This is a genomic window from Bradyrhizobium sp. SZCCHNPS1003 (genome assembly GCF_032381555.1).
In the GTDB taxonomy this organism is placed as follows: Bacteria; Pseudomonadota; Alphaproteobacteria; order Rhizobiales; family Xanthobacteraceae; genus Bradyrhizobium.
Genome location: NZ_JAUHIU010000006.1, coordinates 285,575 through 343,245, shown reverse-complemented (window position 1 = coordinate 343,245; position 57,671 = coordinate 285,575). Strand labels below are relative to the sequence as shown.

Sequence of the window (57,671 nt, the reverse complement as noted above, 5' to 3'; positions counted from 1 at the left end):
CGTGTTGACGTTGATCACCGCCGTGGCCGTGTTGGACGTGGTTGTCGCCGTGTTGTTGATCAGGGTCAGCAGCTTGTAGTAATCGACGACCTTGGCGTTGGCGACGTACATCACGTCCTTGCTGCGCATCTGGAAGCCCGAGGCCAGCAGCATGCCGGAGGGGTCGCGCAGGTTGACGTGGTAGATGGTCGGAATGCGGTCGTAGATGAAGCGGCTGGTATCGATGCCGAACTTCTGCAGCAGCGGGCGTTCCTCGTAGCGATAGAGGAAGACCTCGGCTGGATCCGATTGCTGATCGTTCAGGCCGCCCGCCTTGCCGATCGCCTGGGCCAGCGTCAGCGTCTCCGTATCGAACGAAATCTCGGAATTGAAGCCGAAGACGTTCTGATTGAGGGCGCCGAGGGCCGTGAAGGTGGGGGATTCCCGCGTGATGTAGACGACGTCGTTCGGGCGGATGAAGATGTTCTCGCGCGGATCCTGCACCACGCGGCTGAGCAGCACGCGCACACGTTTGCCGTCCCGCTGCAGGGTCACGTAGCTTTCGATGGCCTCGTGCTTCGGGCCGCCCGCACGTGCGATCACCGCCAGCAGGCGTTCGCCCACGCTGTTGAGGGCCAGCACGCCCGGCGTATTGACGTCGCCGAGCACGCTGACCACGCTGGAATGCTGCTGGTTCAGGCTGACGACGACCTGCGGCTCGAGGGCGCGCTTCTGGAGCCGGAAGACGATGTCCTGCTCGATCTGCGGCAGAGTCCGGCCGGCGGCGGCGATCTCGCCCGCATAGGGAACCCGGATATTGCCTTGCTGGTCTACCGCCTGCGCCGGCAGATCCACGAAGTTGCCCGGACGGGCGCCGGCGGCCGTGGGCGGCGTGAACAGCCCGCCTGGGGCGGCTTCGAAAATGGAAACGTTCAGCACGTCGCCGATGCCGGCGACCTGCACCGGCTTCGGCCGCTTGTCCGGAAACACGCCCTGGAACGTGACCATGTTGGGCTGCGACAGGAAGCCGATCGTCTCGGGGCTGATGTCGACCAGCGCATAGGGAAGCGCCGTGTTCGACCGCACGCTGGCCGTGGCATTGTCGTTCACTGCGTCGCTGGTCGGTCCTGTTCCGGGGAGCAAGGAACAGGCTGGCAGAAGCGCCAAGATCACCAGAGTTAGGAGCGCGCGCGAGCCACGGCAAAGGCTATGAAAGCCGCTCGGGTCCACTGCGCTGTTGCGCACAGGAGACCCCCCGCCGCCGGTCGACCCGCGCGGATTGATCAAGGCCCTCAAACCCATCCCCGAATACAGCAAAAATACGTTTCCCCACGCTGCTCCCTCCACCAAGAAGGGAGAACGTCCCACATATTTCAACCTACCCGGCGGCCATACTGGACGAAAGCGCACCGCCGGGCGGGTTGGTCCGCTTTTGCCCGGCCGTGCCAATTAGGTCACAGTCTGACCTTACCATATTACCGCAATGAGCTGTCAACTCCGCCGGAGGTCCATGGTGGACGGATGATCCGTTCGACCTAACAGGAGCCGAGCAATTTTAAGCACAAAGCCGTTGCGCAACGGTTAGCCTGAGTCGCTTCGCTCAGGCAGGGGGGCGACGACATCGCAGGCCGCGCAACGAGTCGGTGAGCCAAGGCCATCGGACGGGGCGCCGGGACCGCAAGCGGGCGGCCGGCTGTCCAAGGCCGCCGATCAAGTCTATGCTGCTGCTCCAGCCATTGAGGCTCTTTGCAACGGAGCACGCAATTGTCGAACGTGATCAGGATCGCCGCAGCTGCTTTCGCGATCGCCTTCACGGGCCTATCCGATCCCGCGTCCGCGCGCGGCCTCTATCCGCTGACGGAGTGCGGGCCGGATCTCAGCAGACTCTGCCGGCTGCACGGGGCATTCGAGGCCACTCCGTTTCATTACAATCTCGCGATTCATCCCGGGTGCATTCGGCGTGTCGCCGTCCAGACGCCCCGGGGCGTGCTGTACCGCCGCGCGGTGGTGTGCGGAGCGCCGGAACGGCCCATGATGTGGTAACCTCGGCCCTTTCCTCGGCGTCTCCGAAGGGCGCTGGACGCTCTGCTCGGCAGCTTCATGGTCAAGCTTGGCGCGAGATGGCGGCCGCGATGGTTGATGCGGGCCGTGCTCGTTCCGACGGCTGGCGCCCGCCCCAGCCGTGTTCGGGAGTGTCGATCATCGCGCAGACGATTAAATGGGTAGTTCCGCACCGTGTTTTTACGTGATCTGAAATTAAATTAATCGTGTCCAGACGATTACGCGCGGTCGGAGACATAAAACGGTAGACTGAACAAACTAAAGCTTCAATTGTACCGGACCAAAGGTGCTTAATAAGTCCTTTCTGGCAATGCGGTAGCATTTTACTGCAAACCGTAGCGAGTGCCAGAGGTATTTAATGTCTTGCTGCCAGATGGTAAATTAACTTGTCGCGAGTGGTTAATTTAATTTCTAAAATCGAATCCGTGCATCGTCGCGATGACGGTTTGCCGGAAGTCGAGAAAAATCCCTCAAAACTCGCCAATGAGTGGGGTCCGTCCTTGTGTGACGAGCTTGGTACCGCGTTGATCGAGGATATTGAGACGGATGGCGGCGGTGGCGCTCTGAATGCTGTCCTGAAATCGCTGAATAAGATGCGCCTTGCGAAATCACGTTTCGGCCGGCCATCGTCGGGCCGTTCGCCGCAATCCGCGCTGCGGTCTCAGATCGAGCTTTGTGATGCCCTGCTCGAGGAGATCCAATCCATCAGCAGCAGCCTGGGCAAGCGCGCGAAGAAGTCCGCGGCTCCCAGGCGTCGCCCGATGGCCACGCGGCGCCGCCGCGGGACGGCTCATTTGATCGCGCCCCAGCCGGCGGTGCCGGGTCGGACCAGGCAGCAGAAATAATCGCATCGGAAATTGATCGGCGCGGCGGCCGGCCGTCATGGTCGCGCCGGTTGCCGGCGCGGGGCGACAGCCGCTCAGCATCGACCCCGACGGCGCATCAGATCGCCCAGTGCTGCTGTCGCTGGCAGCGACGGCCGGACGTCATCTGGACGTTCTTCAGCCGTCGTATCGCGCAAAGACGGCGCCCCGAGACAGTGCCGGCCGGAACCCATGTCACCGGTGGGCGGGGGATCGGGCCGCCGGGTGACCGCAGCCGTCCTCCACGCTACAGCCGATCGCGCGGCAGTCAGTTTCCGCTGCCGGTGGTGTGCCTGTCTCACGCCGCGCGACCCCGGATGCCGTCGGCGCGACGTGTTTGAGTCTGATTCGCATGAGCGCGCCTGAAGGATCCCGTGTTTGGCGAAGGCGCTTGATTCGCCGAATCGATGTCGGCGGCTTTGCGGCATGTTCACGATGCGGGCTCAATTAAACCAGCTCGCGACATTTTGTGCGCATGCAAAAATATCTCGATCCGGGTTATCGGGGGGCTCGCCCAAATAGGTTGTAAGCCCTCGCGGCAGCTTTGAAAAACATGGCGCGGTGAAAATGTTCAGCGACCGAATTCGGCACCGTTTGATCATCAAACCTACGTCACTTTGACGCGATCTTGCCTCAATAAGCAGCGAATCCGTTGCAAATCGTGTTGATTCGGCGACTTCTTCCAGCGTGCAGACGAATGTTGCCACAATCTGGGGGCGGTGCGACATAATTTCGGAAAAGGGGGTTGCGGGTTGATAATTGTTTGAGTTACAACCATTAGGTCTAGCCGGATTGGTATAAACTCAAATATTCAGTTTTTCCGAGCGTGAGCCACTTGCGGAACGAAATACCGAATTATATGACGTTAATTCGGCAGGATAGAGATCACAGACAAAGGTCGCTGCATGTCCACCAAGAAGATCGATTTCGAGGCGATGTCTTTCGATGACCTCTGGTCTCTCCATGAGCAGATCAGTCAGATCCTCGCCGTGAGGATCACGTCGGAGAAGCGCGAACTCGAACGTCGTCTGGCGGTTCTCAACCGCAGCCGCGGTGCCATCGAAGGCGCCGGCAGCGAGGGTGGGCAATCCTACACCACCAGCGGCAAGGCGCGGCGGAAATATCCCCGGGTCCTGCCGAAGTATCGCAACCCACAGACCTCCGAGACCTGGTCCGGCCGAGGCAAGCAGCCGCGTTGGCTGGTGGCGGCGATCAAGACCGGGCATCGGATCGAGGAATTTGCGATCAATGGGGCTGGCGCTTCGAAAAGTCGCCGTCAGCGCGCCTGATCGGGGTAGCTTCAATCAAGCTCGTCGCGCCGATAGTTGAGCGACGCTGCGCGTCGATACCGGGCCTGATTCGCCCTCTCAGCATCCACGAACGACATGTGAGCGGTTTGACGCCGCAACGTCGCGATCCGCCGATCAAGACCTGACCGAAGTGGGCCCGTCCGATCTGCCCCGCACGGCTCCGCCGATTGGCTCGCGATCATCATCCGTTGCGAATGCGCCTAATAGGCATTGTTGCCGCGGATCAGCTCGATCGGCGTCCTCAGCAGGATCGCGACGTCGAGCGACAGGCTCCAATTGTCGATGTACCAGAGGTCGAATTCGACGCGCTGTTCGATCGACGCACGCGTGGGCGTCGGGCCGCGGCAGCCATGCACCTGCGCCCAGCCGGTCAGTCCGGGCTTGACGCGGCGACGGAACGCGTAGTTGCGCACGAGCTTGTCGAATTCGTTGTCGTGCGCCAATGCGTGGGGGCGGGGGCCGACCAGGGACATGCTGCCGTCCAGGACGTTGAGCAACTGCGGCAGCTCATCGATGCTGGTCCGGCGCAGCCAGGTCCCGAGCCGGGTGAACCGGCTGTCGCCGATCTGGGCCTGGACGATCGAAGGCCCGTCCTCGAGAACGGACATCGTGCGAAACTTGTAGATCTGAAAAGATCGGCCGTTGAATCCGCAGCGTTGCTGCCGGAACAGCACTGGCCCGGCCGAGTCGAGCTTGATGGCGATCGCCACCAGCAGGAGCAGCGGCGACATCAATGCCAGCGCGATGCCCGCCAGCATGACATCCATGAGCCGCTTGGTGGCGTGTTCAAGCGGGCTCAGCAGGCCGCGCTGCAGCTCGATGCAGACCGCATTGCCGAGTTCGCGGCACGGCCGCTTGAAGATGTCCGAAGCCGTTCCGACCGGCACGAAACTCACTGGAAACGGCAGGACTCTCAGCTCCGCGCCGAGCGTTCGCAGATCGGACCAGGGTTCGGGATTGGCGCCGACGACGATCTCTTCGATATCGGAGCCGCGCACATAATCGATCACGCTCGAAACGATCCGCTGCCGCTGATCCGGATCCGCGTCGGGCTCAGGAAGCAGGAAGTGTCGCTGGACGCGAAAGCCGGTGTCGGTGAGCACCTGGGTCAGCCCGGCGTTGTCCTTGCTTGCTTCATCGGTGATCAGAACGATGTTTCGGCCGGAAAATCGTCTCTCCGCCAGCCCCTTTGCCAGCAGATATGCGGTGGTGCGGCGATGCAGGATCAGCGTCGCGAGCCCGAACATCGCGAATACGATGCTGGTGCCGCGCGAGAATTCGCTCCCGATCTTGAGCGCGAACAGCGCGCCGGCCAGCACGAGGAACGCCGTGACCCAGGTCAGGCAGGCCGCGCGGATCTGGCGCGGCAGGATCAGGAGCTCGGCCGGCCGGTACATCCCGCGGATCTTCATCAGCGAGACGAACAGCGCCGACACGAGGATCGCCAATCCGAGCGATTTACTGACGTCGTTGGCTCCCGCCGGATCCTGCAGATGATACAGAAACCCGGACAGGACGCTCGACATGGTAATCGTTGCAATGTCCGCCGCGATCGCGAAGGGCTCCACCGAGTCGTAGTGGACGGGCCATTTCCGCCCTTGGAATTGTCGTTCCAAGAGGACGGCCGGCATGCCATTTCGATCGAGAGTCTTGGGCTGATCCACGTAATGCATGGGATGTCGGTGTTCGAAACTCGGTTAAATAGCGATTAGCCGTCATTATATGTTTTGGCATTTAATTTAAACAATTAAAAACTGCCATTGGGATTTATTCGCGCCGTCGGACGTCTCCCGATACCGCGACGAGGCCGGTGACGCCGGAATGCCGGTTCTGGAGGACGGAAACGAGGCCGCTCGCCCCCTCCAAGTCGGTCCTGGCAATGCCCGCGTGACGATTTAATGTTCGTGAAACGGATATTTCAATGCGGGTGGCCAAGAATGGCATTTAAAAAGAGATATAATTGGATTATTAATCCGGTGCCGGGCGCCCGCGACGCGGGTGACGCGTCCGCAGCCGACCGAATGCAGGGGGAGGTTTTCCTCGTGCAGCCGGGAGGGCGAAGCGAGGGCACGGCGAGCTGTCTTCGAGGCCGGCCGGCGAGATTGGAAGATCATGATGCTCATTTCAAAGATTGAGAACCTGAAGGACGTCGCGCCATGAAGGTCGTATTGTTCTGTGGAGGGCTCGGGACGCGGATCCGCGAATATTCCGAGAGCATTCCGAAGCCGATGATTCCGATCGGCCACCAGCCGATCCTCTGGCACGTCATGCAGTATTACAGCCAGTACGGGCACCGGGATTTCGTTCTGTGCCTGGGCTACAAGGCCAATGTGGTGAAGGACTATTTCCTGAACTACAATCAGGCGTCCACCACCGACTGCACGATCTCGCAGTTCGGCAAGAAGGTCGAGCTGCTGGGCGATCGCCCCCCGGATTGGCGGGTCTCGCTGGTCGACACCGGCATCTGGCGCAACATCGGTCAGCGACTGCGGGCGGTCCGGCACATGGTCGAGGGCGAGGAGATCTTTCTCGCCAACTACAGCGACGGCCTGACGGACGCGCCGCTGCCGGAGATGATCGATCGTTTCAAGCGCAGCGGGAAGATCGGCTGCTTCATCGCCATCCACCCGCCGATCAGCTTTCACCTCGCCGAATTCGACGCCGACGGCACCGTGGGCCGCATGGCAGCGAGCAACGATTCCAACATCTGGATCAACGGCGGCTACTTCATCTTCCGCAAGGAGATATTCGACTATATCGACGAGGGTGATGAACTCGTCGTGCAGCCGTTCAAGCGACTCATCGATCGCGGTGAGCTGATGGCCTACCGCTACGAAGGGTTCTGGCGGGCCATGGACACGCTCCGTGACCGCCAGGTGCTCGAGGAGATGATCGAGCGCGGCGACACGCCCTGGCAGCTCGGCGCCAGCCTTCCGGCGGTGGTGAACGGATGAGGGCGCTGCAGCTCGCCGGTCGCGGCGACCGGCTGTCGGTCCTGTGTCTCGGCGCGCACTCCGACGACATCGAGATCGGGGCCGGAGGCACGCTGCTGTCCTGGCTCGACCAGGGCGTCCGCCTGGATGTTCATTGGTGCGTGCTCAGCGGCAATGGCGAGCGCGGCGTCGAGGCGCGAGCATCTGCCGACGATTTCCTTGCCGAAGCCGCCGGCCGCAATCTCGAGATCATGCAGTTCCGCGACGGCTTCTTCCCCGAGCAGGGGGAGGAGATCAAGGCTTGGTTCGAGCAGCTCAAAGGCCGGATCAACCCGGACGTCATTCTCGCTCACCGCCGCGACGACGCCCATCAGGATCATCGGCAGGTCAACCGCCTGGTCTGGAACACGTTCCGCGATCATCTCGTGCTGGAGTACGAGATTCCGAAATGGGACGGCGATCTCGGACGGCCCAATGTCTACATGCCCGTCTCCGAGCGGATCATGAAGCGGAAGGTCGCGCTGCTGATGGCGCATTTCGGCAGCCAGCGCTCCAAGCAATGGTTCGACCCGGAAACGTTCATGGGACTGGCGCGACTGCGGGGCATGGAATGCCGCGCCGCCGAGCGCTATGCCGAGGCATTCGTCGTGCGCAAGCTGTCCTTGGGGTGAACGGCGGCCGAATCCGCTCGCCGTGAGGTCCTCGCGGACGCCGCATCAATGTCCGATCGGCGATGTCCGATCTGCGAGGAGATGCGGCGCTTGGCCGCGATGCGTGGCTGCGGCCGGCAGTCAGCCCGCCGCCCGTCGGGGAAGTTCGACGATCTCCTCTGCCGGCGGACGCTCGATTGCGGTGGCCGGCACCTTCTCCAGCCAGACCTCGCGCCACCACGCATAGATGCCGCGCGGGCAGAACAATCGGTTCTCGCTGTAGCGCGACTGGCAATAGACGCCGTCGAGAATGACGGCCGGTGTCTTCATCCGCCGGATGTAGCCGGTGCGCTCGTCGATGAACTTCTCGACGCGCGTTCGCACCCGGAACACCTTTCCGCAATAGGGCACCATCTCGGCGTCGAAGCCCATGCCGCGGTTGTTGGTCTGCTTGTCGATGGTGGCCAGGATGTCCTTGTGCGGGCGGACGCGGACGAGATCGCCGGGCTGCAGCCCGAGATCGGCGATCGGCGCGTCCTTGTCCGTCAGGAGATCTCCGCGCTTGCGCGGAAACGGGACGCCGTCCCACAGCGACTGGACGCGGTCGTAGACCCAGCGCGCGGGCCGGCCGAGCCGCGGACGGCGTGCCATGGTGGCGCCGACATAGGCGAAGTAGAGAAAGCCCTTCAACATCTTCGCGAGCGAGACATTGCCGGACGCGACATCCTCAGCGTATTGCCGGGCGTCCCACCATTTGAGCGGCTGGGTGTAGGTCGGCAGCTCGGTTGCCTGGCAGGCGTAGCGCGGGCCTTTTCCCGGCTGCTGATCCGGCGACTTCGTCGCGTCCCACACCGCGCGCACCGTGCATCCGCCGGACGGCTGAGGCGCAGCCGCCCGGTCCGGGCCGGCCGGCGCGGGTTTGGTCGCATCCACCGGGGAGAGCCACGCCTCCTTCCAGAAGATCAGGCAGGCCGCCTGGCAGCCGCCATAAGCCTCGCCGTCACAGCGGTGCTCCAGATGCACCGCGTTGGGAAGGCGCCGGCCGAGCCATTCTCCGGTGTTGTATCCGGTGACCGTGTCGCAGGTCTTGTGGGCGCGCTTGTAGACCTGGAAGCGTTGACCGCACCATTTGAACATCTGCGGCATGAACGGCAGCCCTTCCAGGCGCCCGTTTGCGTCGAGAGTGGCCAGGATCTCTTCCTTGCTGCGCACTTCGACCCAGTCGCCGGCGGATAGTGTCATGCTCTGTCTTTCAATGCTTAAATCAATGCGTCATCGAGGCGGGCGGGGCATCCCGCGCGGGACGCCTCATTTGCCAGTGATCGAATTAAAGCTGCCGAGATCTGCGGTCAACATTTGTCCCTTTTGTGGCGTTATTTAATTTGAGCCAATTAATTAAATCAAGAGGGCGCCTGATGCCGCGCCGGCCGGATGGTCGCGACATCAGGCGGATCGGGGTAAATACACGGGTTTTCACGGAGTTTTATGTGCCGCGCCGGAGAAAGCGGCTGGCGACGTCGCTTGCTGACGGATTCACTGGACGCTGGCTGGAAAATTAAATTATAATCTATTGGAGGGTGATTTAAATTCTCGTTTTGGTTGGTGACATAGAGGGTGCGATTTTGAAGGTACTGATCACCGGAAACATGGGCTATGTGGGTCCGGTCGTCGCGCGGCATCTGCGGGCGCAGCGCCCGGATGCGACGCTACACGGCTTCGACAACGCCTATTTCGCGCACTGCCTGACCGGAGCGCCGGTTGTTCCGGAGCGATGTCTCGACGAGCAGATCCATGGCGACGTCCGCGACATGTCGCTCGACCTCCGTGGCTATGACGCCGTGGTCCAGCTGGCGGCGATCTCCAACGATCCGATGGGCAATCGCTTCCAGGAGGTGACGCTCGACGTCAACCAGAACGCCACCGTATCGCTCGCCAGGAGGGCTGCGGCGGCTGGTGTGAAGAATTTCGTGTTCGCGTCGAGCTGCAGCGTCTACGGCATCGCCGACGGACCGCCGCGCAAGGAGAGCGATCCGCTCAATCCCATCACGGCCTACGCCAAGTCGAAGATCGGATCGGAGCAGGAACTCGCCGCGATCGACACCGGCATGACCATCACCTGTCTGCGCTTTGCGACGGCCTGCGGCATGTCGGATCGGCTGCGGCTCGACCTCGTTCTCAACGATTTCGTGGCCTGCGCGCTCACCCGTCGCCAGATCAGCGTGCTCTCCGACGGCACCCCCTGGCGCCCTCTGATCGATGTCGCCGACATGGCGCGGGCGATCGACTGGGCGATTGACCGGCCGGCGGCGACGGGCGGCCGCTTCCTCACCATCAATGCCGGCTCCGACGACCGCAACTACCAGGTCAAGGATCTCGCCAATGCGGTGGCTGCGCGAGTGCCCGGGACCAGCGTATCGATCAACACCTCCGCGCCGGTGGACAGCCGCTCCTACAAGGTCGATTTCGGCCTGTACCGCTCCCTCGCACCCGATCATCAACCGCAGGTCACCCTGGACCAGTCGATCCAGAACCTGGTCGAGGGTCTCAAGAGAATGCAGTTCAAGGATGCCGAGTTTCGCTCGTCCGATCTGATCCGTCTCAAGGTCCTGCAGGACCACATGGAGACGGCCAGGATCAACGACAGGCTGCAATGGACGTGATTGCGCCGGGCAGACGCTCGCCTCGGCCGGCAAAGACAGTGACGGAGACACCATGGAACTGACCCTTCCCACCGCCGTCGGCGTCGCGCCCAAGTGCCGGCACTGCGGCGACGACCTGACCCTCAAGCTGATCGACCTCGGCGCCTCGCCGGTCGCGAACGACTACATCGATCCGGCCAACTACATGCGCGCGGAGCCGTTCTATCCGCTGGAGACCTTCGTCTGCCGCGAGTGCCGTCTGGCGCAGACACGCGACCTCCTGGCCGCGTCCGAGATCTTCCGCGCCGACTATGCCTATTTCTCCTCGCACTCCACCTCGTGGCTCGAGCACGCGCGGCGCTACGTCGAAGCCATGGCCGATCGCTTCAAGCTCGGTCCGGCCTCGCGGCATGTCGAGATCGCGTCGAATGACGGGTATCTGCTGCAATACTCCCTCCAGAAGGGGATCGCCTGCCTTGGCGTCGAACCCTGCGAAAGCGTTGCGCTGGCTGCACGTACCAAGGGCATCGAGACCCGCATCGAGTTCTTTGGCCGCAACTATGCGACCCGCCTCCGGGAGGAGGGCTGGTCGGCCGATCTCCTCACGGCCAACAACGTGCTCGCGCACGTTCCTGATATCAATGACTTCGTCGGTGGCGTCAAAATTCTGCTGGCGCCGGAGGGCGTCGCGACCTTCGAGGTCCAGCACCTGCTGACCCTGATGCAGCGGCATCAGTTCGACACCATCTATCACGAGCATTTCTCCTATCTGTCGCTGATCGCGGGCCTGCGCATCTTCGCACGGGCGGGCTTGCGCGTTTTCGACGTCGAGCTCCCGGAAACGCATGGCGGCTCGATCAGGTTCTTCGTCTGTCACGAGGGCGCCGCTCATGCGGAGAGCCCGAACGTCGCCGACGTCCTGGCACGAGAGCGGGCCTATGGGTTGCATGACGACGCGATCTACATGGCCTGGAACGAGCAGGTCAAAGAGACGAAGCGGGCTCTGCTCGAGCTGCTGACGGCACTGAAGCGCGACAACAAGAAGATCGTCGGCTACGGTGCCCCGGCGAAGGGCGTGACGCTGCTCAATTATTGCGGGATCCGCACCGATTTCCTCGACTTCACGGTCGATCGCGCCCCGTCCAAGCAGGGCCGCTACATGCCGGGCGTTCGCATTCCGATCCTGCCGCCGGAAGCGATCTTCGAAGCCAAGCCCGACTACGTCCTGATCCTGCCGTGGAACATCAAGAGCGAGATCAAGGCGCAGATGGCGGCCATCCGCGACTGGGGCGGCCGGTTCATCGTGCCGGTCCCCAAGGCGACCATCGAGGAGTAGAGCAGGGCATTGCCGCACGATTGGGCGAAGAGTTTTGAGCCATGAGGTTTGTCCAGCTGGGACGGTCGGATGCGCGGCTGATCGAGCTTACCGTTCGCTCCGACGAGCGCGGCAGCTTCACGCGGACTTGGTGCGCGAAGACCTTTGCGGAGCAGGGCGTCGCGTTTATCCCGGTGCAGGGCAACAGCTCGGTGACCCGTCTCCGCGGCACCGTCCGCGGCATGCATTTCCAGCGCGCGCCGAAGCCCGACGCCAAGATCGTCCGCTGCAGCGCCGGCTTGATCCATGACGTCATCGTCGACATCAGACCGGATTCTGCGACGCGCGGCGAGGTCTATGCCTGTGAGCTCGGTCCCTCGACGGCGCGGATGCTCTACGTCCCCGCGGGCTTTGCCCATGGCTTCCAGACGCTGACCGACGACGTGACGGTCGAGTATCTGATGGGTGAGGACTATGTCGAGGAGCTCTCGGACGGTTTTCGGCACGACGATCCGATGATCGGCATCCGATGGCCGCAGCCGGTGACGGTGTTGTCGGCCAAGGATGCCGCCTGGCCCTCGCTTGCTGAGCGGGAGCTGTGGTGAAGCAGCATGACGGCAGCTCGGTGTCTTGGGGGAGGAATCTGGCGGCCCCGGAGCGGCCCGATCGCCTCGAAGGTTCTGACTATTTGTCGAGGAGGATCACGGAATGACGAACATTTTCGTTGATGCCATCATGCCCGATCACGAGCGGCGCCAGAAACTGTACGAGGGTGCGCTGTTCCTGTACTCGCCGACGCCCTCGCTCGATGCGCTGGTCGCGTTTGCCAGGGAGCTGATCGAGGAGGCGTTTCATCCTTACGATCCGCGGACGGCGCAATTCGAGCTTCCTGTCGAGCGCTACGTCGAGATTCTCGTCAGGCTGAAGCCATTCTTCATTCATCACGCCCGGTCGAAGGAGCTGGTGCAGGGAGCGCTCCGCGAGCTTGGCTGCGATCCCGAGCTGACCTATTTCGACGTGCCGCGGCTGCGGTCGGCAACGAGCGATGACTATCTCACCACCGGGATCGCATTCGCATTCCACCCTCATCGCGACACCTGGTACTCGGCGCCGCCGTGCCAGCTCAACTGGTGGCTGCCGGTGTATGACATCGCGCCAGACAACGGCCTTGCATTCCACCCGCGCTATTTCGACGAAGCGATCAAGAACGGCTCCAGAAACTATAACTATTACGAGTGGAACCGGACCTCGCGGGCATCGGCGGCGCAGCACATCAAGACCGATACACGGGTGCAGCCGAAGCCGGAGCAGGAGATTGCACTGGATCCGCAGATCCGGGTGATCGCGCCGAGCGGCGGTGTCACGATCTTCTCCGGATCGCATCTGCATTCGTCGGTGCCGAATACCTCGGGCGTGACGCGGTTCAGCATCGATTTCCGTACCGTGCATTTTGCCGACGTCAGCGGCAGGCGCGGCGCCGTCAACGTCGACTCGGAGTCGACGGGCACGAACCTGCGCGATTTCCTGCGGGTGACCGATCTCGCGCGGCTGCCTGAGGAGGTCGTCGCGCCGTATGATCAGGTCGAGGCGCCCCGCGATCATCTGATCTATCAGCCGACGATCGTGCCGCTGGCGACAGGCGGTCTCGCAGCCGATGCCGCGCAGGCATCGGCCTGACGGATGATGCAAGGTTCGCAGGTCATGCTGGACATCCTCACATCATCGATTGGGCCGCGGGCGCCGGCGATCGATCTCCATGATCTGATTACGGAGCTGTTTCCAATCAACCGTAGCCTCACGGGAGCTGGGGTCCGTCAGACGCTCGAGATCGTCTCACGCTATGTCGACCTCGTGATTCACGAGGTGCCGTCCGGAACGCCCGTCCTCGACTGGCATGTGCCGGCGGAGTGGAACATTCGTCGCGCGACGATCTCGACCCTGTCCGGTCGCCGTCTCGTCGACTTCGCCGACAGCAATCTGCATGTGATGGGCTACAGCAGGCCGGTCCAGGCGGTGCTCAGCCGCGCTGAGCTTGCGAAGCACGTTCATACCTTGCCGGAGCAGCCTGATCTCATTCCATACCGGACCGGCTATTATGCCGACGATTGGGGGTTTTGCCTGCCGGATCGTCTCTGGCGGGAGATGACGGACGACAGCTACCACGTCGAGATCGACAGCGAGCTCTTGCAGGGATCGTTGACCTACGGCGAATTCTTCGTCCCCGGACAGACGGACAAGGAAGTCCTGATCACCTGCCACGTCTGCCATCCGAGCCTCGCCAACGACAATCTCTCAGGGATTGCCGTCATGACGGCGCTGGCGATGCGGCAAGCGCAACGGCCCCGCCGGCTCGGGTACCGATTTCTATTCCTGCCGGCAACGATCGGCGCGCTTGCATGGCTCGATCGCAACGAGCGGGATCTCGACCGTGTCGAACACGGCCTCGTCCTCACCTGTCTCGGCGACCCCAGTGGATTTCACTACAAGCAAAGCCGGCGGGGCGCGACCATCGATCGCGTCGTCGCGCATGTCCTGAAGCAATCAGGGCATCCTCACGAGATTCTGCCATTCAGTCCCTATGGATATGACGAGCGGCAGTTCTGCTCACCGGGATTCGATCTACCGGTCGGGTGCCTGATGCGCGGCGTGCACGGCACATTCCCCGAATATCACACCTCGGCCGACAATCTGAATTTCGTCAAGCCGGACTGTCTCGACCAATCCTACGCCGTCATCGAGGAGGTGCTGGATCTGCTCGATCGTGACTGCATCTACGAGCGCGTCGATGGGCGAGGGGAGCCGCAACTGGGACGGCGTGGTCTGTATCGCGCGATTGCCGGTCAGCGCGAGGCAGGTGGCGCGACGCAGATGGACCTCCTCTGGGTCCTCAATCTGGCGGATGGCAGGCACAGCCTGCTCGACATGGCAGTCCGGGCCGACGTTCCGTTCGCGCGAATCGAGGCCGCCGCACGGATCGCGCTGGACGCCGGCCTCGTTATCGTAACGTCATCGCCCTCTCCGTCAGCACCGGAGCATGTGAGCCGACAAGACCAGAGTGAGGCGTCATGAGTTCGCAACCGGGCAAGCCCCGCATCGCCGTCTTTTCACTCCGAAACATCTTCGGTAAGGCGCTCAATCGCGGCCCCCACGTCGAGTTCGAGGACATCATCTGCGAGGTCGATTCCGCCGAGCTGTTCGCGCCCGAGCTCGATCCGTCGCGCAGACGGGCGAGCTTCGCCACCCGGCTGGGCTACCACGCGCCCGTGCTGTTGAATCCTGGGATCGCGCGGATCCAGCCGCGGCAGCAATACGACGTTCTGTTCGCGATCTGTGGATTCCCGCAGGACCTGATCATGTTCGATGCGATCGAGGATCTGAGAGGTGCGTCCAGGACCTCGGTGTGTCTGCTGGACGAGCTATGGGTGAAGGAGATCGCCAAGCACCGGCATTTCCTGAAGATACTCGCCAAGTTCGACGTCGTGATGCCGTTCCAGATCAGTACGGTGCAGCCGCTCAGCGAGGAGATCGGCCAGGCTTGCGTGCATCTCCCGCTCGCCATCGACGCGATCCGCTTTTGTCCCTATCCCGATCCCCCCGAAAGGGTCATCGACGTCTTCAGCATGGGGCGCCGCTCCCGCGTCACGCACCAAACGTTGCTCGCGATGGCGCGGGACAGCGGCCTGTTCTATCTCCACGACACGATCGGCGGCAGCCAGGCCATCGACCTCCGGGAACACCGGGCCCAGATGGCAAACCTCGCCAAGAGGAGCAGGTATTTTCTGGTCAATCCCGGCAAGTTCGACGAGCCGCAGGAGACCGGGCGGCAGGTCGAGTTCGGCTACCGGTATTTCGAGGGCGCGGCATCGGGAGCCATCATGCTCGGTGAGCGTCCCGACAACGAACTCTTTCCGCGGTTGTTCGACTGGCCCGAGGCGATGGTCGACGTGCCGCACACGTCGCCCGACATCGACCGGGTCATCAGGGAGCTGGACGGTGACCCGGTCCGGCAGGACCGGATGCGGCGAAGCGGCATGGCCCAGACCTTGATGCGGCACGACTGGGTGTATCGGTGGGAGACGATCCTGGAGGCCACGGGTCTGCAACCGATGCCGGGCGTCGCTGCACGCAAGGATCGGCTGAAGAGGCTGGCCGAGATGGCGGCCGGTCCGGGGGTGGCGCGCGAGCATGAATTAGATCGCGAGCCGGCATTGTTGGCGCAGTGATGTTTCAATCCTTCTCTCCGCCACAAAGTGGCGTCATCGCGCCCCGGCGGCCCATGTTTCGGCTGCAGACGATTTTATACCGGCTGCATTTCGACGATTGGATGTTTCATTGCCCTGTACGGATCTGTTTGGCCGTGACTGGGAATAGGAAAGTTGGTTGCAATGTTTGAAAGCGATTGAACGGAGATGTCGGAAGCCGTCGCCGCCTATTTCGAGGAACATCGGGAGTCGAACGATCTCGGACGCCGCGCGTTGCGCGGAGGTCTGATTTCCATCGTCATCCAATACGGCAATGCCGTGCTCCAGATCGGAGCGGCCATCGTCCTGGCCCGGCTGCTCGCGCCGGAGGATTTCGGGCTCGTCGCCATCATCACCGTGCTGACGAGCTTCGCGCCGCTCCTGATCGACTTCGGCCTGCTCGACGCCACCGCCCAGCGCAGCAGGATCACACCGGCCCAGGTCAGCGGCCTGTTCTGGGTCAGCACCGGCATCGGCGCGGCGGTGGCGATCGTCGTCGCTGCATCCAGTCCGCTGATTGCCTGGGTCTACGGTGATCCGCGACTGGAGCCGATCGCGCTCTGCGTCGCGATCACCTTCGTGCTGTCCGGGCTGACCAATCAGCACATGGCGCTGCTCCGGCGCACGCTGCAGTTCGGCCGCATCGGTCGGATCCAGCTGTTCGGCACGCTGGCGGGGACGGTTGCCGCCGTCGCCATGGCATTCGAGGGCTACGGCTATTGGGCGCTGGTCATTCGCCCCGTCGTGACATCGATCTGCGTCGTGGTCGCCGCGTGGTCAGCCTGCCGTTGGCGGCCCAGCGCGCCGGTGTTCGACGCCGAGGTGCGATCGATGGTGCGTTTTGGCCTCCACGTGGTCGGATTCACTGTGGCCTATACGTTGTCACGGGCGGTGGACCGGATCGCGCTCGGTCTGCTCTACCGGCCCGATCAGGTCGGGTACTACCAGAATGCGATGAACCTGTACGACAACTCGATCTATGCGGCGCTCAATCAGACGCATGCGGTGGGAAGCTCGGCGCTCAGCAAGCTGCAGACCAATCCGGTCGCGCTGCGGCAGAAGTACGAGGCGGCGCTCTCGATCCTGGCCTTCTTCGTGATGCCGGCGGCGGCGATCCTCTCCGTCACCGCCGAGGACCTGACCGTCGTCCTGCTCGGGCAGAAGTGGCAGGCTGCGGGAGCGCTGCTCAGCATCATCGCGCTGCGCGGCATTTCGCACGTCGTCGAGGGCTCGCAGGGCTGGCTGCATCTGTCGCTCGGAAGGGCGGACCGGTGGCAGACCTGGGGGATCATCTCGCTCGTCGCGCAGGTCGTTGCGGTGCTGGTGGGGCTGCCATTTGGGCCGGTCGGCGTGGCCTGGGGCGTCGTGGTCGGATACTCGCTGATCGCCCTGCCGTCGGTCATGTATGCCGGACGTCCGATCGGCATCGGTGCGGAGGTCGTGATCCGGGCCGTCGGACCGCAGACCATCGGCGCCGTCGCGACCGCAGCTGCCGGCTGGTGGCTGCAAGCCGCGCTTCTAGGGGCCTATCCCGTCCTCCTGCGCATGTTCCTGTCCGGGTGCTTCTGCGGCTGTCTCTATCTCGCGATCGTCGTCGGCGTGTTCCGGGTCCGCGAGCCGCTCAGGATCGCAGGTACGATCGTGCAGGATTTCGCCGGCAAGCGCTGAGAGGGAGCGAAAGGGGGCTCGGACAGCACCGCATGTCGCGATTAACTATCGCAATCATTGAATACCCCATATAAAACATCCCGTGATTTAAATTCTTTAAATGGTCATGGCCAGCGACAACCACCCGGACTTGGATGTGATGGAGGCGGCTCCTGCGCCGTCGGCGCAGCGCGAACCCGAATGGTCCGCAGCCGGTTTCGCCGACCGACGGCGGCTCAGCATCCTCAGCGTCTCGCACATGCCGGCGAGCCCGCCGCGGTTCGGGGCACAGGCGCGCATGCACGGGCTGATGACCCAGCTCGCGCGCCGCCACGACCTCACGGCGGTGATGCTGGTCGATGACGCCTTCGACATCGACGAGTGTCGGCGGGCCATGCAGGCCTATTGCCGCGACGTGGTGCTGGTGCCGAACCCCTACGGCCGTGACGGTCTGGCGAAGCGGCTGCTGCAGCTGCGCTCGCTGGTCTCGTTGCGCAGTTTCGATCGGCTGCGCGTGGCCCTGCCGGAGCTGCAGCGGGCGCTGGATCGGGTGCTGCGGACGACACCGTTCGACATCGTCAATCTCGAATTTCCCTATCTCGGCCACTGCATGTTCCGTCAGGCGCCGGCCGGCGCGCCGCGGCCGCGGCTGATCGTGGACTCGCATGAGATCGCCTATGATCTGGCGCGGCAGTTCGCCGCCACGGGCGCGAGTCTGGGCCGCCGGCTCTACGCCGGTGCGAACTGGCGCAAGCTGCGCCGCGAGGAGATCGCGGCCTATCGCGAAGCCGATGGCGTTTATCTCTGCAGCGCGGACGACGAGAAGCGTCTGCATGACGACGTTCCGAACGCCCGCACTGCGGTCATTCCCAACGCCGCCGATATCGACTTCTATCAGCCGCGCAGCACCGACCCCGCGCCCGACGGCCGGACGCTGGTCTATTTCGGACTGCTGTCGACGGTGCCGAACATCGATGCGGTCACGCATTTCGTGCGGGACATCTGGCCTCGTATCGCCGCGCGGCATCCGGATGCGCGCTGCAAGATCATCGGCGGACGGCCGCCGCCGGCATTGACGGCGCTGGCCGGGCCGCGGATCGAGCTGACCGGCTTCGTGCCGGACCTGCGGCCGCACCTCGCCGCGGCCGCGGCGGTGATCGTCCCGCTGCGGCTCGGTGGCGGCACGCGGCTGAAGATCGTCGAGGCCATGGCGATGGGCAAGGCGATCGTCTCGACCAGCCTGGGAGCCGAGGGCATCGAGGCCATGCCCGGGCGCGACATCCTCATCGCAGACGAGCCCGACGCCTTTGCGGGCGCGGTCGATCGGTTGCTGGCCGAGCCCGATCTTGCGGCGCGGATCGGCGGCGCGGCGCGGCAGGTGGCGGTCGAGAAGTATGCCTGGAGCTCGGCGGCTCAGGCGCTTGAAGATTTCTACTGCGAGATCCTGGAGACAAGATCGTGATGAAGGCCGCGCTCATCGGGGCAGGGCAGATCGCCCGCCAGCATCTGGCCTGTCTCAACAGTTTGCCGGGCGTTCAACTGGCCGGCATCTGTGATCTGTCGCCGGCGACGGCGGAGGCCGCAGCCGAGCGTTACGCCATCCCGTCTTGGTTCACCGATCATCGTGCGATGCTGCAGACCGTCCGGCCCGATGTGGTGCATGTGACGACGCCGCCGACCTCGCATTTTCGGCTGGCGATGGACGCGCTCGAGGCCGGCGCGCATGTGATCGTGGAGAAGCCCGCGACCTCGACCTTCGACGAGCTGCAGACCCTGACGTTGCGCGCCAAGCAGACCGGCCGCCATGTCGTCGAGGACTACAACTACGTCTTCAACCGGGCACCGCAGGAGATCCTGCGTCGCATCGAGACCGGCGAGTTCGGCGCCGTCACCCATGTCGACGTGCAGATATGCCTCGACATCCTCGGTCCCGACGGTTTTGCCGATCCGAACTCGCCGCATCCGGCGCTCAGCCTTGCGGGCGGTGCGATCGCCGACTTCCTGCCGCATCTCGCCTCGCTGTCACATGCCTTCGTCGGCCCGCATCGCAACGCGCATACCGTCTGGAGCAAGCGCAAGCCGTCGCCGCTTCCGTTCGACGAGTTTCGCAGCGTCGTCGAGGCCGAGCGTGGCACGGCGACGCTCGGCTTCAGCGCGAGCGCTCAGCCCGACGCGTTCTGGCTGCGGGTCTATGGCGAGCGGATGCAGGCGACCGCCAATCTGTTCGAGACGCGGCTGACGTTCGACGGCCCCCGCAACGTGCCGAAGCCGCTGCGCCCGTTCTTCAGCGGACTGGAGGAGGGCCGCGACATCCGTCGTGCCGCGCTGTCGACCCTGCTGCGCAAGTTCAAGGGTCCAGGGGCCTATGAGGGGCTGTGGGAGTGCCTCGCTCGCACCTATCAGGCGCTTGGCTCGGGAGCATCCTTGCCGATCACGATGGAGGACGTCCTCGCGGTCAATCGGATGATCGAAGCGATGAAGCCGACGGAGCAGGCGGACATGAGGAAGCTGGCGATATGAAAGCCCTGGTCACGGGCGCCAACGGGTTTCTCGGCCGGCATGTCGTCGATGCGCTGCTGGCCCGCGGCATTGAGGTTCGCGCCATGGTGCGTCCGGCGACGCGCGTTGACGCGCTTGGCTGGCCGTCGTCGGTCGACATCGTCAGGGCCGACCTGCGCACCTCGCGCGACCTTGTTCGCGCGTTCGAGAATGTGGATGTGCTGATCCATCTGGCGGCCGTGGTCGCCGGCGGCGAGGATGCGCAATTCGCCGGCACGGTAGGCGGCACCGAGCGGCTGCTCGAGGCGATGGCGGGCAGCGCCTGCCGCCGGCTCGTGCTGTGCAGCAGCTTCTCTGTCTACGACTACACGGCGACGCGCGATATCCTCGACGAAAGCGCACCGCTCCAGCAGACACCTGATGTCTACACCCGCGGCGGCTACACCGTCGCCAAATGGTGGCAGGAGCGGGTGACACGCCGTTATGTCGAGAAGCACGGCTGGGACCTCACCATCCTGCGTCCCGGCTTCATCTGGGGACGCGGTCACGGCTATCTTGCGGCGCTCGGCCAGCAGATCGGGCGCCACCACGTCGTGATCGGGCCGCTGACCCGCATCCCCATGACCCACGTCGAGAACTGCGCCGATGTCTTCGCGCTGGCCGCCGCAGATCCGCGGGCGATCGGCCAGACGCTGAACGTCGTCGACGGTCCCGGCGAGCGGGTCTGGACTTATCTGTCAGACTACATGCGCGGCACCGGCGAGCGCGGCCTCCGGTTGCCCATCCCGCATTGGCTCGCCAGCAGCACCGTACGGCTGGCGTTTGCGACCGTGTTCAGGCGGGCCACGAAAGTGCCGGCGATCCTGACGCCCAAGAAATTCGACGCGATGCTCAAGCCGCTGCGCTTCGACAATCGCAAGCTGAGGGATACGCTCGGCTGGACGCCGCCGCTCGACTACGAACAATGTCTGGCGCGGACCTATGGTCCGTTGCCGGCTTTGGCGGCAGCGCCGGCGTCTTGGTCGTCTGGAACGGCTGCTTCCATTTGAGGGCCGCGTCCGCCATTTTGACGTCGCGCGTCTCAAGCGGATTGTTCTGATGTGTGGCATCGCTGGGATCATCGGACGGGTGGACGACGACAACCGCGCAGCGCTGCAGCGGATGAACGACGCCATGCTCCATCGCGGTCCGGATGCCGGGGGAATTTGGGCCTCGGCCGCGGACGAGCGTGGCTGGGGCGCGCTGCTGGCGCACCGCCGGCTCGCGATCCTCGATCTGTCGCCCGCCGGTGTGCAGCCCATGATCGATCCGGTCACCGGGCACGTCATCGTCTTCAACGGCGAGATCTATAATTTTGCCGATCTGCGGCAGCGTCTGGTCAACGACGGCCAGCAGTTCAGCTCGACGGGCGATACCGCGGTGATGCTGCGCGCGCTCGGCCTGCATGGGCCAAAGGCGGTGGCCTGGTTGCGCGGCATGTTTGCGTTCGCCTGCTGGGACCCGAAGGAGCGCCGGCTGCTGCTGGCGCGCGATCCCCTTGGCATCAAGCCGCTGTACGTCGCCCGCGCGTCGAAGCCCGATGCGGGCTGGTCGGTGGCCTTCGCATCCGAGCTGCGCGCTCTCCTGGCGTCCGGTCTTCTGGGCAGGCCCCAGCTCGATCCGCAGGCCGTCGCCAGCGGCGTCTGGAACGGCTTCGTGGTCGGCCCCGGCACGGCGGTCAAGGGGGTCGAGCTGCTGTCTTCCGGCCATCTCACCGCGTTCGACGGCGTCGGCAACACCATCCGCGACGAGGATTTCTGGTCGATCCCCGAGCGCGCCCCGGACCCGACGATGGATGAGGATCAGCTTGCCGCGATCCTGGAGGAGGGGCTGAGGCTGCATCTCGCCAGCGACGTGCCGCTTGCGGTGTTTCTCTCGGGCGGCGTCGATTCCTCGGTCATGGCCAATCTGGCACAGCGTGCGGCCAAGAGCCGGATCCACACCTTCACGCTGGCGTTCGAGGAGCAGGAGCTGAACGAGGGGCCGATCGCGCGGCAGATCGCCGCCGCGATCGGGACCGAGCATCACGAGGTGGTGCTGACCGAGCAGCACTTCGTCGACAACCTCGAAGCGGCGCTCGACAGCCTGGACCAGCCGACCTTCGACGGCCTGAACTCCTACTACATGTCGCATGCCATCCGCGGCGCAGGCTTCACGGTGGCGCTGTCGGGTACCGGTGGTGACGAGCTGTTCGGCGGCTACACGTCGTTTCGCGACCTGCCGGTCCTGCAGCAATGGTCGAAGCATACGGCCTGGGTGCCGGCCGGCCTGAAGGTTGCTGCGGCGAAGCTGGCTGCCAATATGCTGTCACCCTCGGGCGGGACGGTCGCGCCGCAGACGCGCTGGGCCAAGCTCCCGGAGATGGTTCGACGCGGCGATGATCTTCTGGCGCTCTACCAGATGGCCTATGCGCTGTTCCTGCCCGGTTTTCAGCGCGAGCTGCTCGCGCCGGACCTCGTCGATACGCTGAGCGATGGGCTTCCGGCCGCGATGAGAGCGAAGATCACCGCGGAGACCCGCGCACGCGCCCCGCTGTCGGCGATCAGCGTCATGGAGCAGCGCCTGTTTCTGGGCGAGCGTCTGCTGCGCGACAATGACGTGGCGAGCATGGCGGCCTCGCTGGAGCAGCGGGTGCCGCTGGTCGATCAGGTGCTGTTCGAAAGCGTCGACCGGCTGCCCGATGCGACGCGCTATCAGCCGCTGCGAAGCAAGGCGATGCTCAGGCGGATCGGCCTGCGTGGCCTCGATCCGTCGCTGTTCGACCGGCCGAAGAGCGGCTTCGTGCTGCCGCTCGATCGCTGGATCCGGCGCGGCCTGCAGGATGCAATGGACCGGACCCTGCGGGACCCGCAGGCCGTTGCGCCGGTGGGGCTGGACCCCACGGCCGTGGAGCGCCTCTGGCGCGCCTTCCTCGATGGCGCTCCGGGGATCTATTGGTCGCGCGTATGGTCGATCTATGTGTTCGTGCGCTGGTGCCACCGTCACCGCGTCTTCCGCTGACGTCCGACATCAGAAGAGCCGGCGCCAGATGCGCGTGCTCAGGCCTCCGGCATGACGCTTCCGCCGCACACCGGCACGCGAACGCCGGTCACGAAGCTTGCGAGGTCCGAGGCCAGAAACGCGATCATGTTGGCGACGTCCTGATCGTAGCCGCGCCGTCCGAGCGGCACGGACCGCTCGTAGAGCGGCTGCACCTCGTCACGGTCACGACGGTCCTTGTCGGAGATGACCCAGCCCGGGGCGACCTGATTGACCGTGATGCCATGCGGTCCGAGCTCCCGCGCCAGGGACCGCAGCATGCCGTCCGTGGCGCATTTGGCTGCCGTGTAGGGCGCTCGGTTGGGCAGAGCCAGGCTCGTCATCTCCGTGCCGAGAGAGATCAGGCGTCCCCATTTTCGCTCGATCATTGGGCCAGAAAACACCCGCGCGGTGGCCCAGGCCTGCAGGACCGAGGAGCGAAACACCTTGTCGAACTGGTCGGGTGTCTGCTCGACGACGGGACGTTCGTCGAACCATGTCACTGCATTGTTCACGACGATGTCGACGGGGCCGAGCGTGCTCTCGGCGATGCAGCGCATCGCCTGGACATCTTCAAGCACGGCAACGTCACCCGACATCGTACACGCGTGCTGCGGCTGAAGCTCGTTCAGCTCATCGCAGAGTCGTTCGGCAGCAGCGCGTGCCGTCAGATAGTGGATGGCGACCTTGGCACCACAGGCTGCCAACGTCCGGGCGATCGGACGGCCGAGTTCTCCGGCCGCTCCCGTGACCAGCGCGACCTTGCCCGACAGATCGATCTGGAGCGGTGACCTCAACGGTCTCAGCGCCGGATCGTCCGGCAGGGGACCGAGCGTATTTCGTCGAATTCGTCGTGCAACTGCGCTCGCGATCCGCATCCACCCGTCCCCCGAAAGTATTCGTTGGCTCGGGTCGAGTATTAAATGCGCGATTAAATAAATTGAATTGCACAATTTGCCGCATTTGTTCGGGTGGGTGCACCGATCGGTTCATAAGGGCGCCCGGGCCCGGTACGCGCTCTTGGTGCCGGCTGCAGCAGCCGGTGAGCGTTGACGAGGGCCGATGCGCTCAGGATGCGCGTGTCGTCGGACTCTCGACGAGACGGTCGCCAAGCGGCCAGTCTGCGCCAGATGTATCCTGCGCTCGGCCTACGGCAGGCACCGGCCTGAACTTGTGCCGGAGCTGCCTGAAATACGGCTCGATGAAGCGCTCGATGGCCGCCGCATAGAGGACCGAGATCAGGAGCGCGAGCGGAAACAGGATGTAGGGTTTGGCGGCGATAGCGGGCAAGTTCTTGTCGATCGTTCGGATCACGACGTTGTGGATCAGATAGATCGCGTAGGAATAGGTGCCGAGCGTCATCACCCAGGCGTGATTGAGATGACGAAACAGCGGCGCGTCGGCGAAGCGGACCGCGAAGTAGAACAGCGGCATCAGCGCCAGTCCCTGAAGGCTGTAGCGGGCGGTCTCCCGGAACACCGGATCACGGTAGATCAGGGAGACCAGCAGCGCCGCCGCGGCGCCGGCGAGCAGCGCCCATTGAGCCACCGACATCCGTCCTGAGGAAGAGCGCTGCCGCACCGGGGTCATGACCAGCGCCAGAATGCAGCCATAGGCGATCGAGTCGATGCGGGTGTCCGAGGCGTAATAGGTGCGGTCGGAGAAGAATTCCGGGGCGTGCACCAGATGGATGCGCCAGGCGAGGACGCCGAGACAGACGAGCCCGAGCAGCGCGCCGATGGTGCGCGGCCGCAGCACCGATCCGAGCAGCAGGGTCATCAGCAAGGGATAGACGATGTAGAAGTGCTCTTCGACCGCCAGGGACCACAGAATGCCGGTGCCGTCGGGAACCGTATTGCCTGGATCGAAGAACAGGCCGTAGTAGTTGGCGAAATACAGGACCTGGGCCGCCAGCCCCTTGGCGGTCATTCCGCCGTCCAGCAGGCCCGCGGCGGTGAGACCGTAAGCGATCGCCAAGGACAGCAGCAAAGGCGGCATCAGCCGGAACACGCGCCGCGCATAGAAGCTGGGAACGTCGAGCGCGCCGGTGCGCTCATGCTCGGCGAGCATGAGCGTGGAGATCAGGAAGCCGCTCAGGAAGAAGAAGATGGTGACGCCGAAGCCGCCGGGGACCATGGCCTGAAGTCCGGAATGGCCCAGGACCACGATCAGCACCGACAGCGCGCGGATGCCGTCGAGTGATGGAATGAGCAGGGATGCGCTGCCATGCGCGTTCTTCCCGCGTGACGCTGTCGGCGCGGCCGCACCGCCGTCGACAGCCGTCATCGGCGGCACGGCGGAAGCATCACGAAGGCGGCTGAACTCGAGAATGTTGGCCATGCTGTCCAAATGGAGTCGGAGAAACACCTAGCTTCGCAATTCTCGCGTCAGTACCGCGGCGATCTGTCCGCCGAGCGTCATCGCGTATCGGCTGCGGCGTGGCTGGCCCGCCAGAGCTGAGCCCGCTCCGCATCGATCCGGGCCGTCGCGGCGCGCTTGCCCAGGCGCAGGCAGGCGTGCTGATACGCGCGGAGGAAGCGCCGGAACTCGAGATCGTCGTAGCGCGGCAGGCCCGCCAGCCAGCTCCGGAAATAGCCCCACAGCATCGCTGCGCTGCCGATCAAGGCGGGATAGGCCGGCAGGTGATAGACCGCCACCGCGAACTGGTACAGCGGCGACGTTCCCATGAAGTACTGGCCGAAGCCCTTCCGCAGGCGTCCAGTCCAGATGCCCTTGTGACTGGCGCCCTGCGGCCGCAGATGGATGAAGCGCAGTGCTTCGGTATCGATGCTCTCGGCGATCCAGCCGAGCATGCGGCAGCGGTGGCAGTCGATGCCGTCCCACATGACCTGGCGCACGAAGCCGCCGATCTCCTGGAAGCAGGCGACGCGGTAGAACTTGGTCATCCCGACCGACATCTCGTCGCCGCAGACCTCAGGCTCCAGGGCGCCGGTCTGCGGGTGGACGAACCACGGCTTGCCTGAGGTGGTCCCGACCCGCGGATCGCTCTCCATTCGTTCCATCAGCAGCTCGAAGTAGCGCCCGGGCAGATCGAGGTCCATGTCGAGCTTGCAGAGATAGTCGAAATCCTCCAGCCGCACGCTATCCAGGCCGGAATAGAACGCCTCGATCACGCCAGGACCGACCTTGCGTCCGCCGCGATCGGCGCGGCGGATCACGCGCAGATAGGGCAGGCGCTGGGCGTACTCCTCGAGAATGGCGGGGGTGTCGTCGGTCGATCCGTCGTCCACCACGATCCATAGCGCCGGCGGCACCGATTGCGCAGCGACGCTGTCGAGAGTCCGGCGGAGGTACTGGCCCTCATCCCGGCAGGGCGAGACGAGCAGGTAGCGGCGCGATGGCGTCACGTATCAAATCCCTTGCGGAAGACGGAAGGACCGATGCAAACCTGCCGCGAGCAGGGGAGTCACCGGTCGCCTTTCAATAAATTAAATCGTGATTTAATATTATGTCATGGCGCGTGTCAAAGTCATGGTGTTTTTAGATCGGCGCGCCCTTTCAATGTGTGGTCGGTCCTGCGAGAAGGTCCCATGGATAGCGTCCGCCTCGTGATCCCCGGTTGCACTCAGGCTCAGTCCCGGTCGTCTGCACGGGTGTCGCGCCGGATCGATGCCGTGGGCATCCGGGCGCTTTGCACGGCAGCGCTTGCCCTGCTGATCCTCAGCGGAGCTGCCGAGGCCGCCGAGCCGGCCGCGTCCACCCGGCCGGCATTGGCCGGCAGTCTCCTGCCGGCGGAGCGCCTGGCCGCCTGGAATCCGGGGTTGATGTCAGCCGGCGGTATTCCGAGCCGCACCATCATTTATCGCACGCTGTCTCCGAGCGGGAGAGATGACAGCGGCGCGATCCAGGCCGCCTTGAACGCTGCGCCCGCCGGCCGGGTCGTGATGCTCAACCCCGGTACGTTCATCGTCAACGAGCCGCTCTTGATCAGTCGCCCGGTCACGCTGCGCGGCGCGGGCGCAGGTGCGACCAGGCTGGTGAAAACCAATGGCGCACGCGCACGAACGTCGGCCGTGATTGCCGGCACGAAGGGAATCCTCACGCCGGTCGACCCGAGCTCGTACAGTTATGATCCCAAGCCTGTCGTCATCGTCGGACCTTCGCGCTGGAACAATGGCCCCGACAGCAGCGCGTCGCAGAACCTGCTGGCCGACGGCGATCAGGGAACGTCGACCGTCACCCTCGCCAGCGCCGCGAACTTGAAGCCGGGCGATTTCGTCCTGCTCGACGAGGTCTCAGGCGCATCGTGGCAGGCGACGCCTGCCGGTTTTCCGGCGGGAGCGAAGGTCTGGCAAGGCGATCGCGTCGCCTGGAACATGCACGATCCGGTTCAGCCGGGCGATGACAATGGCGGGGCGAATGCCGGAGGTCCCTTTGACCAGACTCCCGGTGTGCTGCCGAAGCCGATGTCGTGGTTCGCCCGCGCCGACCGGGCGACCGCCGAGATCAAGGAGATCGCCTCGGTGACCGGGAGCACGGTGACATTCACCTCGCCGCTCACGATCAGCTATCGCAGGGATCACCAGGCGCAGCTCACGCCCTACAGCACCGACCCGAACAGCGGTCGCCACGCCGCCAATCATCGCGACATCCACGTTGCCAATGTGGGCGTCGAGGATCTGAGCATCGTCGGTGGAGCGGACGGCGCGTTGCGGTTCGAAGCCGCCGCTTACTCCTGGGCCAGATCCGTCGAGGTGACGCAGTGGCTCGGCGAGGGCGTGGCGATCAATAATTCGTTCCGGGTCGAGCTCCGCGATTCCTACATTCATACCGGCTCGTGGCCGCAGCCGGGCGGCGCCGGATACGCGATCAGCCTGGCGGCGGGCTCCTCGGAGGTCCTGATCGAGAACAACATCCTCGTCGACGTCTGCAAGAACATGGTGTTCCGGTCGTCCGGCGCCGGCAGCGTCGTCGGCTATAACTATGTCGACGACTCGTTCGATTTCGACAACCCCGGCTGGGTCGAGGTCGGCATCAACGCATCGCACATGGCCGGCGCCCATCACGTCCTGTTCGAAGGCAATCTGTCCCACAATGCCGACAGCGACTACACCCATGGCAACGCGATCTATCTGACCTTTTTCCGCAACCATCTCACGGGGCAACGCCAGCGCTTCGTCGATCGTTCAGGCATTCGAGCCGTGGGTCTCGCATATGGCTCGTGGTGGGATTCGTTCGCCGGCAACGTGCTGGGTCGGCCGGGACGCATGAGCGGTTGGACCTACGACGATCCTTCGATGCAGGCCGGCACGGCGGTTTGGGGGCAGGGCGGTGTCGGCAACGTCTGGATGCTTGGTTACGATCCGGAGCGATGGACCATGGCGCCAGACCCGAAGACGCTGGCCACGGTGATCCGCGGTGGCAATTTCGACTATCTCACCAGCAAGGTGGTCTGGACCGACGGCCTCGCGGCGCAGCCGCTCCCGGCGTCGCTGTATCTGAGCGCCAAGCCGGGCTTTTTCGGCAATCATCCGTGGCCCTGGGTGGATCCGACCGGCGATACGAAGCTGCATACGTTGCCGGCCAAAGCGAGATTCGATGCGGGCACGCCGTTCGCGGCGACGCCGGGAACAACGCAATAGAGCTGGCGTGAGGCTCCAACGGGTTTCCGTCAGGTGCGGACACCGAGTCGCGGCCGCCATGCCGGTCGTGTGCGGCTCCAACGAGCCGGTCGCCTGCTCACGGGCTGAGGAGAGGCGGGCATGCTCTGTTGCGACCTCCGCCAGTATCGCGCGGCCTCGACCGTGACGAGCACGAACACGACCCAGGACACGTCGAAAGCGCGCAGCCACAAGGTCTCGAGAAAATCATACAACATGACGAACAAGGCGACGGACAGCAGGATCCACGCTCGCTTGTAGTCGTAGCGCGCCACGCGACCGATGACGTGAACGGTGGCCGCCAGAAAGACGAGGAGAAAGGCAAGACCCACATAGCCCAGCTCGAGCATCGCATCATAATAGCCGTTGTGGGAGTTCGGCATGGCCTTCACCCAGCCAGGTGCCTCGGTGATGCTCGGTGCGTCTGCCCCGACCAGCCAGAAGCTCTGATAGCCCCATCCCAGGAGCGGCCTCTTCGCGATCTCCATCTCCGAAAAGGCCCATATGGTCGTCCGGCCGGTGAAGCTGGAATCGCCCGTCAGCAGATAGGCGATGCGGCCGGTCGTGAAGCCCGCGAGCTCGCCGAACATGAAGTAGCCAAGGATCATCGCGGTGAGAATCAGAATCGGCGCAAGCCGCAGCGTTCTCGCGATCGCGAGCGTCAGGATGGCCAGGACGGGAGCGACCAGAGCGAGACCGAGCGCAGTCTTCGAGCTCGAGAAGAAGATCAGGGCGATGGCAGCGACGGCAACGACGATCCCGAGCGCGCGGCGGGTTCCGGGATAGAGCAACTCGTGAATCGAGAGCAGGAACGCAATGGCGGCAAACTCGCCCAGCAGGTTCTTTCCTGAGAAATAGCCCTGGTAGCCGATGTCGACCAGCGTGTTGCCGTATAGCGCGTAGGTCGCATAGCCGCCGGGAAGCAATAGTATGTTGAGGATCACGCCGACCGCGAAGCAGAGGAACACTCCGCGCATGATGTTGGCGTTCGGGTTCGACAACAAGGCGGGCAGCACGACGGCGGTCAGAACCATCGCTTCCTGGACGAAGCGGACGAAGGCGAACTCGGGTTTGAATGCCCATCCGATGCTGGCGCCTGCCAATCCGAAGTAAGCGCAGAGAGCGATGATGTTGGGCGGAAGGGCAAGCCGGTCGCCGCGGGCCAGGCGTTGCATCGCAACGACGATGGCGACGGCTGCGAGGACCGGCCAGAAGACCCGGTTCTCAATCCGGCTCTCGAGCAGGCCCTGGAGCCCCGCCGACGGTGGGAAGCTGAAATAGATCAGCGGCTGAATGAGGGACGAGTAGGCGAAGGCCAGCACCGGTATCAGCGCGCAGACGTCGAACGTCCCCGCAGAGGCCCGCGGCCCGGCCGACATCGACGTCGTCGCTGAAATTCTCGGCATCACAATCTGGCTCAGACATTCGAACGGGGCGGCCGGGCCGGCAGCCGCCAGGAATATTGTCGAGCGATATTATCCAGAGATGCAATTAAATAAAAGCGCCTCGTTGTGCGCCTGGGAGACATTGCTGCGACTGCGCCGCAAATCTGCTCTGGTATTCACAAATAAATCGTATTAAATGCGTCGTGTGATTTAAAATTAAATAGTGATATTTTGGTCACCCGCCTCCGTCAGGGAGGTGCGGCCGGGGTCCGCAACCCGGCATCTTCGTGCGGCGGGGCAGATTGAGGGAGAGCGGCTGATGCTGACCACGCATGAATTGCAGGAGCCGGGATCCGCCCTCTATCGCGTGGGGCGCTCCGGGACGGGTCGCGGTCGGCCGGAGGCCGATGCCGCAGCCATGTCCGACCCCGCAGTTCCCGACGACCTCGCGCGCGACGTCTATTGCGTCCTCGGGATACCGGTCGATGCCATCGGCATGCGCGGCGTGCTGCGCCGCATCCGCGACGCTGCCCGACGCAGAACGCGGCTTCTCATCTCGACTCCCAATCTCAACTTCCTGGTCGCCAGCCAGTCGAACAGAAGCTTCAGGGAGTCGCTGATCCTGAGCGATCTCTGTACGGTGGACGGCATGCCGGTGGTCTGGATCGCCCGGCTGCTTGGGATTCCGATCAAGAGCCGGACGGCCGGCGCGGACATCTTCGACGCGCTGAAGTCGGAGGCCGGAGCAGCGAACGCGCTGAAGCTCTTTCTTTTCGGCGGCCCGGAGGGAGCCGCCGAACGGGCCGCCCGGACGCTGAACGGCCAGTCGGCGGGATTGCAGTGCGTCGGCTGGTCGAACCCCGGCTACTTGTCGGCCGAGGAGTTGAGCCGGGATCACATCATCGACGAGATCAATGCCAGTGGGGCCGACTTCCTGGTTGCCTCTCTGAGCAGCGTGAAGGGACAATCATGGTTGCAGCGCAACCATGAGCGTCTCGAGATTCCGGTCCGCGCCCACCTCGGTGCCGCGCTCAACTTCCAGGCCGGGACGGTGAAGCGTGCACCTGCAATCCTGCGTCGATCAGGCTTCGAGTGGCTGTGGCGCATCAAGGAGGAGCCCTATCTCTGGCGTCGCTACTGGAACGATGGGACGGCGATGCTCGGCCTCATGCTCACCCACGTGCTGCCGTTCGTGGTCTGGACCTGGTGGATGCGGCGCACGTATGAGCGGGGTGAGGCGCTGACCATCACGCAGGACTATGGAGCGCGAGCGGTCACGCTCAGCCTGTCGGGGCCCGCCGATGCGCGCCACGTGGACAGGGCCATCCCGGTTTTCCGTGCCGCTGCTGCGTCCCGCAAGCCGGTCACGCTCGATTTCTCGAACGTCTGCGCCATCGATGCGCGCTTCCTTGGATTGCTGCTGATGCTGAGGAAGCAACTGGAAGCCCATGGCTGCATAGCGACGTTCGTCGGCGTTTCGCCGCTGATGGCCCGCATCTTCCGCTTCGGCGGATTGGACCGGCAATGACAGGGGGAGGCTCGTCACCGATCGCATCACAGCTCCCGCAATCGGTGGTTCGATGATCGCCGCCGCGGCGCTCGCCGGCGTTGCGAAGGATTGCCTGAGCCGTGAGTCCGACCAGCGCCCCTCGGCTGATCGCCGCCCATGGAGTGACTCGTGTTCGGAGATTGAGCGTTGAGCGCTGCAAGTCCAAAAGGACGCGAGCTTCTGATCGACTTCTATCGAAGCTGCGCGATGCTGTTCGTATTCTATCATCACACAGCCAACGTCTTTCCGGACTCCGTCGATCTGTTCACGAAATTCAACCCCTTCGCCGAACTGTTCGTCGTGATCTCGGGGTTCATGGTCGGGTACGTCTATCTGCACAAGGAGAGACACGGAGAGCTCGTTGTCCGCGGGTTGAAGGTGCTCGCCGCCTATTTCGTCATCTCGGTGCCGGTCGCGATGGGCATGGCTGTCCTGGGGAAGAAGCGAGAACCGGTGGGGCAGGCGATTTTCGACGTTCTGACGTTCCAGTCCGAGCCGACCTGCATCACGATCCTCAAATTCTACGGGTTGATGTTCCTGCTGCTTCCGTTGATCCTGCTGGTGTTCAAGCGCCGCAGGCTCCTGGTGCTCGCGTTGTCGGCTGCGATCTTCGTGGCCTGCACCTGGTTCAGCAATACGACCACGGCAACCGAGTTCGAGAATCCAGCCGTCATTCTGTTGCTGTTCTCGCTCCAGGCGCAGATGTTCTTCATGATTGGCATCTGGCTCGGAGATCTCCATCGGTCCAACCGCTTGATCGGACCCGCGTTCTACACGGCGCTGGCGGGGATCTTCATCTTCGGGCTGCTGCTCGACTACGGACTCGGCTTTCCCAGCAATGGCGAAAAATACCCCTATCGGTTCGACAAGCTCCTCAACCTGCTTTGGACATTGCCGCTGCTGTTGGCGCTGTTGTGGGCGGTGTTCGCGCGCACCCGGCGATCGCCGGCGGTCGCGCTCATCCTCAACGTCGGCCAGAACTCGCTGATCGCGTTCCTTGGGTCGGAGGTGGTGCGGCAAGCGGTCAAACTCGCGCTCCTCCTGGGCGGCGTTCACCCGCAGGTCTACGGCCAGACAATGATGGGCCTGTTCGATGTGGTCCTGGTGACCGCGGTGCTTTGGCTCTACCGGGCACGCTGGCAGAACCGCCAGACAGTGCTGCACCCGCTCAGCGGGCCGTAGCGGCGTCTTTCGCCTGGAAGTGTTGCTCCAGTGCGCTTGCTCGAATCCTCCCGGGCGGCTTAGCTCATCGCTAACCATTGGCCGCTAGCCTCTCGAGACGCCCGAGGAGGCATGAACTGATGTGGGTGATAACGCTTCATTTTGCAGCCGGGGTCGTTGCCGGGACGATGTTCACGGTTCGCACGCTGCTGGCGCTCGCCGCGATCGTCTTCATGGAGTCTATCGCGGCTTCGATCGTCAGCGGGTTGTCGGCCGCGCTGTATGCCGGCGCCGGTCTGATTGCAGTCCAGGTGGGCTATCTCTCAGGCGTCTATGTCCGCAGCGCTCTGGAGCGTGCCGGCATCGCCCATCCCTCCATTCGCCCCGAGCACCAGCGCTGACGGCCGATCTCTTCTCTGTCACCGGCTCATTCGATGGCGCGCGCTGACAGACCTACTCGGCCATCACGCTCCCGTAACGAGCGTAATATTTATGGTTGTAGTAGTCGCCGAAGTGATTGGCGTAGCGCTTCAGCGCCTTCATGTTCGTCTTGTTGAGCACGACGCCGAACAGGGCATCGTAGACGTTGGGAGCTGTGTTCAGCGCGTGCTCGACCACCTCGGCCGGCGTGCGTCCCCATTCCACGACGAGGACGAAGCTGTCGAGCAGCGCGGAGATGGCGCGCGCGTCGACAACGGGCGCGAGCGGCGGAAGATCGACGATGACGTAGTCATAGGCTGCCCGCAGCTGCTCGAACAGCTTGCGCATCTGCTCGTTGCCGAGGATATCGCTGGTGTCGCGCTGTGCGGCGCCCATTCCCGGCAGAAAATCCAGGCGCGTCACCGGGTCGGTCCAGACTGCGTCTGCGAGCTGGCATCCTCCCAGGACGATGTCGGCGATCCCGGTGCCGGCATCGGGGGCCAGCATGGCGGAAAGCGACGGATTCCTGAGGTCGCAATCGACCACGATCACCCGCTTGCCTGAATTTGCGATGAGCTGAGCCAGCGACGCGGCGATGATCGACTTGCCTTCGTTGGGCAGGGCGGACGTCAGTCCGAAGACCTTCCGCGACGTCCGGCTCGGATCCTGGTCGATGGCGACTTTCAACGAGCGGATGGATTCGGCAAAGCGCGAGGTGGGCATGGCGGATGCGGCCCAACAGGTCCCGGGGCCTCTCGAGACCATGCGCTGGCTGCTGTCGGGTTCGGCCTTGTCGGGGTCGGCCTTGGCAACGGCGTTGACCGTCGCCTTCTTGGTGAACCTGTCGACTTCGCCTCGTTTGAGCAGAGGGACGACTGAGAGGCAGGGCAGGCGCAGGCGATCCTCGACCTGGTCGGTCGTCCGAAAGCTGCGGTCCTTGACTTCTGCGAGCAGGCCCAGGCCGCCGCCGAGCGCCAAGCCGCCGAACAGGCCGATCGCCATCAGCACGATGGACTTCGGCTTGATCTTCTTCTTCGGCGGCGTGGCCGTTGAGATCACCCGCGCCTTCGCAATCGGGAAGGAGCCCTGCTGGACTGAGCCCATGTAGCGCTGAAGGAAGGTGTCGTAGAGGGAACGATAGCTCTTGGCGCTGGTCTCCAGCTCGCGGAGGCTGAGCTCGGCCGCCCTGGTATCCTGCGACCGGACAACGGCCTGCGCCAGCTGCTTCTCGATCTCCTGCTGCTGCTGCTTGGACTCCTCGTAATCGTGCTTGGCGACGTCGGCAAGGCGCCGCACCTCGTCGACGATGGCCTGGCGGATGCTCTTCATCGTCGCGCGAATATTGACGACCGCGATATGATCCTTGCCATATTTGGCGGAATACTCGTACTCGCGCTTGGCGCTATCGAGATATTGCTGACGCAAGCTGTTGATGATGAGCGTGCTGTTCGAATTGCTCAAGGAGAGACCGTCGGGCGGATTGACGTTGCCGCTGAGCTCTGCCGGGGAGAAGTCGGAGACCGCGGCTACGCGGTCGATCGTCATATCGGCATTGCTCGTCGCGAGCATGTCGTCGAACCGATTGAGCCGGGTCATCAGCGAGGCGGTACGCGTGCGCACCGCCACCAGACGGTTGGTGAGCTCGGTGACCTGTTGCTGGTCCATGAACCTGCCGTCGGCCGAGACGATGTTGTACCGGCTTTTCAGCTCGTTCACGGAGCGTTCGGCGGCGGTCGCGTCGTTGCCGAGATCCTGCAGGCGGTCGTGAAGCCAGGCGGTGATTGTGCGGTGCTCGTTCGCCTCCGCCTTCAACTGCTGATCGAAATACTCCTTGACGATGGCGTTGGCGATCATCGCCGCCCGATTGGGGTCGCTGGCGCTGAAATCGACCTCGACGACCGTGCTCGTGCCAATTCTGAAGGCGTTCATCCTGCGCTGGAATTCGTCGAGGAGATCGTCCATCGAGGGCCCGTTCGGCTGCGGCGCCGAACTCACGAGGCGGCGAACCGCATCAACCGCACCATGCAGCGGGCTGGCTTTGCCGTTGAAGTCGGGATCGTCCGCCAGGTTGAGCTTGTCGATGACCGCTGTCGCGATCGACTTCGATTTAAGAATCTCGATCTGCGATTCCATGTCGAGCGGCGGCTCGTCCTGAACCGGCGGTTGCGGCTGCACAACTGCGGCTTTCGAGGTGCCGAGCATGATCTTGACGTCCGCCGAATAGGTGGGCGGTAGGATTTTCAGCAGGGCGAAGCTGGCCACGAGCGAAAGCACGGTGGTGATCGCGATCACCAGATAGTGCCGGCGCAGGAATCCCAGCGCCATGTCGAACGGTCCGGGTCCGCTACGTTCCCAACCTTGCTCCTGTGGAGAGGGGGAGGCAACCGTGCTCGCGTTAGGATTGTGCAGCATTTTTGTGAGGCTTTTCAGTTGCGCTTCGGACGTCGGAGCCGCCCGGTTGCCTGCGAGAACGAGGATCTTGTTTTATAACCATTAAATGATATTGGAGTGCCGCGCGATTTAATTTATATTAAATCTGATTTTGCTCAGCAAGTGGCTCTGCAAAATTAAATGTCGCCTGCGTGGAGGGCGTGCCTTGCGCCTGCGGCGGCCTTCTCGGCCGGCCGGATGGCGGCGTCCTGGTCGTCCGCATCCCGGTATTTGGCTGCCGCGTAACGGCTTGTAACAGTCGCTCCCGGCCCATTGCCAAGCCGCGGGTTTTGGGCATCAGTCCTGGCGATGAGCATGCCTGCGGCCACGCTTTTGATGGTGGAGGACGACCCGGAGATCAGCCGGCTGGTCAGCGATTTCATGCGCCGGGAAGGGTTCGAGATCGAGGTCGCCGCCACGGCGCCGGCGATGGATGCCGTGCTGCGAAGGCTGCGGCCTGATCTCATCATTCTCGACCTGATGCTGCCGGGAGAGGACGGGCTTTCGATCTGCCGCCGGCTGCGGCAGAGCGACGACATTCCCATCCTGATGCTGTCGGCCAAGAGCGACGAGATCGATCGCGTGGTCGGGCTGGAGCTCGGCGCCGATGATTACATGGTCAAGCCTTTCGGACCGCGCGAGCTTCTGGCCCGCGTTCGCGCGCTGCTGCGGCGCTCCCAGGCGAGCCCACCGCGTGACGCGAGCCGGCGTTTCGGTTTCGACCGGTTCGTGGTCGATGTCGATGCCCGCAGCATCGAGATCGTGGATGCCCAGGCCGCGCCGATCCAGCTGACCTCGGCGGAATTTGACCTGCTCGCCTGCTTCGTGCAGCGGCCACGGCGGGTGTTGAGCCGCGACCAGATCCTGGACTGGACGCGCGGCCGCGCCGCCGACCCGTTCGATCGCACCGTCGACATGCTGATCTCGCGGCTGCGGCGCAAGCTCGATGCCGCAAGCCCGGGAACGAACCTGATCACCACCGTCCGCAACGGCGGATACCTGTTCACGGCGACGGTGAGGCCGGTGGCGTGATGATGCGGCTGACGCTTGCGATGCGTATCGGCCTCATCGTCATCATCGGCCTGCTGGCGATCTGGATCGTCACCTTGGCGCGGTTCTACCGCGCCCGTACCGCCGAGCTCGAAGGCGCGACGCCGCCGCCGACGCGGCTGGCCGCGCTCGCCGAGCTGATCGAACGAACGCCCGGGACGGAGCGGGGCCGGGTCGTCGATGCCGTGTCCTCCGACCGCTTCGAGGTCCGGCTGGTCGGGGCTGACGCGGCGGTCCGGCCTCCGCGGACAGAGCCCGCGCCGGTCCGGTCCGGATTGCGCGACGCCTATGCCCGCGCGCTGGGTGCGCGCCCGCTGACCATCACCTCCGTGCCCGAGCCGGAGGGTCGGTGGTTGCCCCGGCTCGCGCGGGCGCCGCAGAATGCCCTGGAGTTTCGCATTGGCCTGAACGGCGGCGATGTTCTCGTCGTGGACTCGCGCTCGTCGCTGGTGCTGACCCAACAGGGGCTGCCGATCGGCTTCGGCGCAGGCCTGTTCGGAACGGTGGTCGCGCTGCTCGCGCTCCTGATCATGCAGCGTGAGACGCGGCCGCTGGTGCGCCTTGCGGCCGCCGTCGACCGGGTCGACCCCGGCGGGGCGGCGGTACCGCTGCCCGACGTCCGCCGCAATGCGCCAGAGGTTCGCGCCGTGGTCACGGCGTTCGGACGACTGCAGGACCGGCTCGGCGATCTGATGCAGGCGCGCATGGCGCTGGTCGGCGGCATTGCTCACGACGTTCGCACCTTTGCCACGCGGCTGCGGCTGCGTGCCGACCTGATTCCGGATGACGCCGAGCGGCAGCGCGCCGTGGTCGATATCTCCGACATGATCCGTCTGCTCGACGACGCGCTGCTCGCGAGCAGGGCGGGTGCCGGCGAGCTGCCGCAAGAGCTTATCGCCTTCGACGAGCTGGTGCGCGCCGAGGTTGAGGATCGCCGCGCGCATCGGGCGCGGGTGCGCTTCGACCATGCAGGCGACGGGCGCGAGCTGCTGATGCTGGGCGATCGCGTCGCGCTGCGCCGTATCGTCGCCAACATCATCGATAACGCGCTCAAATATGGCGAGGCGGCGCACGTCTCGCTGCAACGCCAGCCGGAGCACGCCGTGCTGACGGTCGATGACGAGGGGCCTGGGATTCCCCGGGACCAGCGCAAGGCCATGCTGGAGCCGTTCACGCGCCTGGACACGTCGCGCAATCGCGGCACCGGCGGAGCCGGGCTCGGGCTGGCGGTGGTGCGGACGCTGGTGGAGGCCCATCGCGGCAGCATCGAGATCACCGACGCGCCGCGCGGCGCCCGCATCGTCGTGCGGCTGCCGCTGTTTCTCGACGGACCCGGCGACGTGCATTCCGATCCGGCGTGATCGACGGCGGCGTGATCGGGGCGCTGTCTTTGAGTGGTGGCAATCCGCCGTTATTCTCGTAAAAGTTGAGGATGACGACGTAGCGGGCGGGAAGGATGCCATGGCCTCCGTCGTCGCCTCACGTGAGGTCGACGATGCGCCTTGCGCCGCTTGATGATCGCGTGGAGATTGTGATAGGTATTCGATGCATCCTCATTGCATCGCCACGCGGATTGAACTGGGCGCGGCGCCGATTTTGTAAACCCATAGTACCGAATGTCATTCAACCGCACGGGCCGCGCGGACCGCGGACCCGTGCGCCGATGGACGACGTCGTACCGGCTCGCCCGGGCACGAACGTCCGAGGTCAGGGCAGGATCATCGACATGGCAGCAAGAAAGACCCGCGTGGCGATATTGGGCGGCGGCATCGGCGCGTTGAGCGCAGCCTTTGCCTTGAGCGAGATCGATCCGCGCGGCGAGCGCTACGAGATCACCCTGTATCAGCTCGGTTGGCGGCTCGGGGGCAAGACTGCCAGCGGACGCAACGCCAAGCAGGGCCAGCGCATCGAGGAGCACGGGCTGCATATCTGGGCCGGCTTCTACGAGAATGCCTTCACCATCCTGCGTGCAGCGCTGAAGGCACTCGATGCGCCGCCGAGCGATCCGATCAGGACGATCGATGATGCGTTCAAGCGGCAGAACGAGATCTTCTACGCCGAGGACATTGACGGCCAATGGTTGCCCTGGCCGTTCTGGTTCCAGCCGGATGTCGATGAATCGGTCTATCCTGGCCGGGACAGCCTGTGGGCACCCTCCGACAACATCGTGCCGCCGCTCTCGACCCTGCTGCTGCGGACCATCGCGAGCATCATCTTCAACCTGAACTACTACCTCGACGACTGGCCGGGCGACCAGAATGCCGAGCTGGCGAAGGTGATCGCCGCCATGCCCGCCGAGCGGCGGGCCCGGCTGGCGGCCGTTGCGCCTGATGGCAAGGGCCATCCGCTGCTGCTGCTGGCCCACCGCGTCGGCGAGAAGCTGCACAGTGACGTCGAAGCGATCCGCCGCGATGCCCAGGGCGACATGGCAGCGCTGCTCCATGCGTTTCGCGGCATCGTCAAGGAGCACCAAACGATCGACGGCCTCGAGGAAGGCCTGCGGCGGCTGTTGATCCTCACCAATCTCGGCATCTGCATGCTGCTCGGCATCATCGAGAACGACTGCCTGACGGACGGCCTGGAGGTTCTTGACCGGTACGAATTCCGTAGCTTTCTGGCGCAGCAGGATGAAGAGGCTGCCAACAACGCCATCGTGACCGCTCTTTATGAATACATCTTCGCCTTTCGCAACGGCTCCCGCGAGCCGTCGCAGCAGCAGGTGTCGGCCTGCTCGGCCGTTCAGGGACTGCTGCGGCTGTTCTTCACCTACAAGGGCGCGTTCTTCTATAAATCCGTCGTTGGCATGGGGGATACGATCTGCACGCCGATCTACCAGGTGCTGGCGCGGCGCGGCGTGAACTTCAAGTTCTTTCACAAGGTCACGAGTCTCGAGCCGACCGAGGACGGCAGCAACATCGCGACCATCCACATCGACAAGCAGGTCGAGTTCGTCGATGGCAAATATGATCCCCTGGTCCTGGTGAAGGATTACTGGTGCTGGCCGTCCGAGCCCAAATGGAAGGAGATCGAGAACGGCGAGTACTACGAGCTGAAAGGCTACAATTTCGAGAACGCCTATGGTCCTCCCAACCCGCCGCAGCCGCCCCCGGCGGCGCGGCTCAGCCTGCAGCTCGGCGAGGATTTCGACAAGGTGGTCCTCGGCATCTCGGTCGGCGCGCTCAATGAGATCTGCCAGTCTCTGGTGCAGCAGAAGCCGGCCTGGGCCGACATGGTCGCCAATCTCCCAACCGTGCGCACCATGGCGCTGCAGCTCTGGCTTGACTGCGCGGTCGCAGACCTCGGCGGTCCCTATGTGGCGCCTGGACCGTCGCTCGAGACGATGGGACCGATCGTCACCACCTGCAAGCCGCCGCTCGACACCTATTCCGACATGTCGCAATTGCTGCCGGCCGAGGACTGGCCGGCGCCGGGGCCGCGCTCGGTCGCCTATTATTGCGCCATCATGAGCGACGAGAGCGCGCCGAACAATGAAGAGCTGGCTGCTGATTATGTGAAGAGCGCATCCAACGATTGGATGACCTCGTGGCTCGACACGCTGTGGACCAACATCGGCAGCGGCAGCACGTTCCGATGGGATCTCCTGCACGCGCCGAGCGACATCAGCGGATCGGCGCGGCTCGACTTTCAGTTCTGGCGCGCCAACATCAATCCGAGCGAGCGCTACGTGCTGAGCCTGCCGGGCACGCTGCGGCATCGGATGGAGCCCGGCAAGTCCGGCTACGACAATCTCTTCCTCGCCGGCGACTGGACCCGCGTGCCCGAGATCAACGCCGGATGCGTGGAGGTCGCGGCGATGTCCGGTCTTGCCGCCGCCTCGGCGCTGTCGGGCGTCTACATTCCGATCGTCTCGACCAGTCCCGAACCCTACATCACCAACGCCTACGTCAACTACGCCGGATGGATCACGCTTCCGCCGGCTCCCTACCTCTGCAACGACTCGACCTTCTACGGCTTCGCCGTGCCGGCCGACCTCGGCGCCTGCCAGCGATTTCTCGACCGCTCCTTCAACCGCGTCGCCGGCCGCGACCAGTTCCGCGTGATGCTGGACATGGCCTTCGTCAACGTCATCCAGGTGCGCAAGAGCCAGGCCGCCACGCCGCCGTTCGCGGAGCAGGGGACGATGTCCGAGACCGATATCGGGCTGTGGCTCTTGGTGGGCAGCTACGAGCGGGGCGCTTTGCTGCCGAAATCGATCGGTTTCGTGCCGGCCTATCTGTTCGTGGACAATGCCTGGTCGGTGGTTGCGGGGCAGGAGCTCTGGGGCTTTCCCAAATATCACGCGACCATCGCCCAGCCCGCCAGCGCACCATCAAACGATCCGTTCGACGTCTCGGGGCTGGCGATTGCCAGCTACGGGCCGGAGGCCCACGCCTCCCAGCAGCGCATCATCCGAATCGAAGGCTCGGCGGGATCGACCCCGACGGCAGCGGCCTCTCCGGCGGATGCATTCCGGCAGCTCTGTGCCGGGGCCGACCAAGAGCGAATGAAGCAGCTCACGAGCGGGCCGGGCATGGCGTCGTTCCTGGGCGGCGTCTGGGGCCTGCCGATCCCCGTGTTCTATCTCAAGCAGGCGCGGTCGGCGGACAGCCTCACCGCGGCGAGCTACAAGACGCTGTTGAACGGCGCGCTCGACCTGACGGGGCTGCGCAGCTGGCAATTGCAGTCGGGCAACTGGTCGATCGAGATGAGCGCTCTCGACAGCCTGCCGTTCATTCGCGACCTCGGGCTCGGCACGCCCGTCGACGGCAAGCTCGTGCTGACCGCGACCACGCGCATCTGGGCCGAGATCGATTTCACCGTCGCCATGGCCAGCCCCATGGCCTGAGCAGCTCGTCACGCCGATTGTCGCCTCGGCGCGTCATCGTCGATGGCGGCGAGCCGCGCCGCTGCCCGGCGCAGGAACGCCGACGCGCCTTGCGCCTCGGCGACCGTGACGGCCTCGCGTAGCGCGGCCGTCACCTGCCCCGGTGCGGTGTCGGGCAGGGCGGCCAGGATCTCGGCGCGCCGCCGATGCAGCGGCGACAGGAAATAGCCGTCGCCATAGCGCCGCGCGGCGTCGATCGCCGCGTCGATCGTCTGCATCGCCTCGGCCGTCTTGCCGACGATCAGTTGCAGGCCGGCGACCTCGCCGAGATAGAAGCAGGAGAAATGCATCATGCCGAGCGTCTGGAACGCCGGCAGTGCCTCGCACGCAGCCGCGAGCGCCTCGTCTGGATTCTTGCCGAGATGGCCGCGGGCGTGTGCCTCCAGGCTGCCCGCCACCAGCTGATAGAGCGGATAGCCATGGTCGCGGCAGATGCTCAGGGCCTCCTCGGTCGCGAGGAGGACATCCTCATAGTCGCCGCGTGCGAGCTGATAGAAGGCGAGCCACGACAGCGCCCAGGCGAGGTCGAACGGACGTCCGAGCCGGCGCGCATGCGCGATGAGATCGCTGGCGATCGCGGCCGCGCCGGCATCGTCTCCCATCGCATGCAGCACCTGCAGCAGCGAGGCCTGGCCGGCGACCAGTGGATCCTGCGAGGACAGTTGCGGCAGCCGCGCGCCGTCCGACACCTGATAGAGCTGCACCGCGGCGGCCAGCAGCCGGCGCGCGGCGGGGAGGTCGCCTCTGGCGAAGAGAATGTAGCCCAAGGCAATGCCGCTCTCGATCCGGTGCTCGGGGAGGCCGGTCCGCTCGCCGATTCCCAGGCACAGATGCGCCATCTCCTCGGCACCGTCGAGATCGCCCGCGATGATCAGGAAACTGCAGATGCCGCGCAGCACGGCGAACAGACCGGCGGTGTTGCCGAGCGCGTCGCAGATCGCCCTTGCCTCGGAGAGCGCCTTGCCGACCTCGGGCACGGTGTAGCCGCGCGAGGCGGCGAGGCTGACGGCAAGCCCGATCAGGAGCTCGAGCTCCAGTCCGGCGCGCTCGCCCTCGGCGGATTGATGACGCAGCAGGTCGAGCGCCGTTTGCAGATGTCGTGCCGCTTCGACATGCGCGGCGCGCGAGGCGGCACGCCGACCCGCGGCCGCCCATAATGGGATGGCCTCGGCGATCACGCCACTCTCGGTGAAATGGTAGGCCAGCAACTCCGGCTCGGTGTCCCGCGTCTCGGGAAAGCGGTCGCGCAGCACGGCCGCGATCCGGCCGTGCAATGTCTGGCGTTCGCGCCGGAGCAGGGACTCGTAGGCGGCGTCGCGGATCAGCGCGTGCTTGAACGTGTAGAGGCTGTCGGGCGGCGCGCCGCTGCTCTCCACGAGGCCGGACTTGACGAGCTGATCCAGGCTCTCGCCGAGCCTGGCTTCGGGCTCCGCCACGATGGCCGACAACAGATCGTAGCTGAAGCGGCGGCCGATGGCGGCGCCGAGATTGGCGATCCGTCGCGCCGGTCCCAATCGGTCGAGCCGCGCCACAAGGGAATCCTGCACCGAGGCGGGGATGGCTACGCTCGCATGACCGTCCCAAGCCGGCGCCGCCGAGGCTTCGATGACGTACTTCGCGAGCTCTTCCAGGAACAGCGGGATGCCCTCGCCGCGGCTCACGATCTGGTGCAGCGTCGTCGCGGGCAGCGCGGCCGAAGCGGCCACATGGGCGCAGATCCGCTCGGCGTCGCCGTGACTCAATCGTCCGAGCTGGAGCCGCGTGACCTGCGGGCTCGCGGCCCAGGGCGGCTCATATTCGAGCCGCGCCGTGACCACGATCAGCCAGCGGCGTTGTCCGGCGCGCCGGATCGCCCGATCGAGCAGCTCCAGCGTGGTCGTGTCGCTCCAATGCGCGTCTTCCAGCACCAGCAGCGCGGGCCCGGTCGGCACCATCAGGTCGATCAGCCGGAGCAGCGTCTCCCGCGTGACCTCCGAGCGCTTCTCGACGGTCATCGTCTGCAGGGGACCGTCCGGCTCGGGAGCGACGCCCAGGACATCGGCGAGCACGGCGCGCGCCGTGGCATCGCCGACGCCGTGCTCGTTCATGAAGCGATCGAGCTTGTCGCGACGCGTCGCAGCGCCGTCGGAGCGGTCGAAGCCGGCGATGAGCGCGAGCTGTTCCGAGATCGGATACAGCACGCTGTCACAGCGGGTGGGGCTGCAGTACCAGATCATCTGCAGTTGGGAGACGTCGGCCACGCGCCGGCGCAGCTCCTCGACCAGCCGCGACTTGCCGATGCCCGGCTCGCCATGGAGCAGCACCACTTGTCCGCTGCCGAACCGCGCCGCCGCCCAGCAATCGAACAGACGCGCCAGCTCCTGGTCGCGTCCGACCAGAGGGGAGCTTTCGCCGCGAATGCGGGCGTGGAAACGGCTCGCGACGGCGGCTTCTTCCAGCACCTCGAACGCCTCGACCGGTGCGGCGAATCCCTTCAGCGCGAACGTGCCGAGATCGCGGAAGTCGAACATGCCGCGCGCGATGCGCTCGGTCGTCCGGGCCACGACGATGCTGTCGGGGGCGGCGATCGATTGCAGCCGCGCCGCGAGATTCGGCGTCTCGCCGACGATGTCGACCGGGCGACCGTCGGCGCGGGGTAGCAGGTCGCTGACCACGACGAGGCCGGTGGCGATGCCGATGCGCAGACGCAGCGCCTGTCCGTGCGGCGCCTCGAGCCGGCCGACGGCGTCGCGCAGGGCGATGGCGGCGCGGATCGCGGTGGCCGCGTCATCTTCCCCGGCACGCGGATAGCCGAAATACGCGAGCACGCCGTCGCCGGCATATTGCGTGATGGCGCCGCCATGGCGGCCGATGACGTTTTCGCAGGTCGTCAGGAAGGCGTCGATGACGCTGGTCATATCCTCCGGATCGAGCCTGACGGTGAGCGAGACGGAGCCGACGAGATCGCAGATCAGCGCCGTGACCTGCCGCCGCTCGGCGCGATGCATGCCGAGCAGGCGCGAACTCGTCGTCGTATCGGATGACGGCTGCCGCAACACCCCGCCGCACCCGCCGCATACGTCCGAGCCCGGTGGATTGGGGCGACCACAGGTTTCACAATCCATCTGCGTTCGGGCTCCCGGACACGGCTACGGAATGCGAATGAGCGCGAAGCGCGGAGCTGGCGATGCGGGCGCGGTCACGGCGTCCGTATCGACCGACGTCGCGCGCCGAGCGCGATGCATCGGTTTGCGGTACTGGCATTTTGAGCGCGACCAGGACCGGCTGATCATGTCCAACTCATAGCGCATTCGTGGCAAGGTAGCAACGGTGCCGCAATACTCGCGATCGCTCCGGGGAGCGGGAACGATGTCGGACGGCTCCCTCGGGAGTCCTCGATGCTGGCGGGACCGTTCAAGGCTGCGACGATTTGCCTTCGATGTGGGCACAACAGGTCGCCTCTCCTGCGGAGAGAGTCGCGCATGATCTCGCGATCCCGCGGCGGATGCCCCGTCCGGGTGATGCATCGTGAGGCCCTCGGGAAGCGTGAGGGCGCAGGGAAGGCCGGACCTCGACTGAGGCCCGTGGCCCGCCTGCGAAAAAAAATGCAGGCGGCAGGTACCACAGGTCAGCCGGAAACCCGGCCCTCCCTGCGCGATGGTTGAACGGCTGCTTCGCTTTCTCCCTGGTGCGCCGGGCTTTCTGGCCACCATCCCCACGCGAAGCAAAGCCTCGACGTGAGTTGATATCAGCATCGGGATATCAGGACCGAGCGACTTGACCGTGCGTGGCGGATTGTTCGTCGGCGCGAGCAACCCGCGCTGCAATCCACCACGCCCACCGCTCCCCGCCTCGCATGTCGTGACGACCGCGATACGCCCCTCAGCTCGAGACGGGATGTGGGGATAGAACCATGATTTCCGGAAAAACGAAAGCGAAATATTTTGGGCGCGGGGACTGGACAGGCCAAATCAGCTTGATCGCGCAGCGGAAATCAGTTTCTCGGCGCATTGAGCATCCAGCGGTTGCGCCGCCCGTCCGAGCCTGAGATTTGCTGGTCCGACGCTGACGCGTCGTCCTGAAATGACGAAGAGGGTGACCGAGGCGCCTGGCTGCGCCGCTCTGTCACGGCCAGTCGGCGAAGTTGAGGATGGCCCGTGACTGGCCGTTGGTCCGCTGCGACGAAACACCTTTGCGCCACGCGCCCGGTGATTGACCGGTGTGCCTGACGAAGAAGCGGTTGAAATAGGCGCTGTCCTTGAAGCCGAGCGCGAAGGCGATCTGCTTGATCGTCGCGGTGGTGGTTTCGAGCCGGGTCGCCGCCTCCTGAATGACGCGTTGCTGAATCAGCGCGCTCGGTGACCGCTGCAGCACGCGGGTACACAGCGCGTGCAGGCGATCCGGCGTTACGCCGAGCAGCGCAGCGTAGTCGGCGACACGCAGTTGCTGATGAAAGCGTTCCTCGACGAGCCGGCGAAAGCGGCTCAAGATCTCGGCGCTGGAGCCTTGCGCCTCGCCGGCGCTCTCGTCGGCAAACAGCCGCCAGAAGCGCAGCACGCACAGGGTCAGCTCCGATGACATGATCGAGGCCGCGCCGCGCCGTGAGGGATTTTCGATCTCGGCTGCGATCGCCGCCATCGAGCGCGCGATGACCGCGGCGAACTCGGCCGCGACGGAGAAGGCCAGGACGGCCTCCGTGCCTGCGAGGTCGAGATAGGCGGGCTCGGCCGAGGAGGGCAGGTGGCGGTGCCAGAGCCCGGAGCGCAGCCGCAGGAGATGGCCGGCGGAACCGGCCGCGACGTCGAGATGCTCGGCCCCTCCCGCCGGTACCCAGACCAGCGCCGCACCGGCCCAGATCTGGATTTCGTCTTCGGCGAAGCGCACGGAGGCCGTTCCGGCGGTCAGGCAGAGCAGGTGGACGAACGGCCGCGCGGCATCCGAGCGCAGGGCCCAGCGCCGTGCCTCGAAATGCGAGGGAATGGCTTCGGCCCCGAGCGCTGCCGGGGTGCCACGGGCCGTCGGCGGCAGCGTCCGAGGCGCGGCATTACGCGCAATCGCCGCCCCAGAAAAGTGCACTCTTTTACCGGAACTGTCCATTGCGCCACCCAAGCCTGCGGTGTTTCCCTCGTCAAGTCCCGACGACCGCAAACAAAAACCGCGGACGACGGTCGGGGCAGAGGAACGTCACCGATTCACCCGCGCGGTCCGCGCGCGTGAACATGGGAGGAGGACAGACAGATGACTTCGACCAACCGTCGTCAGGTGTTGCGGATCGCGGGGGCGGCGATCGCAGCCGGCTTTGCCGTATCGGCCGCACAGGCACAGTCGCAGGACAAGATCCGCATCGGCTATGCGATCTCGAAGACCGGCCCCTATGCCGGCGGCGCCGGCATCACCACGCTGCCCAACTATCAGCTCTGGGTGAAGGACGTGAACGCAGCCGGCGGCATCAAGCTCGGCGACAAGCGGCTGCCGGTCGAGATCGTCGAATATGACGACCGCAGCTCGTCGGAAGAGGCGGTGAAGGCGATCGAACGCCTCGCCAACCAGGACAAGGTGGACTTCATCCTGTCGCCCTGGGGCACCGGTCTCAACCTCGCGGTCGGTCCGACTCTCAACCGGCTCGGCTATCCGCATCTCGCGGTGACGTCGGTGACCGACAAGGCGCCGGAGCTCGCCAAGCGCTGGGCCAATGCCACCTTCTGGCTCGGCACCTCGGCGCAGATTTCCAATGCGCTCGCCGAGCTGCTCGGCAAGCTCAAGAGCGAGGGCAAGATCGGCGGCACCGTCGCGATGGTCAGCGTCGCCGACCAGTTCGGCATCGAGCTCGCCGCCGCCGGGCGCGAGGCCTTCAAGAAGGCCGGACTGACCGTCGCCTACGACAAGACCTATCCGATGGGGTCGCAGGATCTGCAGCCGCTGCTCAAGGATGCGATCGCGAGCAACGCCGATGCCTTCGTCGCCTTCAGCTATCCGCCGGATACGATCGGGCTGACAGAGCAGGCGCAACTGCTGAAGTACAATCCGAAGATCTTCTATGTCGGCGTCGGCACGGCGTTCCCGCTGTTCAAGGGCAAGTTCGGCGCGGGCAGCGACGGCGTCATGGGCATTGGCGGCTGGAATGCCGACGCGCCCGCGCTCAAGGACTATCTCGCCCGCCACAAGGCGGCGACCGGGCAGGAGCCGGATCGCTGGGCGAGCCCGATCACCTATGCGAGCCTGCAGGTGCTGCAGCAGGCGATCGAAAAGGTCGGCAAGGTCGATCGCGCCGCGGTCGCCAAGGAGATCCGCGAAGGCACCTTCGACACGATCATCGGCAAGGTGAAGCTGAAGGACGGCCTGCTGCAGGAGGTGTGGGGCGTCGGCCAGTGGCAGAACGGCGAGTTCTATGCGCTGGCGCCGGCCTCGCTGCCGGGCGCACGCGCCGCTGTCGTGCCGAAGCCGGAATGGAAATAGCCGGAACGAGGTCGTGAGCTCGCGGGCGCGCGTGATCCGGCGCGCGTCCGCGGGCCTCGCGCAAGAGGCACGCGCCCCATGCTGATGTTCGACATCCTGCTGCCCGGCCTGGTGCTGGGGGGCATGTATGCCCTGATCGCGCTCGGACTCACGCTGCAATATGGCGTCGCGCGCATCATGAACCTGTCCTATGGCGAGTCGCTGGTCGCGGCCGCCTTTGGCACGCTGTCGCTCTATTCCGGCCTGCAGCTGAGCCCGCTGCTGGCGCTGCTGCTCGCGATTCCCGTGGCGGGGCTGCTGAATTGGCTGCTCTATCGTCTGCTGCTGCAGCGTCTGATCCGCCGGAGCAAGGACGCCGGCGCGCAAGAGGTTGACAGCATCCTCGTCACCTTCGGCGTGCTGTTCGTGATCCAGGGCGTCATGCTGGTGGCCTTCGGCGGGCAGTATTACAGCTATAGCTATCTCTCCATTCCCGTGACGGTGCTCGGCTCGACGCTCGCGGTGAACCGGCTGGTCGCGCTCGGTTTCGCCGCGCTGATCGGCACCGGCGTCTATCTCGCGCTGACGCGAACAAGGATCGGCACAGCCGTGCGTGCCGTCGCGGTCGATGCCAATGCCGCGCGGCTGGTCGGCATCGATGTCGCTTGGCTCGCGGGCCTGGCGTTTGCGTTCGGCGGTGGACTGGTCGCGGCCGGCGGCGTGCTGGTCAGCATGTTCCTCACCTTCAATGCCTCGATGGGCGTCGTGTTCACGATGAAGGCGCTGGTGGTGGTGATCATGGGCGGCGTCGGCAACGTCATGGGCGCGCTGGCCGCAGGGCTGCTGCTCGGCGTCGTCGAGACCGCGGTGGCGCGGCTGGTCGATCCCGGGCTGACCTTGGCGGCGACGTTTGCGATGTTTCTGGCCGTGCTGCTGATCCGGCCGACCGGACTGTTCGGAAAGGCGGCGTCGTGATCAGCCCCGGCAAGATTCTCGCCTGGTGCATCGGGCTCGTCGGCGTTGCCGCGGCAGTTGCGCTGCCGCTCTACGCCAACGGCTACTATCTCGCGCTCGGCATCAGCATTCTCTATTTCACCGTGCTGGCAACCGCCTGGGCAATGTTCTCCGGGCCGACCCGCTACGTCTCGCTGGCGACGGCTGCGTTCTTCGGCATCGGCGCCTATACGGCGGCGGTGACGGGCGAGACGCTGAGCTGGCCGCTGCAACTGATGACCGCTGCGGGTGTCGGCGCTGTCGTCGCGGCCATCACCGGCCTGTCGACGCTGCGGCTGTCCGGCATCTACTTCATCATCTTCTCGTTCGGCCTCGCCGAGCTGATCCGCCAGCTCGTGATCTGGTACGAGGTCAACATTCACAAATCGGTCGGCCGCTATCTGTTCAGCGACATCACCCAGGAGATGCTGTACTGGCAGCTCTGCGCGTTGACGGCGCTGGTCTTCCTCGCCGGCTTTCTGCTGACGCGCTCGCGCTATGGCCTCGCGCTGCGCGCGATCGGCGCCGACGAGACCGCCGCGCGCCATTCCGGCATCGATGCGACCGCGGTGAAGCTCGGGGTCTTCATCCTCAGCGCGGTGTTCATGTCGGTGACCGGCGCGATCATGGCGCCGCGCTGGACCTATATCGATCCGGCGATCGCGTTCAACCCGATGATCTCGTTCCAGGTCGTGATCATGGCGCTGCTCGGCGGCGCGGGATCGCTGATCGGCCCGGTGCTCGGCGTCATCCCGCTGGTGCTGCTGTTCGAGGTGCTGACCGCGGCGCTGCCCAATCATTTCAGCATCGTGCTCGGCCTCATCTTCATCGGCATCGTGATGGCGCTGCCGCGCGGTGTGATCGGGCTCGTCGACAGCACCTGGCGGCGGGAGCGCCGGGTCGTGCCCGCGAAGCCCGAGCAGGACGGTCGGCCGCTGCTCGTTGCGGAGGCCGTCGGCAAATCCTTCGGCGGCCTGCGCGCCGTCGACAGTGTGAGCCTTGACGTCCGCGCCGGCGAGATCCTCGGCGTGATCGGTCCTAACGGCTCCGGCAAGACGACGCTGCTCAACATGCTCTCGGGCGCGCTCGTGCCCTCGGCCGGCACGATCCGCTTCGGCGGCATCGTCATCAGCGGTCTCGCGGCACACCGGATTGCGCGGCTTGGTCTCGCCCGCACCTTCCAGTTGGTGCGGGTGATGCCGGACCTGACGGTCGCCGAGAATGTCGCGGCGGCGGCGTTGTTCCGCACGCGCCAGACCGGTGCGGCCGCAGAATCGATCCATGAGCTGCTCGCCCTGGTCGGCCTCGATGGCATGGCGGAGATGCCGGCGGGCGACCTCACTTACATCGACCAGAAGCGGCTGGAGCTGGCCCGCGCGCTGGCGCTGCATCCGCGTCTTGTGCTGCTCGACGAATGGCTGGCTGGGCTCAATCCGACCGAACTGGAGACCGGCATCGAGCTGATCGCCTCGCTGCGCGACCGCGGCATCACCATCGTGATGGTCGAGCATGTGATGGATGCGATCCGCGCGCTGTGCGACCGCTGCGTGGTGATGAGCGCGGGCGTCGTGATCGCGCGCGGCACGCCGGACGAGGTGCTCGCCGATCCCGCGGTGATCACAGCCTATCTCGGAGAGCCCGATGCTTGAGATCAAGCGGCTGTCGCACGCCTATGGCAAGCACCAGGCGCTCACCGATGTCGCGCTCGAGGTCGCGCGCGGCGAGATCGTCGCCATCCTCGGCGCCAATGGCGCCGGCAAGTCGACGCTGCTGAAGGCGATCGCCGGACTGATCCGGCCATCGGCCGGGTCCGGGATCCGGCTCGGCGGGACGGACATCGGCTCGCTCGCGCCGCATCTGATCGTCGAGCGCGGCATCGCGCTGGTCCCGGAAGGCCGCGGCGTGTTCGGCGATCTCACCGTCGCCGAGAACCTCCAGCTCGGCGCTTATCCTTCGCGCGCCCGCGACGGCGAGGCCGCGCGGCTGGCGCACGTGCTCGCGCTGTTTCCGCGCCTCACCGAGCGCATGGGGCAGGCGGTGCGCACCATGAGCGGTGGCGAGCAGCAGATGGTCGCGATCGGCCGCGCACTGATGTCGCGGCCCGATTTGCTGCTGCTCGACGAGCCGTCGCTCGGCCTGTCGCCGCTCTTGAGCCGCGAGGTGTTCCGGGCGCTGAGGACGATCCGCGGCGATGGCGTCGGCATCCTGATGGTCGAGCAGAACGCGCGCGCCAGCCTCGACATCGCCGACCGCGTCTACCTGATCGAGCAGGGACGCAATGCCGGCGAGGGGCCGGCGCCCGAGATGAAGAACAATCCCGACATCCAGCGCGCCTATCTCGGCCAGTCGCGCGCGCCGGCTTCCGCAACCGCATCAACCCCATCGACCTAGGAGCGCCCCATGAACGCGATCAATCTCCTGATTGGCGGCAAGGACCAGTCCGCCACCAACCAGCGTACCTTCCAGCGGCTCAATCCGATCAGCGGCGAGATCGCAACCATCGTTGCGGCGGCGTCGATCGATGACGCGCTGCGCGCCGCCGATGCCGCCGCGGCGGCATTTCCGGCGTGGTCCCGGCTCGGCCCGGGCGAGCGCCGCAAGCGGCTCAATGCGGCTGCGGATGCGCTGGCTCGCAACGCCCCGGAGTTCATCGCGCTGATGATGGCCGAGACCGGCGCCACGGCGGGCTGGGCCGGCTTCAACGTGCATCTCGCCGAGGGCATGCTGCGCGAGGCCGCGGCGATGACGACGCAGATCGCGGGCGAGGTGATCCCGACCGACGTGCCCGACAACATTGCGCTGGCGCATCGCCAGCCGGTCGGCGTCGTGCTCGGCATCGCCCCGTGGAATGCGCCGGTCATCCTCGGTGTCCGCTCGGTGGCGATGCCGCTCGCCTGCGGCAACACCGTGGTGCTGAAGGCCTCGGAGATGAGCCCGGGCGTGCACCGGCTGATCGGCGCGTGCCTGGCCGAAGGCGGTCTCGGTGACGGCGTCGTCAACGTCGTCACCAACGCGCCCGAGGATGCGCAGGCCGTGGTCGAGGCGCTGATCGCCCATCCCGCGATCCGCCGCGTCAACTTCACCGGCTCGACGCGCGTCGGCCGTCTCATCGCCATGGCCTGTGCCAAGCAATTGAAGCGCGCGCTGCTCGAGCTCGGCGGCAAGGCGCCGCTGGTCATTCTCGACGATGCCGATCTCGACGCCGCGGTGAATGCCGCCGCGTTCGGCGCCTTCATGAACCAGGGCCAGATCTGCATGTCGACCGAGCGCATCGTGGTCGACGACAAGGTGGCGGATGAATTCGTCGCAAAGTTCGCCGCCAAGGCCAACAGCCTGCCTTACGGCGATCCGCGCAAGGGCGATGTGGTGCTGGGCTCGCTGGTCAGCGCCGCCGCCTGCGACCGTGTCGGCGGCCTGATCGAGGACGCGGTGGCCAAGGGCGCCGTGTTGGCCGCCGGCGGCCGCGGCACCGGCACGATCATGCCCGCGACCATCGTTGATCACGTCACGCCGGCGATGCGCATCTATGGCGAGGAGAGCTTCGGCCCCGTCGTCACCATCGTGCGCGTCGGCGGCGTCGACGAGGCCGTGCGCGTCGCCAACGACACCGAATATGGTCTGTCGTCGGCGGTGTTCGGCCGCGACATCGCCCGCGCGATCGGCGTCGCCAAGCGCATCGAGTCCGGCATCTGCCACGTCAACGCGCCGACGGTGCATGACGAGCCGCAGATGCCGTTCGGCGGCGTCAAGGCCTCCGGCTATGGCCGCTTCGGCGGCAAGGCCGCGATCGACGAGTTCACCGAGCTGCGCTGGATCACGGTGCAGACCGGCGAGCGGCATTATCCATTCTGAGACGGCGTTTGCGGCCCGGCCCTGGCGCATCGTCGGATGCAGCCAGAGCCGGTTGCATTCCGCGCGGCCATGCGCGGCAGCTTTTCGATATGTGTCGATGGTGCGAGGCGCGATCGAAATTCACGTTGTAGCTCCGCTGGTTGCGGCAGACAGGCGCGCTACTTTAAAGAAATTCCAACGGTTTTAGATCGATTCAGTTTGCTGCGGCCCTTCTCTTGCCGGACGTTCGGATCATCACGTGCAACGTCGATGAAGAAGGGTGGGTTCGAGCGCATGCGGCTGTGGGTTCAGGTCCATACGTGGACGTCGCTGATCAGCATGATCTTTCTGCTGATGCTGTGCCTGACCGGGCTTCCGCTGATCTTCCATGACGAGATCGATCATCTCTTCGAGGACGAGATCGCCGCGCCGGCGATGCCGGCCGACACGCCGCTGCTGCCGCTCGACCGCCTGATCTCGGCGGCCAAGCAGCAATTGCCGGAGCAGCATGCGCTGTTCGTGAGCCTGAGGCAGGCGGAGCCGCTGATTGTGGTCGCGATGTCGCCGACCGCCATTCCGGTGCCCGGGCAGTTTCATCGCCTCACCGTGGATGCGCGCACCGGCGTCGTTCTCGGCGAGGAGGCGCCGCATCAGGACGTCATGGACGTGATCCTGCGCATCCACCGCGACATGTTCACCGGCCTGCCGGGCGAGCTCTTTCTCGGACTGATGGGACTGGTGTTCGCCGCCTCCATCGTCTCTGGCGTCGTCGTCTACTGGCCGTTCATGCGGCGCTTGCAGTTCGGCACCGTGCGGGATCGCTCGGCCCGGCTGAAATGGCTCGACCTGCACAATCTGCTCGGCATCGTCACGGTGAGCTGGGCGCTCGCGGTCGGCTTGACCGGCACCATCAACACGCTTGCCGTGCCGCTGTTCGATCTCTGGCGCGCAAAGACCATGCCGGCACTGCTCGCGCCCTATCGGGGCAAGCCGCTGGCGGAAGCAAAATCGATCGAGGCCGCCGTTGGCGCCGTCCGCACCGCGTTTCCTGACCGGCTGGTGACGTCCATCACCCTGCCGACGACGACGCGGTTCGGCAGCCCGCAGCATCTGATGATCTGGACCAAGGGCCGCACGCCATTTACCGCGCGCATGTTCAAGCCGGTTCTGGTCGACGCCCAGGACAGCAGCAAGATGGTCGCGCCCGAGCTCGCCTGGTATCTCACCGCGCTGCAGGTGTCGCGGCCGCTGCACTTCGGTGATTACGGCGGACTGCCGCTGAAGATCATCTGGGCCGTTCTCGATGTCATCACGATCATCGTGCTGTGCAGCGGACTCTATCTGTGGGCCGCCAAGCGCTGGGGCTTCCGCAGGAAGGTGTCCGGCGTCGTTAGGTCGGCAGCGCCTGCGGTGGTGTCGCCATGAGCTCCTCGGCCGCATCGGCGACGCCGTCTGCCCGCGTCGCGCAACTCTCGACCTGGCAGGTGTTTCGTGCGCCGCTGCTGATCGGCCTGGTCGCCGCAGCCGGGCTCGCCTTCGGACTGTTCGGCGACGGGCTCTGGGACGGCCTGTGCTGGCTCGGGCTGTCGATTCCGATTCTGCTGTCGCTCGCATACGGCACGAAACTAAGCCGCGGCGCGAAGGCCGGAGCGCAAGGTGCTCAGGCCGGGACGCAGGATCTGCCGCTCTGAGCGCTGACGTCCGCCGTCGGTCGGCGGAAGATACCCCGCATCATTGATCTCGATCCGCGCTGCTGGACGACGCGCCCGGCGCGATGACCCTGATGCGCTCGGCCGGCCAACGATCCCACGCATCTCTTCTCTCACGCGTCCTCTCGCGCGCGGCGCCTCATTGCGATGGCAGCGCGCTGCGTCGGCGGCGCGTGATCGGTCTCGCGCAGCGAGCGCCGACGCGAGCGGCGTCGCTCCGGCCTGGAAACAAGCAGATACAAATGTCTCGATGCCTTCTCCGATCTGCGCGCGGCGCGGCGGAGATGTGGCGCATTTGAAAGCAAAGATTGATTCAAAAGTGGCAATGTGATTAGTTATCATCGTATGATTGATCGAAATTATTTCGATGAGTTCGAGACGATCGGTGTCGTGAGCTGTATCAGCCGACGCGATCGCATCGCTCTTCCCCGCGACATGCGCTTCTTTTGAAGGCTTCAAAGAAGCGGAGGGAAAAGAATCTCGTAGTAGCGACAATCTGTTGAGCCGATCGATTCGGCGAAGCTGTCGCTCGTTAGACGAGTTCTACGTCGCGCGACGCCATCCTCAAATACCTGTGTGTTAGGACCACCGACGAGCCGAGTTGGAACTTGGAATGATCGGGGTGTCAGGATGGTCTGTCGCATTTGGGATAAAGACGTTGGATTGACGATGTCGTTGGGACTTGTGAGCTCATTGGCGCTCTCGCTGAATGTCGGAGGCGTTCAATCGGCCTTCGCGCAGACCAAGCTCCCCGATGTGACCGTCGACGCGCCGAAGCCGAAAGTCCGGCAGACCGCTTCGAGACCGCAGACGACCGCGACGCGGACCGCTCAGCAGCGCCGCGTCGCTCCGCGCAACCTGCCGCCGACCGCCCCGGTGGCCTACGTGACGCCGTCGACGGGCACGATCGGCGCGCCGCCGTCGCCCTATGCCGGCGGCCAGGTCGCGAGCGGCGGCGGCCTTGGGCTGCTGGGCAACCGCGGGGTGATGAACACGCCGTTCAATCAGACGAGCTTCACATCGCAACTGATCCAGAACCAGCAGGCGCGCACGATCCGCGACGTGCTGATCAATGATCCCTCGGTGCGCACGATCCAAGCCGCCGGCGGCGGCGCCGACAGCCTGTTCATCCGCGGCTTCTACTACGACAGCGGTGACTACGCCCTGAACGGGCTGGCCGGAATCGCGCCATATTATTCGACGGGCGCCAATTTCATCGAACGGGTCGAATTGCTGAAGGGGCCCGCGGCTCTGCTCAACGGCATGACGGTCGGCGGCACTGGCGCCTCAAGCGGCGGCGCGGTCGGCGGTAGCGTCAATCTCGTCACCAAGCACGCGCTCGACACCGACATCACGCAGCTAACGGCAACCTATGCGTCCAAGACGCAATTCGGCGAGCAGATCGACGTCGGCCGTCGCTATGGCGAGCACAAGGAGTGGGGCGTCCGGCTGAACAGCAAGTATTCGAACGGCGATACCCCCTGGAACCGGCAGACCGACGAGTTCGGCAATGCCCACCTCGCCGTCGACTATCATGGCGAGAATGTCCGAATCGATGCCGATGTCGGCTATCAGGCGGACAAGCTGAATCCGCCGCTGCGATTCTTCGGCGTGGGTACTGCTGTCACCAGCATTCCGTCGCCACCGTCGTCCGGCACCAATTTCCAGGTGCCGTGGGCGTATTATGCGCCGACCGATTTCTTCTCGACGGTGAAAGGCGAAGTCGATCTCAACGATCGTATCACCGCCTATGCCGGATTCGGCTATCACGACAGCAACATCAACTACCGTTATCCGTCGCCGGTGCTCGCGAGCAACGCTGGCGTATTGTCCGGGACTCCGGGAACGGGAAGCGAGACGTACAAGACATACGCCGGGGAGGCTGGCCTGCGCATGACGGCCGATACCGGCCCGATCAACCATGCCGTCAATGTCGGCTATTCCATCACCGACCGCACCTATACCCAGCAGGTGGTCTCCGGCAAGATGCCCAACTGGAGCCTTTACAGCGAGCCGACCAACATCGCGTTGCCAAGCTTTGCGACGCTCCAAGCCAATCAGACCGTCGGCGCCAATCTCTGGAGCATCGGCGTCTCCGACACGATGTCGCTGCTGAACAAGCGGATTCAACTGACCGTCGGTGTGCGCAGACAAACCGCGGGAACGGAAGTCACGAATCTCGTTACTCCAGCATCGAGCCGCCCCTTCGAGGACACCTCGGTGTGGACGCCAGCCTATGCGCTCGTGGTCAAGCCCGTCGAGTTTGTGTCGCTTTATGCCAATTACATCGAAGGCCTGCAGACCCCGACCGTCGTCGCCGCCGGCTATGCCAACAGCGGCACGGTCTTCCCGCCAGGGCAGACCAAGCAGGTCGAGACCGGCGTCAAGGTCGACTTCGGCCGAATCACGACTACCGTCAGCGCATTCGATATCTCGCGCCCCAGCGTGATTACCACGAGTTCAGGGGGAGTGCTGACTCAAGAGCTGAATGGCCGGCAGCGCAATACGGGGGCCGAGTTCAACGTGTTCGGCGAGGTCACGCCGACGCTGCGGCTGCTGGGGGGCGTCGCGTATATTCACGGCGTACAGGAGAAGACCTCGGGCGGCCTGACGGACGGCAAGCGGGCGATCGGCGTGCCCGAGCTCACCGTGAATCTCGGCGCCGAGTGGGATACACCGTTCGTGCGGGATCTGACGTTGACGGGGCGGGTCGTCTACACCGGTGCACAATATGTCGACGCGGCCAACAAACTCTCGCTGCCGGATTGGACACGCGTCGACCTTGGCGCCCGCTACACCTTCACTTCGCCCTGGAACGGCAAGCCGATCGTGCTGCGGGCGAGCGTCGAGAATGTCTTCGACAAGGCGTATTGGGCGTCGGCCTATAGCGGTGTGATCACCCTGGGGGCGCCGCGCACCTATCTCGTTTCCACGACGTTCAATTTCTAGGACGTCGATACGCGTTGGCGATGATGGGGCCGCCGCACGGCCGTTGTGCGGCGGCCTTGTTAGTCTGAGCGATGCGGACG

At 64.9% G+C, this 57,671-nt stretch carries 41 protein-coding genes (1 of these 41 cut by a window edge); 31 read left to right on the top strand and 10 right to left on the bottom strand.

The window, feature by feature from the left end; genetic code table 11:
* On the bottom strand, positions 1-1,347 hold the 5' portion of the coding sequence (locus QX126_RS12735; RefSeq protein ID WP_315781270.1) for a polysaccharide biosynthesis/export family protein. The gene continues 21 nt to the left of window position 1, outside the view; 1,347 of the gene's 1,368 nt are visible here — the first part of the coding sequence; it begins with the start codon at positions 1,345-1,347; the stop codon falls past the left edge of the window.
* 405 nt (positions 1,348-1,752) lie between these two features.
* Between QX126_RS12735 and QX126_RS12730 the strand changes: the two genes are divergently transcribed.
* From QX126_RS12730 to QX126_RS12720, 3 genes are all read left to right on the top strand, one after another.
* Positions 1,753-2,022 carry a hypothetical protein gene (locus tag QX126_RS12730; protein WP_409998109.1) on the top strand — a complete coding sequence of 90 codons (270 nt, stop codon included), beginning with the start codon at positions 1,753-1,755 and terminating at the stop codon, positions 2,020-2,022.
* Positions 2,023-2,426: 404 nt separating this feature from the next.
* Positions 2,427-2,885: a hypothetical protein gene (locus QX126_RS12725; protein ID WP_315739467.1), complete on the top strand. Its 459-nt coding sequence runs from the start codon at positions 2,427-2,429 to the stop codon at positions 2,883-2,885.
* Between the two features lie 923 nt (positions 2,886-3,808).
* Positions 3,809-4,192, top strand: coding sequence for an H-NS histone family protein (locus QX126_RS12720; protein WP_315739468.1), 384 nt, complete (start codon positions 3,809-3,811; stop codon positions 4,190-4,192).
* Between the two features lie 221 nt (positions 4,193-4,413).
* Here the strand turns inward: QX126_RS12720 and QX126_RS12715 are convergent, their stop codons facing one another.
* Positions 4,414-5,886: an undecaprenyl-phosphate glucose phosphotransferase gene (locus tag QX126_RS12715; RefSeq protein ID WP_315739469.1), complete on the bottom strand. Its 1,473-nt coding sequence runs from the start codon at positions 5,884-5,886 to the stop codon at positions 4,414-4,416.
* 483 nt (positions 5,887-6,369) lie between these two features.
* Between QX126_RS12715 and QX126_RS12710 the strand changes: the two genes are divergently transcribed.
* The gene (locus tag QX126_RS12710; protein ID WP_315777018.1) at positions 6,370-7,167 is read left to right on the top strand and encodes a glucose-1-phosphate cytidylyltransferase; all 798 of its coding nucleotides are present in this window, start codon (positions 6,370-6,372) and stop codon (positions 7,165-7,167) included.
* Positions 7,164-7,817, top strand: a complete 654-nt coding sequence (locus QX126_RS12705) for a PIG-L deacetylase family protein (protein WP_315739471.1) — start codon at positions 7,164-7,166, stop codon at positions 7,815-7,817. The genes QX126_RS12710 and QX126_RS12705 overlap by 4 nt, the downstream gene beginning before the upstream one ends.
* 120 nt (positions 7,818-7,937) lie before the next feature.
* Here the strand turns inward: QX126_RS12705 and QX126_RS12700 are convergent, their stop codons facing one another.
* Complete coding sequence (locus QX126_RS12700; protein ID WP_315781261.1) at positions 7,938-9,038, bottom strand: hypothetical protein; 1,101 nt, start codon at positions 9,036-9,038, stop codon at positions 7,938-7,940.
* A gap of 380 nt (positions 9,039-9,418) precedes the next feature.
* Between QX126_RS12700 and QX126_RS12695 the strand changes: the two genes are divergently transcribed.
* The 11 genes from QX126_RS12695 to asnB all read left to right on the top strand — a co-directional run bounded on the left by QX126_RS12695 (position 9,419) and on the right by asnB (position 23,176).
* Positions 9,419-10,456: an SDR family oxidoreductase gene (locus QX126_RS12695; protein WP_315739475.1), complete on the top strand. Its 1,038-nt coding sequence runs from the start codon at positions 9,419-9,421 to the stop codon at positions 10,454-10,456.
* Between the two features lie 52 nt (positions 10,457-10,508).
* The gene (locus QX126_RS12690; protein ID WP_315739476.1) at positions 10,509-11,771 is read left to right on the top strand and encodes a class I SAM-dependent methyltransferase; all 1,263 of its coding nucleotides are present in this window, start codon (positions 10,509-10,511) and stop codon (positions 11,769-11,771) included.
* A 41-nt stretch (positions 11,772-11,812) separates the two neighbouring features.
* Positions 11,813-12,355 carry a dTDP-4-dehydrorhamnose 3,5-epimerase gene (locus QX126_RS12685; RefSeq protein WP_315739478.1) on the top strand — a complete coding sequence of 181 codons (543 nt, stop codon included), beginning with the start codon at positions 11,813-11,815 and terminating at the stop codon, positions 12,353-12,355.
* 103 nt (positions 12,356-12,458) lie between these two features.
* The gene (locus QX126_RS12680; protein WP_315739479.1) at positions 12,459-13,427 is read left to right on the top strand and encodes a phytanoyl-CoA dioxygenase family protein; all 969 of its coding nucleotides are present in this window, start codon (positions 12,459-12,461) and stop codon (positions 13,425-13,427) included.
* A gap of 24 nt (positions 13,428-13,451) precedes the next feature.
* Complete coding sequence (locus tag QX126_RS12675; RefSeq protein WP_315739481.1) at positions 13,452-14,819, top strand: DUF4910 domain-containing protein; 1,368 nt, start codon at positions 13,452-13,454, stop codon at positions 14,817-14,819.
* Positions 14,816-15,973 (top strand): glycosyltransferase, encoded by a 1,158-nt coding sequence (locus tag QX126_RS12670; RefSeq protein WP_315739482.1) that lies wholly within the window; start codon positions 14,816-14,818, stop codon positions 15,971-15,973. The genes QX126_RS12675 and QX126_RS12670 overlap by 4 nt, the downstream gene beginning before the upstream one ends.
* 186 nt (positions 15,974-16,159) lie before the next feature.
* Positions 16,160-17,659: a lipopolysaccharide biosynthesis protein gene (locus tag QX126_RS12665; protein ID WP_315739483.1), complete on the top strand. Its 1,500-nt coding sequence runs from the start codon at positions 16,160-16,162 to the stop codon at positions 17,657-17,659.
* Between the two features lie 139 nt (positions 17,660-17,798).
* Positions 17,799-19,100, top strand: a complete 1,302-nt coding sequence (locus QX126_RS12660) for a glycosyltransferase family 4 protein (RefSeq protein ID WP_315781259.1) — start codon at positions 17,799-17,801, stop codon at positions 19,098-19,100.
* Positions 19,100-20,158, top strand: a complete 1,059-nt coding sequence (locus tag QX126_RS12655) for a Gfo/Idh/MocA family oxidoreductase (RefSeq protein WP_315781257.1) — start codon at positions 19,100-19,102, stop codon at positions 20,156-20,158. Before QX126_RS12660 ends, QX126_RS12655 begins: the two co-directional genes overlap by 1 nt.
* Positions 20,155-21,186, top strand: coding sequence for an NAD(P)-dependent oxidoreductase (locus tag QX126_RS12650; protein WP_315781255.1), 1,032 nt, complete (start codon positions 20,155-20,157; stop codon positions 21,184-21,186). Before QX126_RS12655 ends, QX126_RS12650 begins: the two co-directional genes overlap by 4 nt.
* Positions 21,187-21,235: 49 nt before the next feature.
* Complete coding sequence (asnB, locus tag QX126_RS12645; protein ID WP_315777010.1) at positions 21,236-23,176, top strand: asparagine synthase (glutamine-hydrolyzing); 1,941 nt, start codon at positions 21,236-21,238, stop codon at positions 23,174-23,176.
* A gap of 38 nt (positions 23,177-23,214) precedes the next feature.
* Here asnB and QX126_RS12640 read toward each other — a convergent pair whose 3' ends face one another.
* The 3 genes from QX126_RS12640 to QX126_RS12630 all read right to left on the bottom strand — a co-directional run bounded on the left by QX126_RS12640 (position 23,215) and on the right by QX126_RS12630 (position 26,562).
* On the bottom strand, positions 23,215-23,991 hold the full coding sequence (locus QX126_RS12640) for an SDR family NAD(P)-dependent oxidoreductase (protein WP_315781252.1): 777 nt from the start codon (positions 23,989-23,991) through the stop codon (positions 23,215-23,217).
* Positions 23,992-24,262: 271 nt separating this feature from the next.
* Positions 24,263-25,534, bottom strand: a complete 1,272-nt coding sequence (locus tag QX126_RS12635; RefSeq protein ID WP_315781251.1) for an acyltransferase — start codon at positions 25,532-25,534, stop codon at positions 24,263-24,265.
* Between the two features lie 77 nt (positions 25,535-25,611).
* Positions 25,612-26,562 (bottom strand): glycosyltransferase, encoded by a 951-nt coding sequence (locus QX126_RS12630; RefSeq protein ID WP_315781249.1) that lies wholly within the window; start codon positions 26,560-26,562, stop codon positions 25,612-25,614.
* A gap of 267 nt (positions 26,563-26,829) precedes the next feature.
* On the opposite strand from QX126_RS12630, the gene QX126_RS12625 reads away from it, so the two are divergent.
* On the top strand, positions 26,830-28,797 hold the full coding sequence (locus tag QX126_RS12625) for a glycosyl hydrolase family 28-related protein (protein WP_315781248.1): 1,968 nt from the start codon (positions 26,830-26,832) through the stop codon (positions 28,795-28,797).
* A gap of 29 nt (positions 28,798-28,826) precedes the next feature.
* Here QX126_RS12625 and QX126_RS12620 read toward each other — a convergent pair whose 3' ends face one another.
* Entirely contained in the window at positions 28,827-30,221 is a 1,395-nt protein-coding gene (locus QX126_RS12620) for an O-antigen ligase family protein (protein ID WP_315781246.1), read from the bottom strand.
* 298 nt (positions 30,222-30,519) lie between these two features.
* Here QX126_RS12620 and QX126_RS12615 point away from each other — a divergent pair, with 298 nt between their 5' ends.
* The 3 genes from QX126_RS12615 to QX126_RS12605 all read left to right on the top strand — a co-directional run bounded on the left by QX126_RS12615 (position 30,520) and on the right by QX126_RS12605 (position 33,311).
* The gene (locus tag QX126_RS12615) at positions 30,520-31,728 is read left to right on the top strand and encodes a WecB/TagA/CpsF family glycosyltransferase (RefSeq protein ID WP_315781245.1); all 1,209 of its coding nucleotides are present in this window, start codon (positions 30,520-30,522) and stop codon (positions 31,726-31,728) included.
* A 168-nt stretch (positions 31,729-31,896) separates the two neighbouring features.
* Complete coding sequence (gene opgC, locus QX126_RS12610; protein WP_315739497.1) at positions 31,897-32,931, top strand: OpgC domain-containing protein; 1,035 nt, start codon at positions 31,897-31,899, stop codon at positions 32,929-32,931.
* Between the two features lie 119 nt (positions 32,932-33,050).
* A complete protein-coding gene (locus tag QX126_RS12605; RefSeq protein ID WP_315739498.1) occupies positions 33,051-33,311 on the top strand; it encodes a hypothetical protein in 261 nt (86 codons plus the stop codon).
* Positions 33,312-33,363: 52 nt separating this feature from the next.
* Here the strand turns inward: QX126_RS12605 and QX126_RS12600 are convergent, their stop codons facing one another.
* Positions 33,364-35,655, bottom strand: coding sequence for a polysaccharide biosynthesis tyrosine autokinase (locus tag QX126_RS12600; RefSeq protein ID WP_315781243.1), 2,292 nt, complete (start codon positions 35,653-35,655; stop codon positions 33,364-33,366).
* Between the two features lie 414 nt (positions 35,656-36,069).
* Here QX126_RS12600 and QX126_RS12595 point away from each other — a divergent pair, with 414 nt between their 5' ends.
* The 3 genes from QX126_RS12595 (at position 36,070) to QX126_RS12585 (ending at position 41,656) form a co-directional block, all read left to right on the top strand.
* Positions 36,070-36,792, top strand: a complete 723-nt coding sequence (locus QX126_RS12595; RefSeq protein ID WP_315758282.1) for a response regulator transcription factor — start codon at positions 36,070-36,072, stop codon at positions 36,790-36,792.
* Complete coding sequence (locus QX126_RS12590) at positions 36,792-38,171, top strand: ATP-binding protein (RefSeq protein WP_315781241.1); 1,380 nt, start codon at positions 36,792-36,794, stop codon at positions 38,169-38,171. The genes QX126_RS12595 and QX126_RS12590 overlap by 1 nt, the downstream gene beginning before the upstream one ends.
* Before the next feature lie 365 nt (positions 38,172-38,536).
* The gene (locus tag QX126_RS12585) at positions 38,537-41,656 is read left to right on the top strand and encodes an NAD(P)-binding protein (RefSeq protein ID WP_315781239.1); all 3,120 of its coding nucleotides are present in this window, start codon (positions 38,537-38,539) and stop codon (positions 41,654-41,656) included.
* A gap of 8 nt (positions 41,657-41,664) precedes the next feature.
* Here QX126_RS12585 and QX126_RS12580 read toward each other — a convergent pair whose 3' ends face one another.
* Both QX126_RS12580 and QX126_RS12575 read right to left on the bottom strand, forming a co-directional pair.
* The gene (locus QX126_RS12580) at positions 41,665-44,733 is read right to left on the bottom strand and encodes an ATP-binding protein (protein ID WP_315781237.1); all 3,069 of its coding nucleotides are present in this window, start codon (positions 44,731-44,733) and stop codon (positions 41,665-41,667) included.
* Between the two features lie 1,066 nt (positions 44,734-45,799).
* Entirely contained in the window at positions 45,800-46,750 is a 951-nt protein-coding gene (locus tag QX126_RS12575) for a helix-turn-helix domain-containing protein (protein ID WP_315781235.1), read from the bottom strand.
* A 162-nt stretch (positions 46,751-46,912) separates the two neighbouring features.
* Between QX126_RS12575 and QX126_RS12570 the strand changes: the two genes are divergently transcribed.
* The 8 genes from QX126_RS12570 to QX126_RS12535 all read left to right on the top strand — a co-directional run bounded on the left by QX126_RS12570 (position 46,913) and on the right by QX126_RS12535 (position 57,591).
* A complete protein-coding gene (locus QX126_RS12570; protein WP_315772818.1) occupies positions 46,913-48,130 on the top strand; it encodes an amino acid ABC transporter substrate-binding protein in 1,218 nt (405 codons plus the stop codon).
* A gap of 78 nt (positions 48,131-48,208) precedes the next feature.
* On the top strand, positions 48,209-49,084 hold the full coding sequence (locus tag QX126_RS12565; RefSeq protein ID WP_315739507.1) for a branched-chain amino acid ABC transporter permease: 876 nt from the start codon (positions 48,209-48,211) through the stop codon (positions 49,082-49,084).
* Positions 49,081-50,751, top strand: a complete 1,671-nt coding sequence (locus QX126_RS12560; RefSeq protein WP_315772821.1) for a branched-chain amino acid ABC transporter ATP-binding protein/permease — start codon at positions 49,081-49,083, stop codon at positions 50,749-50,751. The genes QX126_RS12565 and QX126_RS12560 overlap by 4 nt, the downstream gene beginning before the upstream one ends.
* A complete protein-coding gene (locus tag QX126_RS12555; protein WP_315772823.1) occupies positions 50,744-51,493 on the top strand; it encodes an ABC transporter ATP-binding protein in 750 nt (249 codons plus the stop codon). Before QX126_RS12560 ends, QX126_RS12555 begins: the two co-directional genes overlap by 8 nt.
* 9 nt (positions 51,494-51,502) lie before the next feature.
* Positions 51,503-52,954 carry an aldehyde dehydrogenase gene (locus QX126_RS12550; RefSeq protein WP_315772824.1) on the top strand — a complete coding sequence of 484 codons (1,452 nt, stop codon included), beginning with the start codon at positions 51,503-51,505 and terminating at the stop codon, positions 52,952-52,954.
* Between the two features lie 273 nt (positions 52,955-53,227).
* Entirely contained in the window at positions 53,228-54,358 is a 1,131-nt protein-coding gene (locus QX126_RS12545) for a PepSY-associated TM helix domain-containing protein (RefSeq protein WP_315781268.1), read from the top strand.
* Entirely contained in the window at positions 54,355-54,624 is a 270-nt protein-coding gene (locus tag QX126_RS12540) for a hypothetical protein (protein WP_315781231.1), read from the top strand. Before QX126_RS12545 ends, QX126_RS12540 begins: the two co-directional genes overlap by 4 nt.
* A 687-nt stretch (positions 54,625-55,311) precedes the next feature.
* Positions 55,312-57,591: a TonB-dependent receptor gene (locus tag QX126_RS12535; protein ID WP_315781228.1), complete on the top strand. Its 2,280-nt coding sequence runs from the start codon at positions 55,312-55,314 to the stop codon at positions 57,589-57,591.
* The last annotated feature ends 80 nt before the right edge of the window (positions 57,592-57,671 follow it).

Bases quoted from the DNA above. Each gene is read 5' to 3' on its own strand.
- QX126_RS12720 (WP_315739468.1), top strand. From the start codon at position 3,809: ATGTCCACCAAGAAGATCGATTTCGAGGCGATGTCTTTCGATGACCTC.
- QX126_RS12715 (WP_315739469.1), bottom strand. From the start codon at position 5,886: ATGCATTACGTGGATCAGCCCAAGACTCTCGATCGAAATGGCATGCCG.
- QX126_RS12710 (WP_315777018.1), top strand. From the start codon at position 6,370: ATGAAGGTCGTATTGTTCTGTGGAGGGCTCGGGACGCGGATCCGCGAA.
- QX126_RS12705 (WP_315739471.1), top strand. From the start codon at position 7,164: ATGAGGGCGCTGCAGCTCGCCGGTCGCGGCGACCGGCTGTCGGTCCTG.
- QX126_RS12700 (WP_315781261.1), bottom strand. From the start codon at position 9,038: ATGACACTATCCGCCGGCGACTGGGTCGAAGTGCGCAGCAAGGAAGAG.
- QX126_RS12690 (WP_315739476.1), top strand. From the start codon at position 10,509: ATGGAACTGACCCTTCCCACCGCCGTCGGCGTCGCGCCCAAGTGCCGG.
- QX126_RS12685 (WP_315739478.1), top strand. From the start codon at position 11,813: ATGAGGTTTGTCCAGCTGGGACGGTCGGATGCGCGGCTGATCGAGCTT.
- QX126_RS12680 (WP_315739479.1), top strand. From the start codon at position 12,459: ATGACGAACATTTTCGTTGATGCCATCATGCCCGATCACGAGCGGCGC.
- QX126_RS12675 (WP_315739481.1), top strand. From the start codon at position 13,452: ATGCTGGACATCCTCACATCATCGATTGGGCCGCGGGCGCCGGCGATC.
- QX126_RS12670 (WP_315739482.1), top strand. From the start codon at position 14,816: ATGAGTTCGCAACCGGGCAAGCCCCGCATCGCCGTCTTTTCACTCCGA.
- QX126_RS12665 (WP_315739483.1), top strand. From the start codon at position 16,160: ATGTCGGAAGCCGTCGCCGCCTATTTCGAGGAACATCGGGAGTCGAAC.
- QX126_RS12660 (WP_315781259.1), top strand. From the start codon at position 17,799: ATGGAGGCGGCTCCTGCGCCGTCGGCGCAGCGCGAACCCGAATGGTCC.
- QX126_RS12655 (WP_315781257.1), top strand. From the start codon at position 19,100: ATGAAGGCCGCGCTCATCGGGGCAGGGCAGATCGCCCGCCAGCATCTG.
- QX126_RS12650 (WP_315781255.1), top strand. From the start codon at position 20,155: ATGAAAGCCCTGGTCACGGGCGCCAACGGGTTTCTCGGCCGGCATGTC.
- asnB (WP_315777010.1), top strand. From the start codon at position 21,236: ATGTGTGGCATCGCTGGGATCATCGGACGGGTGGACGACGACAACCGC.
- QX126_RS12635 (WP_315781251.1), bottom strand. From the start codon at position 25,534: ATGGCCAACATTCTCGAGTTCAGCCGCCTTCGTGATGCTTCCGCCGTG.
- QX126_RS12620 (WP_315781246.1), bottom strand. From the start codon at position 30,221: ATGCCGAGAATTTCAGCGACGACGTCGATGTCGGCCGGGCCGCGGGCC.
- QX126_RS12615 (WP_315781245.1), top strand. From the start codon at position 30,520: ATGCTGACCACGCATGAATTGCAGGAGCCGGGATCCGCCCTCTATCGC.
- QX126_RS12605 (WP_315739498.1), top strand. From the start codon at position 33,051: ATGTGGGTGATAACGCTTCATTTTGCAGCCGGGGTCGTTGCCGGGACG.
- QX126_RS12600 (WP_315781243.1), bottom strand. From the start codon at position 35,655: ATGGCGCTGGGATTCCTGCGCCGGCACTATCTGGTGATCGCGATCACC.
- QX126_RS12595 (WP_315758282.1), top strand. From the start codon at position 36,070: ATGAGCATGCCTGCGGCCACGCTTTTGATGGTGGAGGACGACCCGGAG.
- QX126_RS12590 (WP_315781241.1), top strand. From the start codon at position 36,792: ATGATGCGGCTGACGCTTGCGATGCGTATCGGCCTCATCGTCATCATC.
- QX126_RS12585 (WP_315781239.1), top strand. From the start codon at position 38,537: ATGGCAGCAAGAAAGACCCGCGTGGCGATATTGGGCGGCGGCATCGGC.
- QX126_RS12570 (WP_315772818.1), top strand. From the start codon at position 46,913: ATGACTTCGACCAACCGTCGTCAGGTGTTGCGGATCGCGGGGGCGGCG.
- QX126_RS12565 (WP_315739507.1), top strand. From the start codon at position 48,209: ATGCTGATGTTCGACATCCTGCTGCCCGGCCTGGTGCTGGGGGGCATG.
- QX126_RS12555 (WP_315772823.1), top strand. From the start codon at position 50,744: ATGCTTGAGATCAAGCGGCTGTCGCACGCCTATGGCAAGCACCAGGCG.
- QX126_RS12550 (WP_315772824.1), top strand. From the start codon at position 51,503: ATGAACGCGATCAATCTCCTGATTGGCGGCAAGGACCAGTCCGCCACC.
- QX126_RS12545 (WP_315781268.1), top strand. From the start codon at position 53,228: ATGCGGCTGTGGGTTCAGGTCCATACGTGGACGTCGCTGATCAGCATG.
- QX126_RS12540 (WP_315781231.1), top strand. From the start codon at position 54,355: ATGAGCTCCTCGGCCGCATCGGCGACGCCGTCTGCCCGCGTCGCGCAA.
- QX126_RS12535 (WP_315781228.1), top strand. From the start codon at position 55,312: ATGTCGTTGGGACTTGTGAGCTCATTGGCGCTCTCGCTGAATGTCGGA.